Origin of the sequence: Winogradskyella pulchriflava (assembly GCF_042434315.1) — a bacterium.
Classification (GTDB): domain Bacteria; phylum Bacteroidota; class Bacteroidia; order Flavobacteriales; family Flavobacteriaceae; genus Winogradskyella; species Winogradskyella pulchriflava.
This window is the reverse complement of sequence record NZ_JBHLTQ010000004.1, coordinates 173,014-230,684: the sequence shown is the minus strand read 5'-3', so window position 1 is coordinate 230,684 and position 57,671 is coordinate 173,014. Positions and strand designations below refer to the sequence as shown.

The 57,671-nt window shown below is 33.7% G+C and carries 50 protein-coding genes, 2 tRNA genes and 1 pseudogene (2 of these 53 only partly in view); 34 read left to right on the top strand and 19 right to left on the bottom strand.

Features of this window, described 5'->3' with window-relative positions:
* From nhaD to ACFFGA_RS09385, 15 genes and pseudogenes are all read left to right on the top strand, one after another.
* Nucleotides 1–1,288 carry the 3' portion of a sodium:proton antiporter NhaD gene (gene nhaD, locus ACFFGA_RS09455; RefSeq protein WP_386062988.1) on the top strand. 104 nt of this gene lie to the left of the window's left edge, so 1,288 of the gene's 1,392 nt are visible here — the last part of the coding sequence; its start codon lies beyond the left edge, outside the window; it ends in the stop codon at nt 1,286–1,288.
* Nucleotides 1,289–1,351: 63 nt separating this feature from the next.
* A complete protein-coding gene (locus ACFFGA_RS09450) occupies nt 1,352–2,047 on the top strand; it encodes a MotA/TolQ/ExbB proton channel family protein (protein WP_386062985.1) in 696 nt (231 codons plus the stop codon).
* Between the two features lies 1 nt (nt 2,048).
* Complete coding sequence (locus tag ACFFGA_RS09445; protein WP_386062983.1) at nt 2,049–2,441, top strand: ExbD/TolR family protein; 393 nt, start codon at nt 2,049–2,051, stop codon at nt 2,439–2,441.
* Between the two features lie 73 nt (nt 2,442–2,514).
* A complete protein-coding gene (locus ACFFGA_RS09440) occupies nt 2,515–3,363 on the top strand; it encodes an energy transducer TonB (protein ID WP_386062980.1) in 849 nt (282 codons plus the stop codon).
* A gap of 3 nt (nt 3,364–3,366) precedes the next feature.
* Nucleotides 3,367–4,584, top strand: a complete 1,218-nt coding sequence (locus ACFFGA_RS09435) for a bifunctional folylpolyglutamate synthase/dihydrofolate synthase (RefSeq protein WP_386062977.1) — start codon at nt 3,367–3,369, stop codon at nt 4,582–4,584.
* A gap of 63 nt (nt 4,585–4,647) precedes the next feature.
* Nucleotides 4,648–4,722: transfer RNA gene (locus tag ACFFGA_RS09430), tRNA-Val, on the top strand.
* 196 nt (nt 4,723–4,918) lie between these two features.
* Nucleotides 4,919–4,993: transfer RNA gene (locus ACFFGA_RS09425), tRNA-Val, on the top strand.
* A 165-nt stretch (nt 4,994–5,158) separates the two neighbouring features.
* Nucleotides 5,159–6,250 carry a sensor histidine kinase gene (locus tag ACFFGA_RS09420; RefSeq protein WP_386062974.1) on the top strand — a complete coding sequence of 364 codons (1,092 nt, stop codon included), beginning with the start codon at nt 5,159–5,161 and terminating at the stop codon, nt 6,248–6,250.
* Between the two features lie 8 nt (nt 6,251–6,258).
* Complete coding sequence (locus ACFFGA_RS09415; protein WP_386062971.1) at nt 6,259–7,584, top strand: sigma-54-dependent transcriptional regulator; 1,326 nt, start codon at nt 6,259–6,261, stop codon at nt 7,582–7,584.
* Between the two features lie 187 nt (nt 7,585–7,771).
* On the top strand, nt 7,772–7,948 hold the full coding sequence (locus ACFFGA_RS09410) for a hypothetical protein (protein ID WP_386062968.1): 177 nt from the start codon (nt 7,772–7,774) through the stop codon (nt 7,946–7,948).
* A 295-nt stretch (nt 7,949–8,243) separates the two neighbouring features.
* Nucleotides 8,244–9,548 (top strand): annotated as a pseudogene (locus ACFFGA_RS09405) (Glu/Leu/Phe/Val family dehydrogenase).
* A gap of 20 nt (nt 9,549–9,568) precedes the next feature.
* Nucleotides 9,569–9,988 carry a GreA/GreB family elongation factor gene (locus tag ACFFGA_RS09400; RefSeq protein WP_386062965.1) on the top strand — a complete coding sequence of 140 codons (420 nt, stop codon included), beginning with the start codon at nt 9,569–9,571 and terminating at the stop codon, nt 9,986–9,988.
* An 11-nt stretch (nt 9,989–9,999) separates the two neighbouring features.
* Nucleotides 10,000–10,416, top strand: coding sequence for a hypothetical protein (locus ACFFGA_RS09395; protein WP_386062963.1), 417 nt, complete (start codon nt 10,000–10,002; stop codon nt 10,414–10,416).
* Nucleotides 10,417–10,514: 98 nt separating this feature from the next.
* Nucleotides 10,515–10,823, top strand: a complete 309-nt coding sequence (locus ACFFGA_RS09390) for a hypothetical protein (protein WP_386062960.1) — start codon at nt 10,515–10,517, stop codon at nt 10,821–10,823.
* Nucleotides 10,824–10,999: 176 nt separating this feature from the next.
* Nucleotides 11,000–11,830, top strand: coding sequence for a universal stress protein (locus ACFFGA_RS09385; RefSeq protein WP_386062955.1), 831 nt, complete (start codon nt 11,000–11,002; stop codon nt 11,828–11,830).
* Between the two features lie 20 nt (nt 11,831–11,850).
* Here the strand turns inward: ACFFGA_RS09385 and ACFFGA_RS09380 are convergent, their stop codons facing one another.
* Complete coding sequence (locus ACFFGA_RS09380; protein ID WP_386062952.1) at nt 11,851–13,134, bottom strand: UDP-N-acetylmuramoyl-tripeptide--D-alanyl-D-alanine ligase; 1,284 nt, start codon at nt 13,132–13,134, stop codon at nt 11,851–11,853.
* Nucleotides 13,135–13,200: 66 nt separating this feature from the next.
* Entirely contained in the window at nt 13,201–14,880 is a 1,680-nt protein-coding gene (gene gldJ, locus ACFFGA_RS09375) for a gliding motility lipoprotein GldJ (protein WP_386062950.1), read from the bottom strand.
* 325 nt (nt 14,881–15,205) lie between these two features.
* Here gldJ and porU point away from each other — a divergent pair, with 325 nt between their 5' ends.
* The 11 genes from porU to ACFFGA_RS09320 all read left to right on the top strand — a co-directional run bounded on the left by porU (nt 15,206) and on the right by ACFFGA_RS09320 (nt 32,874).
* Nucleotides 15,206–19,060: a type IX secretion system sortase PorU gene (gene porU, locus ACFFGA_RS09370; protein ID WP_386062947.1), complete on the top strand. Its 3,855-nt coding sequence runs from the start codon at nt 15,206–15,208 to the stop codon at nt 19,058–19,060.
* Between the two features lie 64 nt (nt 19,061–19,124).
* Nucleotides 19,125–20,354: a type IX secretion system outer membrane channel protein PorV gene (gene porV, locus ACFFGA_RS09365; RefSeq protein ID WP_386062944.1), complete on the top strand. Its 1,230-nt coding sequence runs from the start codon at nt 19,125–19,127 to the stop codon at nt 20,352–20,354.
* A gap of 80 nt (nt 20,355–20,434) precedes the next feature.
* Nucleotides 20,435–20,917, top strand: coding sequence for a cytidine deaminase (cdd, locus tag ACFFGA_RS09360; protein WP_386062941.1), 483 nt, complete (start codon nt 20,435–20,437; stop codon nt 20,915–20,917).
* Nucleotides 20,918–21,029: 112 nt separating this feature from the next.
* Nucleotides 21,030–22,031 (top strand): pyruvate dehydrogenase (acetyl-transferring) E1 component subunit alpha, encoded by a 1,002-nt coding sequence (pdhA, locus tag ACFFGA_RS09355; protein WP_386062939.1) that lies wholly within the window; start codon nt 21,030–21,032, stop codon nt 22,029–22,031.
* Between the two features lie 3 nt (nt 22,032–22,034).
* Entirely contained in the window at nt 22,035–23,678 is a 1,644-nt protein-coding gene (locus tag ACFFGA_RS09350; protein ID WP_386062936.1) for a pyruvate dehydrogenase complex dihydrolipoamide acetyltransferase, read from the top strand.
* A gap of 116 nt (nt 23,679–23,794) precedes the next feature.
* Nucleotides 23,795–24,775 carry a M28 family metallopeptidase gene (locus ACFFGA_RS09345; RefSeq protein ID WP_386062933.1) on the top strand — a complete coding sequence of 327 codons (981 nt, stop codon included), beginning with the start codon at nt 23,795–23,797 and terminating at the stop codon, nt 24,773–24,775.
* Nucleotides 24,768–25,451, top strand: a complete 684-nt coding sequence (locus ACFFGA_RS09340; protein WP_386062931.1) for an SDR family NAD(P)-dependent oxidoreductase — start codon at nt 24,768–24,770, stop codon at nt 25,449–25,451. The genes ACFFGA_RS09345 and ACFFGA_RS09340 overlap by 8 nt, the downstream gene beginning before the upstream one ends.
* A gap of 165 nt (nt 25,452–25,616) precedes the next feature.
* Nucleotides 25,617–29,660, top strand: a complete 4,044-nt coding sequence (locus ACFFGA_RS09335; protein WP_386062929.1) for an FG-GAP-like repeat-containing protein — start codon at nt 25,617–25,619, stop codon at nt 29,658–29,660.
* A gap of 32 nt (nt 29,661–29,692) precedes the next feature.
* Complete coding sequence (locus tag ACFFGA_RS09330; RefSeq protein ID WP_386062926.1) at nt 29,693–30,289, top strand: SprT-like domain-containing protein; 597 nt, start codon at nt 29,693–29,695, stop codon at nt 30,287–30,289.
* Nucleotides 30,289–31,371: a mannose-1-phosphate guanylyltransferase gene (locus ACFFGA_RS09325; protein WP_386062924.1), complete on the top strand. Its 1,083-nt coding sequence runs from the start codon at nt 30,289–30,291 to the stop codon at nt 31,369–31,371. The genes ACFFGA_RS09330 and ACFFGA_RS09325 overlap by 1 nt, the downstream gene beginning before the upstream one ends.
* A gap of 3 nt (nt 31,372–31,374) precedes the next feature.
* Entirely contained in the window at nt 31,375–32,874 is a 1,500-nt protein-coding gene (locus ACFFGA_RS09320; RefSeq protein WP_386062921.1) for a DUF389 domain-containing protein, read from the top strand.
* On the opposite strand, the gene ACFFGA_RS09315 is transcribed toward ACFFGA_RS09320, so the two are convergent.
* Together ACFFGA_RS09315 and ACFFGA_RS09310 are read right to left on the bottom strand one after the other, a co-directional pair.
* Complete coding sequence (locus tag ACFFGA_RS09315; RefSeq protein WP_386062918.1) at nt 32,875–33,642, bottom strand: ABC transporter ATP-binding protein; 768 nt, start codon at nt 33,640–33,642, stop codon at nt 32,875–32,877.
* Complete coding sequence (locus ACFFGA_RS09310; protein ID WP_386062915.1) at nt 33,642–34,379, bottom strand: MlaE family ABC transporter permease; 738 nt, start codon at nt 34,377–34,379, stop codon at nt 33,642–33,644. Before ACFFGA_RS09310 ends, ACFFGA_RS09315 begins: the two co-directional genes overlap by 1 nt.
* 113 nt (nt 34,380–34,492) lie before the next feature.
* Between ACFFGA_RS09310 and pafA the strand changes: the two genes are divergently transcribed.
* Together pafA and ACFFGA_RS09300 are read left to right on the top strand one after the other, a co-directional pair.
* Nucleotides 34,493–36,160: an alkaline phosphatase PafA gene (pafA, locus tag ACFFGA_RS09305; protein ID WP_386062912.1), complete on the top strand. Its 1,668-nt coding sequence runs from the start codon at nt 34,493–34,495 to the stop codon at nt 36,158–36,160.
* A 5-nt stretch (nt 36,161–36,165) separates the two neighbouring features.
* Nucleotides 36,166–36,972, top strand: coding sequence for a DNA/RNA non-specific endonuclease (locus ACFFGA_RS09300; RefSeq protein WP_386062909.1), 807 nt, complete (start codon nt 36,166–36,168; stop codon nt 36,970–36,972).
* A gap of 66 nt (nt 36,973–37,038) precedes the next feature.
* Here the strand turns inward: ACFFGA_RS09300 and ACFFGA_RS09295 are convergent, their stop codons facing one another.
* The 4 genes from ACFFGA_RS09295 to gcvP form a co-directional block, all read right to left on the bottom strand.
* Nucleotides 37,039–37,890, bottom strand: a complete 852-nt coding sequence (locus ACFFGA_RS09295; RefSeq protein ID WP_386062906.1) for a glycosyltransferase family 2 protein — start codon at nt 37,888–37,890, stop codon at nt 37,039–37,041.
* Nucleotides 37,891–37,956: 66 nt separating this feature from the next.
* Nucleotides 37,957–38,478: a methyltransferase domain-containing protein gene (locus ACFFGA_RS09290; RefSeq protein ID WP_386062904.1), complete on the bottom strand. Its 522-nt coding sequence runs from the start codon at nt 38,476–38,478 to the stop codon at nt 37,957–37,959.
* A gap of 30 nt (nt 38,479–38,508) precedes the next feature.
* Nucleotides 38,509–39,564: a 3-oxoacyl-ACP synthase III family protein gene (locus tag ACFFGA_RS09285; RefSeq protein WP_386062901.1), complete on the bottom strand. Its 1,056-nt coding sequence runs from the start codon at nt 39,562–39,564 to the stop codon at nt 38,509–38,511.
* A 171-nt stretch (nt 39,565–39,735) separates the two neighbouring features.
* The gene (gene gcvP / locus ACFFGA_RS09280) at nt 39,736–42,585 is read right to left on the bottom strand and encodes an aminomethyl-transferring glycine dehydrogenase (protein WP_386062899.1); all 2,850 of its coding nucleotides are present in this window, start codon (nt 42,583–42,585) and stop codon (nt 39,736–39,738) included.
* Between the two features lie 123 nt (nt 42,586–42,708).
* Between gcvP and ACFFGA_RS09275 the strand changes: the two genes are divergently transcribed.
* Nucleotides 42,709–43,542, top strand: coding sequence for a UbiA prenyltransferase family protein (locus tag ACFFGA_RS09275; protein ID WP_386062896.1), 834 nt, complete (start codon nt 42,709–42,711; stop codon nt 43,540–43,542).
* Here ACFFGA_RS09275 and ACFFGA_RS09270 read toward each other — a convergent pair.
* The 5 genes from ACFFGA_RS09270 to ACFFGA_RS09250 form a co-directional block, all read right to left on the bottom strand.
* Nucleotides 43,525–43,782 (bottom strand): hypothetical protein, encoded by a 258-nt coding sequence (locus ACFFGA_RS09270; protein WP_386062893.1) that lies wholly within the window; start codon nt 43,780–43,782, stop codon nt 43,525–43,527. The two genes, ACFFGA_RS09275 and ACFFGA_RS09270, sit on opposite strands and share 18 nt — an antisense overlap.
* 5 nt (nt 43,783–43,787) lie before the next feature.
* The gene (locus tag ACFFGA_RS09265) at nt 43,788–44,342 is read right to left on the bottom strand and encodes a sigma-70 family RNA polymerase sigma factor (RefSeq protein ID WP_386062890.1); all 555 of its coding nucleotides are present in this window, start codon (nt 44,340–44,342) and stop codon (nt 43,788–43,790) included.
* Between the two features lie 81 nt (nt 44,343–44,423).
* Nucleotides 44,424–45,170 (bottom strand): YqjF family protein, encoded by a 747-nt coding sequence (locus ACFFGA_RS09260; protein WP_386062887.1) that lies wholly within the window; start codon nt 45,168–45,170, stop codon nt 44,424–44,426.
* On the bottom strand, nt 45,148–45,495 hold the full coding sequence (locus tag ACFFGA_RS09255; protein WP_386062884.1) for a hypothetical protein: 348 nt from the start codon (nt 45,493–45,495) through the stop codon (nt 45,148–45,150). Before ACFFGA_RS09255 ends, ACFFGA_RS09260 begins: the two co-directional genes overlap by 23 nt.
* Nucleotides 45,496–45,556: 61 nt before the next feature.
* Nucleotides 45,557–46,060, bottom strand: a complete 504-nt coding sequence (locus tag ACFFGA_RS09250) for a GbsR/MarR family transcriptional regulator (protein ID WP_386062882.1) — start codon at nt 46,058–46,060, stop codon at nt 45,557–45,559.
* A 123-nt stretch (nt 46,061–46,183) separates the two neighbouring features.
* On the opposite strand from ACFFGA_RS09250, the gene ACFFGA_RS09245 reads away from it, so the two are divergent.
* On the top strand, nt 46,184–46,849 hold the full coding sequence (locus tag ACFFGA_RS09245) for a T9SS type A sorting domain-containing protein (RefSeq protein ID WP_386062879.1): 666 nt from the start codon (nt 46,184–46,186) through the stop codon (nt 46,847–46,849).
* Nucleotides 46,850–46,851: 2 nt separating this feature from the next.
* Here ACFFGA_RS09245 and ACFFGA_RS09240 read toward each other — a convergent pair whose 3' ends face one another.
* The 5 genes from ACFFGA_RS09240 to ACFFGA_RS09220 all read right to left on the bottom strand — a co-directional run bounded on the left by ACFFGA_RS09240 (nt 46,852) and on the right by ACFFGA_RS09220 (nt 51,847).
* Nucleotides 46,852–47,625: a hypothetical protein gene (locus tag ACFFGA_RS09240; protein WP_386062876.1), complete on the bottom strand. Its 774-nt coding sequence runs from the start codon at nt 47,623–47,625 to the stop codon at nt 46,852–46,854.
* A gap of 57 nt (nt 47,626–47,682) precedes the next feature.
* Entirely contained in the window at nt 47,683–47,985 is a 303-nt protein-coding gene (locus ACFFGA_RS09235; protein ID WP_386062873.1) for a barstar family protein, read from the bottom strand.
* A 7-nt stretch (nt 47,986–47,992) separates the two neighbouring features.
* Nucleotides 47,993–50,023, bottom strand: a complete 2,031-nt coding sequence (locus ACFFGA_RS09230) for a M3 family metallopeptidase (RefSeq protein ID WP_386062870.1) — start codon at nt 50,021–50,023, stop codon at nt 47,993–47,995.
* 186 nt (nt 50,024–50,209) lie between these two features.
* Entirely contained in the window at nt 50,210–50,689 is a 480-nt protein-coding gene (gene purE / locus ACFFGA_RS09225) for a 5-(carboxyamino)imidazole ribonucleotide mutase (protein WP_386062867.1), read from the bottom strand.
* A 3-nt stretch (nt 50,690–50,692) separates the two neighbouring features.
* Nucleotides 50,693–51,847, bottom strand: a complete 1,155-nt coding sequence (locus tag ACFFGA_RS09220; RefSeq protein WP_386062864.1) for a 5-(carboxyamino)imidazole ribonucleotide synthase — start codon at nt 51,845–51,847, stop codon at nt 50,693–50,695.
* 152 nt (nt 51,848–51,999) lie between these two features.
* On the opposite strand from ACFFGA_RS09220, the gene ACFFGA_RS09215 reads away from it, so the two are divergent.
* The 4 genes from ACFFGA_RS09215 to ACFFGA_RS09200 all read left to right on the top strand — a co-directional run bounded on the left by ACFFGA_RS09215 (nt 52,000) and on the right by ACFFGA_RS09200 (nt 55,509).
* A complete protein-coding gene (locus ACFFGA_RS09215) occupies nt 52,000–53,109 on the top strand; it encodes an adenylate kinase (RefSeq protein WP_386063006.1) in 1,110 nt (369 codons plus the stop codon).
* 80 nt (nt 53,110–53,189) lie between these two features.
* Nucleotides 53,190–54,188, top strand: coding sequence for a GTPase ObgE (obgE, locus tag ACFFGA_RS09210; protein WP_386062861.1), 999 nt, complete (start codon nt 53,190–53,192; stop codon nt 54,186–54,188).
* Between the two features lie 13 nt (nt 54,189–54,201).
* Nucleotides 54,202–54,915, top strand: coding sequence for an ion transporter (locus ACFFGA_RS09205; RefSeq protein ID WP_386062858.1), 714 nt, complete (start codon nt 54,202–54,204; stop codon nt 54,913–54,915).
* A 72-nt stretch (nt 54,916–54,987) separates the two neighbouring features.
* Nucleotides 54,988–55,509 carry a DUF4136 domain-containing protein gene (locus ACFFGA_RS09200; protein WP_386062855.1) on the top strand — a complete coding sequence of 174 codons (522 nt, stop codon included), beginning with the start codon at nt 54,988–54,990 and terminating at the stop codon, nt 55,507–55,509.
* Between the two features lie 29 nt (nt 55,510–55,538).
* Here the strand turns inward: ACFFGA_RS09200 and ACFFGA_RS09195 are convergent, their stop codons facing one another.
* A protein-coding gene (locus ACFFGA_RS09195) for an alpha-2-macroglobulin family protein (RefSeq protein WP_386062852.1) crosses the window boundary here: on the bottom strand, nt 55,539–57,671 show its final stretch. It continues 3,984 nt past the right edge of the window; the window shows 2,133 of its 6,117 coding nt (coding positions 3,985–6,117); the start codon falls outside the window, past its right edge; its stop codon occupies nt 55,539–55,541.

The following is a 57,671-nucleotide window of genomic DNA, read 5'->3' as shown; positions in this document are numbered from 1 at the left end:
TATAAGTTGGGCATTAATTTCTCTTGGTATAGACGATTTTACTCAGTGGTTCGATTCTGCCAAGCATAGTTTAATGGAAGGCTTTGGTTTGCTTCCGCATGAAGAAAAAATGCATCTCATGGAAGAAACCCTTTTGCATCATTTAGGTAAAACAGCAGAAATATTGGTGTTTCTATTAGGTGCTATGACTATTGTTGAGATTATTGATTATTTCGATGGCTTTTCTACCATTAAATCAGTAGTTAATTTTAATAGTAGAAAGAAACTATTATGGATGTTTTGTATTCTTGCTTTTATTTTATCAGCTATTATAGATAATCTTACTGCGACTATAGTATTGATTTCAATTTTACAGAAAATAGTTAAAGACAGAGATGTAAGGATATGGTATGCAGGTATGATTATTATTGCAGCAAACGCAGGTGGTGCATGGTCTCCAATTGGTGATGTTACTACAACTATGCTTTGGATTGGCGACAAAGTTTCTACAGGAAAACTATTTATGTATCTTTTTATTCCATCACTTTTATGTATGGTAGTGCCAACATTTATTGCGTCTTACCTTAAGCCGTTTAAAGGAACTTTAGAATTGCAAGAAGCAGATGATAAACCAAAAAACAAGTTTAGCTCTACAATGCTATTTTTAGGATTGGGTGCCATTGTTTTTGTACCTTTCTTTAAGCTTATTACGCATTTACCACCTTATGTTGGTATGATGCTTTCACTTGGTGTTGTGGCTATATTTGCTGAAATATATAGTAATTCTAAATTTGCTATTTCTGCAGCGGATTCCGATGAGCACGATGCGCACGCCAGTCACAGTCCTGTGCATTATTCGTTATCTAAGATTGAATTACCAAGTATATTATTTTTCTTAGGAATTTTAATGGCAGTTGCGGCTCTAGAATCTTTAGGAATTCTCTTTGGCTTTGCAAATTCATTACAGGAAACCATGCCAATGTTAGGTACGGAGTTCCACCATGAAGGAGTATCAGATTTAGTGGTTTTATTGCTAGGTGTTGGTTCTGCTGTTATTGATAATGTGCCTTTAGTTGCGGCTAGTTTAGGAATGTTTTCTGAGCCAATGGATAACGAATTATGGCATTTTATAGCTTATTCTGCAGGTACAGGTGGAAGTATGCTAATTATAGGTTCCGCAGCTGGAGTAGTTGCTATGGGAATGGAAAAAATAGACTTTTTCTGGTACTTAAAAAAGATATCTTGGTTAGCGCTTATTGGTTTTATAGTAGGTGCTGCAGCATTTATGGTAACAAGATCGGTGTTCTAAACATACTTAAGTATAAAACTTAGCGTTATTAAAAGAAGAAATTAAAATTAAAACGATTTATATATGATATTACTAAGTAATATTCAAGATGGAGCAGAGGTTTTAACTGATGGTGAATCGGTTGAAAAAACTCTTTCGATTATAGAATTAATTACAAGTGGAGGTACTGCAGGAATGGTTATTATTCTTATTCTCTTTTTACTTCTTATTGTAGCAACTTACATTTATTTCGAACGCATTTTTGCTATTAAATCTGCATCTAAGGTAGATTCTAATTTTATGAATCAAATAAAGGATCATGTTAGCAATGGTAAAATTGATTCTGCACAGATGTTATGTGCGCAACAAAATTCTCCTGTGTCTCGCTTAATTGCAAAAGGAATCACAAGAATTGGTAAGCCTTTAGAAGATATTAATACTGCCATTGAAAATGCTGGCAGACTAGAAGTTTACGGTCTGGAAAAAAATGTTAGTGTATTGGCAACAATCTCTGGTGTGGCTCCTATGATTGGTTTCTTAGGTACTGTGGTAGGTATGATTCTTTCAATTTTCGAATTGGCTAATGCTGGCGGAACTATTCAAATGGATGTTTTAGCAAGCGGCCTCTATACAGCTATGACAACTACCGTAGGTGGACTTGTTGTTGGTATTATAGCTTATGTAGCTTATAACCATGTTGTAGTTAGAACCAACAAAGTAGTGCACCAAATGGAAGCTAACTCTATTGAATTTTTAGATCACTTAAACGAACCTATCTAATATGAATATTAGAGGACGAAATAAAGTAACACCAGAATTCAATATGGCTTCAATGACCGATATTGTATTCTTGTTACTCATCTTTTTTATGATTGCTTCGACTTTGGTAACAACTAATGCTATTGATATTATTCTACCAAAAGCAAGTGGGAAGACGGAAAACAAAAAGTCAACAGCAGTAAGTATAAAAGCGGATTTAACATATTATATAGACCAAAAACGTGTTGGTGAAAGTGTTTTAGAAAGTCAATTGGTTTCTATATTATCTAAACAAGAAGAGCCAACAATAGTTTTAAGAGCAGAGAAATCCGTTCCTGTTGAGAATGTTGTTAAGGTTATGGATATTGCCAATAGAAATAAATTCAAAGTCATATTAGCAGTGAAGCCAAATTAAACGGCATCATTTTTGAAAGTAACTTAGCAACCCATAAGGTTTCAAAAACCTGACAGGTTTAAAACGAATTAAGGTGAAATATTTAGAGACCAAACATGAGCGTAATTCAGCAAGAATCACAGCATTAATTGCTCTGATACTACTTTTGCTGTTATTTGTAGTTGGGCCTCAGTATTTAGACCCACCAGAAGAGTATGGAGTGGCTGTTAACTTCGGAACTACAGACTTTGGAAGTGGCAACAAGCCTTTAAGTGAACCTAGGAAAGCTGTCGAAGAAAAAGTTGTAGAGGAGTCTCAACCTCAAGAAACAATATCTGAACCTACCGAAGCAACAACAAAAGCAGAAGAAGTTATTACACAAGAATCTGCAGAGTCTATTGCTATTAAAAAACAAAAAGAAGCCGAAGCAAAAGCCAAAGCTGAAGCAGATCGTATAGCGCGCGAAAAACGTGAAGCAGAAGAGCGCGAACGTCGCGAAAAAGAAGAGAAAACAAAAAGATTAGATGACCTTATAGGTGGTGTTAAAGATTCTGATGGAAAGGACGACGGAGGAGAAGGTCCAGATAATCAAGGTGGAAACAAAGGACAACTCGATGGAGATCCTTATGCTCCTAGTTACTTTGGTGGTTCAGGACCAGGAAAAGGTGGTGTTGGCTATGGCTTAGGTGGTAGAGGAAAACCTTCAAGACAAATCTATAAGCAAGAGTGTAATGAATATGGTTTGGTTGTTGTTAAAATTGAAGTAAATCAACAAGGTAAAGTTGTAAAAGCTGAACCAGGTATACGAGGAACAACAAATACACATCCTTGTTTATTAGAACCTGCAAAAAAAATAGCACTTTCTCACAAATGGCCAGCAGATCCAGACGCTCCAGCACGACAAATAGGCTTTGTGAGTATTAACTTTGATGTTGGGCAATAGCTTATGAATTATCAAGATACGGTCAATTGGATGTTTCAACAACTACCAATGTATCAAAGCAAAGGCAAATCTGCATTTAAAAAGGATTTAAACAATACAATTCAACTTTCTAGGCATTTAGACGAACCACATAAACGGTTTAAAACCATTCATGTTGGTGGCACTAATGGAAAGGGCTCAACGAGCCATATGTTAGCTTCAATACTACAGGAAGCAGGTTATAAAGTGGGTTTATACACATCGCCACATTTAAAGGATTTTAGAGAGCGCATACGCATTAACGGTAAAGTCGTTAGCAAACAATTTGTTATTGGTTTTATAAAGAGAAATAAGGCTTTTTTAGAAGCTAACAGCTTATCTTTTTTTGAAATGACTGTAGGCATGGCATTCGATTATTTTGAGAAACAAAAGGTTGATATTGCTGTTGTTGAAGTTGGCTTAGGTGGTCGATTAGATTCTACTAATATCATTACACCAGAATTATCTATTATCACAAATATTGGTTTTGACCATACGCAGTTTTTAGGAGATACACTAAAACAAATTGCGAGTGAAAAGGCTGGCATTATTAAGGATAACATACCAGTAGTTGTTGGTGAAACCCATCCTGAAACAGAAACGGTTTTTAAGCAAAAGGCAAGTTCTACAAATTCTGAAATACATTTTGCAGACCAATCTGTAAATGACATATTAGAAAGCGATTTAAAAGGATTATATCAAACACACAATATTAAAACTGTGATTAAATCTATAGAACTTTTAAAAAGTTCAGGGTATAAAATTTCTGAATCGCAGCTTAGAAATGGACTTTTGAATGTTGTAAAAAACACAAACCTTCAAGGCCGTTGGCAGGTTTTAGGAACACAGCCGAAAATTATTTGCGATACTGCTCATAATAAAGAAGGTCTTACTTATGTAATGAAACAGTTAAAGGAAGAAAGATTTAAAAACTTGCATATTGTATTTGGTGTAGTAAATGATAAAGATTTAAAACCAATTTTTCCAATACTTCCAAAGAACGCTAAGTACTATTTTTGTAAACCTAATGTGCCAAGAGGCTTAAGTGAAGATGAATTAAGAATTAAATTCAGTAAAAATGGGTTAATAGGCAAAGCTTATAAAAGTGTTGAAGAGGCCTTAAATGCAGCTAAATCAAAGGCTAATAAAGATGATTTAATTTATGTTGGAGGCAGCACTTTTGTAGTTGCAGAAATAATTTAACTTTTTTCAAAAAAATCTTTTGAGATTTTAAAAACTAGTCTATATTTGCAGTCCTAATAATTAGGGCGCGTAGCTCAGTTGGTTCAGAGCACTTGGTTTACACCCAAGGGGTCAGGGGTTCGAATCCCTTCGCGCCCACATCAATCACAATTCCGATTTGATTTTTTCAAATCGGAATTTTTGTTTCAAAATAGTACTGAGCGAAGCTCAAAGCATTATTTTGAAGCAAAAATTCTAAGATATGCAATTGCATATCGGAATTGTAATTGCATTAGAGGTTTCGCAAAGGGAATTTTAATCCCTTTTCAACGAAGCTCAAAGTATTTTCATAAATGGGTCATTAACTCAGTTGGTTTAGAGTGTTACCTTGACAGGGTAGAAGTCGCCAGTTCGAATCTGGCATGACCCACAGCTTTTCAATCTTCTTAAAAAATTCTTCAGTTTAATATCCAATTTATTTATCATTAAACATTAAAAGGTTTATTTTTTATATTAATTTACAAATTTGAGTTGTATATTTTAAATAATATATAAAATTCTGATTTCATTTTCCATATGATTAATTGCTTTGAATATGAATACTACTGAAGCGGCACTACAAGAGAGAATAAAGGAACTGACATGCCTTTATGAAATATCATCTATCATAAGCAATGCTCATGTGGAATTAATTGAAGATTCTTTAAGGGCAATTGCTTTTAGTTTAAAAAATGCATTTCAATATTCTAATATTACAGAGGTTGTAATTAAGACGGAGCATATTACAGTTACAACTAAAGAAAAGCCGATAAATGCAAACTCAATAGATTCTGAAATAAAATTGTTTAATGAAGTAAAAGGAAAAATAAGTGCCTATTTAAGTGTGCCTAAAAATAATTCGGTTGCCTTTTTAAAAGAAGAACAATTGCTACTAGATAATGTAGCTCTTAAAGTTGGGAATTTTTTAGAACGAATAGAAATAGAGAAAAATGAAGCATTATTAAAACAACAAATGGAACGAGCAGATCGGTTAGCTATTTTAGGTGAAATAACTGCAGGAATAGCCCATGAACTCAATACTCCTTTAGCCAATATTTTAGGTTTTGCAGAACTGCTTAAGAGTGATTTAGGAGTCAATAATAAATCATTAAATGATATAGATAAGATAATTAGCAATGCTATTTTTTCTAGAGAAGTTGTTAAAAAATTAATGTTTTTTGCTTGTGAGATGCCACAAGAAATGAAACGGATTAATCTTGTTCCTCACATAAAAAATGCGATTAACCTACTAGACGCTACTTTTAAAAAGGAACAGGTAAAGTATATTATTAAAATTGATGCAGAAGAGATTTGGTTACGGGCAGATCCGATTCAGTTAACACAGATAATTTTTAATTTATTAATTAATGCAATTTACTTTTCGCCCAAGGAAGGTTTGGTAACAATAGAAGCTTACAAAACAAAAAATGATATCGTTCTTAAAATATCTGATGAGGGTAAAGGGTTTACAGTAGATGATTTAGATAAGGTGTTTCAACCTTTTTTTACCACAAAACCAATAGGCGATGGCTCAGGTTTAGGACTGAGCGTCGTGCATGGCATTGTAGCATCACATAAGGGCACAATAACAGCAGAAAATAACATTAAAAAAGGCGCTATATTTACAGTAACGCTTCCTAACGCTTAATTTTAGCTATGTTATTACGTAAAGAAAATATACTTATTGTTGATGATGACGTCAATATTCTTGAACTCTTACAACGGCATTTGCAATCATGGAACTATCATACATTTAAAGCCATTTCAGTAAAGGAAGCGGTTGCTATTTTAAGAGATACCAAAATAGACCTACTAATTACTGATTTAAAAATGCCAGAAGTTGATGGTTTTGAACTCATAAAATTTGTTTCAGAACACTATCCTAAATTGCCCAAACTAGTCGTTACTGGTTATCCTTCGGTTCAAGAATCATTGGAAGCGATTAAATCTGGAGTAGTTGATTATTTAACAAAGCCTTTTACAAAAGATGAATTAAAATCTGCATTAGATAAGACTTTAATTAATTCTGAAGAAGTAGAGCAATCTAAAAGTTCTTTTGATGAAAAAAATAAAGTTTATGGTGAAATCATCGGAAGTTCAGTAAAAATAAATGAAGTTATTCAAATTATTGAACGTGTAAAAGATAATAAGGCAACCGTATTTATAAAAGGCGAAAGTGGTACAGGTAAAGAGTTGGTTGCTCGTGCCATTCACTATCAAGGTAAGTTTTCCAGAGCGCCATTTATTGCAGTAAATTGTGGTGGTATTCCAGAAAATCTTTTAGAAGCGGAGTTGTTTGGTTATGTAAAAGGTGCATTTACAGGAGCAGAAACAAATAGGGAAGGCTTTTTTCAAGCAGCAAATGGAGGTACAATATTTTTAGATGAAATAGGAAACGCTTCATTAGCAGTGCAATCTCGCTTGTTGCGTGTGCTTCAAGAAAAAGAAGTTGTTAAGGTTGGTGCAACTAAAGCCGAAAAAATTGATGTTCGTATTATAGCAGCAACAAATAGTAATTTACTAGAAATGATACAAAAACAGACTTTTAGAGAAGATTTGTTTTATCGTTTGACAGTAGTGGAAATAAATGTTGCGCCATTACGAGAACGAAAGGATGATATTCCTCTATTGGTCGATAAATTTCTATTTAAATACGGAATAGAATATAAAGATCGATTTGTGAAAATTACACCTGATGCCTTAACTATTCTAGAACGATACGATTGGCCAGGAAACATAAGGGAATTAGAAAACATTATACAACGCGCAGTGATTATGTGCGATAAAACTGTAGATGTTACGCATTTGCCAGAGCATTTAAAGTATGTGATATCTTATTCGACAGAAACTTTAGTTCCACTCAAAGTTGTTGAAAAACAATATATCGAAAAAGTACTAAGAGCTACCGGAAATAATAAAACCAAAGCTGCAGAAATTCTTCAAATAGACCGAAAAACCATTCGCCAAAAACTTTCAGAATAGCCATATTCAACTGAGACATTTATTCCCAATCGGGTAATTATGTACCACTAATAATTTACTAATGACTCAACTGTAATAATGAAAATCCCTTTACTTATAAGGGTTTTAATCATTTGTGCAAACTCTTAGAATTGTTTTGGCACATGCATTGCCCTTTGGTAGGTGTATAACATTAATACATTTTAATATGAATCACTTTAATATTTGTCCGAGTTGTATACATCGCGATGAATGTGTGTTAACAGAACAAAAAGATAAAGTTTGGTCTTGTAGCGAGTTTGATGAAGAGCTACCAAACAAATGCAATTTTGAAACAATAAAAAGACCAGAACAACCTAAAAAAGAAATCTTACAATTAGTTTAATTATTTAAATACTACAGATTATGATTTTTAAGACAATACTATCAGAAATAAAAGAGAGAATTTATAAAATAAAAAAGTCTAACTCAAAAACAGCTAGACATCAATATATAATAGATAGATACAACGAAAGATCTATTACCAATAGATATTTTAAAAAACAATTTTAAACGGATTAATAAATCAAGAAAAACAATAGGTAAACTAAGACTTTATACCCAAAGAACTAGTCAATATTATAGTTTTTCAACCAAAAAAAGATATAGTAAAAAGAACCACAAATTGAAATTAATTATAAATGGCAACAATAACAGCAGAATTAAAAAAGAAGACTAAAGAAGTGCCTATTAGAGGCATGATGGATAACGTCATGGAGCAGTTTAATAGTGCTGCAGACCAGATTAACTTACATCCAAACATTAAAAAGATATTAAGCATTACTAATAATGAGATTATTGTCAATTTTCCTGTATAAATGGATAATGGAGATGTAGAGATATTTACTGGTTATAGAGTGCAACACAATAATGCTTTAGGCCCTTATAAAGGAGGGTTGCGATACCATCCAACAGTAGATATCGATGCGGCTAGAGCCTTAGCAATGTGGATGACCTGGAAAACATCTTTGGCAGGATTGCCTTATGGTGGAGGAAAAGGAGGTATTCAATTAGATCCATCAAAATATTCAAAAGGAGAATTAGAACGTATTACAAGGCGTTTTACGTTTGCTTTGGCAGACAATATAGGTCCAGAGCATGACATTCCTGCTCCAGATGTTAACACCAATAGTCAAACAATGGCTTGGATGGCAGATACATATATGAGTACACGTCCACCAGCAGAACGTACAGCCAACCAACATGTTGTAACAGGTAAGCCAGATGGAAGTGGTGGATTGGAAGGTAGAGACCGAGCTACAGGTTATGGTGTTTATCTTACCATTAAATTTTGGGCAGAAAAGAACCAAATGAGTCTTGAAGATAAAAAATATATCGTTCAGGGATTTGGTAATGTTGGGTATTGGGCTGCACATTTTTTAGAAAAAGATGGTGCAAAACTAGTTGCTGTACAAGATGCTTCAGGAAGTATAGAAAACCAAAACGGTATTGGAGTTGAAGATTTGTTTAATTACACCAAGGCAAATAAAGGAAATCTATACGGATTTCCGAATGCTGATGTTTTAGATAATGACAGTTTCTTTGCAACAGATTGCGATATCTGTATACCTGCTGCATTAGGTAATCAAATCACTAAAGAAAATGCACCTCTTATAAAGGCAAGACTTATTGCAGAAGGTGCAAATGGTCCAACAAATGTAGAAGGCGAAAAAATCCTTTTAGAACGAGGCATCACAATTATCCCAGATATCCTTTGTAACTCAGGAGGTGTAATAGGTAGTTATTTTGAGTGGTTGCAAAACCGAAATGGTGAGTTGTGGCAATTGGATGAAGTTATAGCTAAACTAGATAAGAAGCTCAAAGAATCTTTTAATAAGGTTTATAACTATGCAGAGCGTGAAACTATAGATATGCGCACTGCTGCTTATTGCATTGCTATTGAGCGCATAGAAAAAGCTTATGTACAAAGGGGAATATTTCCATAAAACATTAAAAATATACAATCATGAAATACGGAAGTTTAATATTGGAAAAGAAAGAATATGTTTATCTAAAGCGTATTCTTAATATATCTGGCTACGCAGAAGACCATGAAACGCAGAAGTGTTTAATGAATTTATCTGAAGAGCTAAAAACAGCTCATATTGTAGATGAAGGCGATGTGCCTATGGATGTTATTAGATTTAATAGTATGGTCACATTAGTTTTGGAAAGTGGAATTGAGAAGCAGTTACAGGTTGTAATTCCTATGGAGAAAGATGTAAAGCAAAACAAAATTTCTATTCTCACACCTATGGGATCAGCTTTAATTGGTTATTCAAAAGGCGATACAATATTATGGGATTTTCCAACCGGAAAACAAAAGATAAAAATTATTGATGTGGCTCAGAAAGAAACTTTTAGTGATGCTGGTTTAGTAACATAAAATTAGATAACATGACAACTTTAAATACAGAAATATACAATCATGATACAAATGTAGATGTAACTCATAAAATCAATACGATGGAGTTAGATAACTGGATCAATCATTTAAAATATATAAGAAAAGAATTGGCAAATCTAATAGCAATATCTAGTAAAGACCTAAAAAATAAATTATGCGATGATAGTGTAGTTGAACGTTTTCGAAAAAAAGAATCTGAAAATGAAATACTATTGAATGCACTTTTAAAATACTCTAACTCGAGGTCTAATATAGCGGAATGTGAAGACACTCAGTGTGATATGACTTACATAACCGAACATGAAAGTTATAGAAGAAGCTACCTTTATCATTTGGATAAATATAGACGTTTGAAAGATGAATTTTTTAACAAGGTTCAGGGGAAATTTAGATTATTAAAAAACTAATTAATCACTAATATTTTTTGAGTACAGTCTTAATACATAAAGTTAATGCTCATAGGAGACTTTGCATTAAAAAAGATTTAAGGGAAGTTGATATGTGGATGGAGATCATCGAGAGCTCTAACGAGGAATTCAATTATTTCAGCACCATAGAAAACCAACTAATTAAGAACGTTTCAGTTGCAAATAATATCAAGGCTATGCGAAGAAAGAATATTCTAATGATGGCTGCATTATGTAAATATGAACAGGAACTGAAAACTGAATACGATTACGGTAAGGTGGATTATGATGAAAATAGGTTGAAACATCATGAGAAAAAACGGGAACTTTTTCTGCAGTTTACAGATGAGTATAAAAAATTTAAAATAGCTTTTTTAAACATACTCAAGACGTATAGAAGAAGCTAAGCTTGAGATAAAAATTAAACCTACTTAGGTACACAAAATCATGGTTGGTTAATAGTAATTAGTTAATTAATAGCAAGTTAGTTATTGTTGTTTTAGATTTTGTGTATTTCTAACCGCAAAGATGATTGACTTTGCGGTTAGCCTAAGTAATAAATAATAAATAAAATTTTTGTACGGTGAAAAAAATATTAATTCCAACGGATTTCTCACAAAATAGTTGCCAGACTGTAGATTATATTACCAGGCTTTTCAAAAATGAGAATTGTGAGTTTTATTTTCTTAATACTTATGTATATGAAGCATCCGATTTAAATGCTATTGAAATGCTTCAAGCCGATGATGACTGGTTTGAAAAACCTAAAGCAGATTCTTTAGAGCAACTAGGAAAATTAGTATCGCATTATACGTTACAACCCAATAATCAAAGACATTCATTTTATGCTATTTCAGAAGGTGTAAGTTTGGAAGAAGGTATAAAAAAAAATATTGATAAGATTGGCATAGATATGGTTGTGTTAACCAGTATGGGTTCAAACTCAATAAAACCATCGACCAAAGACATATTAGAAAAAATAAGGTCTTGTCCAATTTTAATTGTGCCACCACATGCTACAGCCTCCAATGGGATTAATTTAACAATCGCAACAGATATTCAAGAAAAAATAAATACCAGTGAAATAGAACAATTCATAAAAACCTTAGAAAATACCAACACAGAGATTAATGTTTTAGTGTTAAAAGAACAAAATACACTTTCAACTAAAGCAAAAGATAACCTAGAAAACTTACTTGAAAAACTAAAGCACTTTTCAAATAATACGATTGGATTGGAATTTGTGAAGCCTACTTGTAGATTATCAGAATATGCTGTTTCTCACACTAATGAAATAATGTGTTTGGTAGATAAAAAGCCAGATTTATTTAGGAAAATAGGCTTAGTAAAATCGAAGATTCTTTCAAAGCTAAAAAAAATTAATACAAGCACTGTATTGACAGTTCATCAATAAATTAACTGACTTGTAGTTTATTATTGAATAAAATCCAGAATTCGTTCTAAAGCCATACCTCTAGAACCTTTGATTAATAAGGTAGCGTTTTCTAACTCCAAGTTTTTTAATTCAGGTTTTAAATCTTCAAAAGTTGAAAATTTAAGAATTGATGAGTTTGTGTTGGTTTTATAAAAATTCTTTCCAATCAAATAAACATTCTTGTCAAAATTAGATGCTATAAAATTGACAATCTCCTGATGTTCCATCTCAGCTTCTGGTCCCAATTCAAACATATCACCGAGAAATAAGTACTTGTTCACAGAGTTAAGTTGCTTTAAGTTTTTTAGGGCAGCAAGCATACTTGTTGGGTTTGCGTTATAGGCATCTAATATTATCTCAATTGTACCTTTTTGTATAATTTCAGAACGGTTGTTATTTGGTTGGTAATTTTCAATAGCGTTTTTAATATTTTCAGCGGTAACTTTAAATTGTTGACCTATAGCTACTGCCACAGCAATATTACCATAGTTGTAATCTCCTATAAGTTTGCTGTTAATTTTAATACCTTCGTATTTTAAAGAAACAAAAGGGTTGGCATTGATAAACTCAACTTTACAGTCGTTATTATTGTTTCTGCCAAAAGTACTGACCTTAGGATAATCTCCGATTTGATTTAATTGCTTTTGGTCATCAGAATTAATGAAAATCGTTTTTTTATGCCGTTTTAAATAATCATATAGCTCTGATTTTCCTTTAATAACACCTTCAATACTTCCAAAACCTTCTAAATGTGCTTTTCCAAAATTGGTAATTAAACCATAATCTGGTTGAGCTATATTACATAAAAACTCTATCTCTTTTTGATGATTAGCTCCCATTTCTACAATACCAAATTCTAAATCTTTGGTAAAAGAAAGCAAGGTTAATGGAACTCCTATATGATTGTTTAAGTTGCCTTTTGTGGCCTTTACATTATAAGTAGAAGATAAAACCGAATGAATAAGTTCTTTTGTTGTGGTCTTTCCGTTACTTCCAGTTAAGGAGATGATTGGGATGCCTATACTTTTTCTATGGAAAGTAGCTAACGCCTGCAACGTTGATAGAACATCATCTACTAAAATGCAATTACTGTTAATAACAGCATCTTTGTTATCTACAACACAATACTTAGCACCAGCTTCAAGGGCTTTGCTAGCAAACTTGTTACCATCAAAATTATCACCTTTTAGGGCAAAATAAATACAGTCTTTTGGGAGTTTTCTTGTGTCTGTAGATACAATACTACATTCCGTAAATTTTTGATACAACGATTCTATATTCATAGGTCTAAAAATAAAAAAGTCCTGATGAATTTATCAGGACTTTTTTAAATATTATTTTAACGTTTATTAGTTACGTTTTTTTCCTCCGTTTTCTGATTTAGAACCAACTCTAGACACTGCGCATCTAAAGCCAATGTAATCAGTAGCCATATCTTGTGGGAAATAGCGACGTTGTGCAGGATCTAACCAATAAGCTCTATCTCTCCATGAACCACCTTTGTAAACTCTAACTTCGTCATTGATTAAAGATGTTCTGTTATTAGATTTATCGTATTGTCTAACAAGTTTACCTTCAGCAGAATCTACTTCAACGCGGTGCTTAGGTGAGTTATACATCTTACCTGTACTGTTTGTTCTTTCGTCAGATTCATCAAAACTTTCTCTGTAATAACGTGAAGAACGCTTATCACCATCTCTAAAGTTTCTGTTATCACTCTTATCGAACTGAGTTCTTAAATAAGTTTCTTTTTCATCAACTGGTACTTTTGCAATTTCACCTGGAAGGTTTCTTGCAATAATTTTACCGTTACTTAATGTGTCATATACTATTTCGTCAGTGGTAACTATTTTAACAGTACCATCTTCGTTTAAAGCATTTTTAGTATAAACGTTACCTCTGTAGTAGTTAAAGTCATTAAACTCGTCATCTACTATAGGACGATAAACGTCTGCTACCCATTCTGCAACGTTACCAGCCATATCATATAGGCCATAATCGTTTGGTTGGTAAGATTTAACCTCTGCAGTAATATCTGCGCCGTCATCAGACCATCCAGCAATTCCACCATAGTCACCTTTACCTTGCTTAAAGTTTGCTAATTGATCTCCGCGGTTAACACGTTTTCCAGAACGTGTGTATTGACCATCCCAAGGATATTTTTTACGACCTCTATAAACATTATAGCTACGTAGTTCACTCATTCCTAAGGCAGCATATTCCCATTCTGCTTCAGTTGGGAGTCTATATTTTACAGGTATTAACCCAGATTCTCTATTAGCATAAACATTAATAGGGTTACCTTCTGCGTCTGTTTGTTGTCTTCGTTTTCCACCTTCTAAAACTTCAGAGTTACCACCATAAGTTTGTGTAGGTGCGTTGATGTATGTATCAGTGCTAAAAGTACTTTCTGCACTTAAGTCTGTGTATTGAGCGTCTCTTTTTATATAACCAGCTTCTTGTAACGACATTTCTGCCACACGGTCAGATCTCCATGATGCATATTCTACTGCTTGTATCCAACTTACTCCAACTACTGGGTAATTTGCATATCCTGGATGACGTAGATAATTTTCTGTCATCATTTCATTATAACCTAAACGGTTTCTCCATACTAAAGTATCTGGAAGTGCACCATTATATATTAAAGCGTAATTAGGATCATCTGGTGGATATACATTCTTTATATAATCTAAATAAAATAGATAATTAAGGTTTGTTACCTCATGCTCATCCATATAAAAAGACTGTACGTGTTGCTGATTTGGAGTATTGTTCCAATCGTGCATTGGGTCATCCTGTACTTTACCCATTGTGAACGTTCCACCTTCTACAAAAGCTGTTCCAGGAGGTGTTTCTTGTTCTTTGAAACTGGTATTGTATTGAAAGCCACCATTTTTATCATTGATTTTCCAGCCTGTAGCACTATCTACATTACCAGAATTAGAAGAACGTTTACAACTAACAATAGTAGCGCAAAGCGTTAATGCTATTAAAAATTTTAGGTTTGAGACATTTTTCATATCCATACGTTTAAGTAAGCTCGTTAAATTTTAGTTCCGCAATATAACAATTAAAGGTAAACTGACAACTTTTTTTTCTATCAAAATTCAAAAAAATATGCATTTCATCCTTTTTTTTGAACATAACAACGGATTTTTGGTCAATTTATCGTTATATTTTGCTCCTTAATAACGAGCATTAAAATGAATTATTGTTGTATTTTTGAAATAAAAACTAAAGCTTCATAATAAGCCACAATAATACACGTTATTTTACAGTAAATTTAAATGATATCAGGTTAGTGATTCATAATAGTGTAAGTTTACCAAAAATAAAACAAATATTTTATTGATGAAAAATTGCTATATTTTTCTTTTCTTCATTTTTTCCATAGTTGTTTTTGGCCAACAAAAGGAATTCTATATTGAATGGAACGGTGACAAAACTCTTGAAACTGAATATGGAAAAATACAAGTCCCATCTTTTGATTCTAAGCACTTTAATTATGATGACCAAAAAGGTCTAACCTTTTTTGCGCAATGGGATAATAATGGAGGTTTAGTAAATAAAAACTCTATTGTGCTTACTAATGTAGCTTATGAGGTTATTAGTGAAAGTCATTTAAAGAATTTAAACCCTCAACTCATACCTAATACTCCCAAGTATCAATTTTTTAATACTAACGCAAGAGATAAGCGTTCGTTATATTTTGAAATAAGCCCAATAATTAAAGACAGAGGTGTATATAAGAAAATAACATCTTTTTCAATACGGTATAATACACTTGCAGGTCGAGCTAAAACCAGCAATAGTAATCAGATAACCAATTCGGTTTTGAGTACTGGAGATTGGTATCGTTTTTATATTGATAAATCAGGTGTGTTTAAGTTAACCAAAAGTTTTTTGAGTAGCTTAGGTGTAAGTACTAATAATGTAGATCCAAGACAAATAAAGATTTACGGAAATGGTGGTAGAATGTTGCCATTGTCAAACTCGGAAAATTATCCATTTGATGTTGTAGAAAACGCTATAAAGTTTGTAGGAGAGGAAGATGGTAGCTTTGACAGTAACGACTATATTTTGTTCTACGGTGAAGGTCCTACAACATATAGTGAAGAGAGTGAGACCAATATAAATCTTTACACGGACAAGACTTATTATTACGTTAATGTAAGTTCAGGCAATGGTAAGCGAATTCAGGCAATGCCAAGCATTAATGGTGCTGCAGATATTCAAATAGATACATTTCAGGATTACCAATTTTATGAAGTAGACGAACATAATTTAGCAAAGCTTGGTCGTCGTTGGTTTGGTGATGAGTTTGATATAGAAAACCAACGTGTTTATAATTTTCAATTTCCTAATCTAGTAACGAGTGAACCTGTTAATTTTGAAATAGCTGCAGGATCCGTTTCTGAAACTTCTGGAACCACTATGGGTGTTACGGTAAACAGTAATTTTATTACTAGCTTAAACTTTCCGCCTATAAGTCCTGGTTCGGTATTGGCAACTGCCGCATCTTATTCAACTAATATTAATCTTGTATCAGATGCTATAACCGTAACTTTAGATTATAACAATAATGGAAATCCTTCCGCAGATGCTTATTTGGATTATATCAATATTGAAGCAACAAGAAGTTTGACTTATGCAGGTGAGCAGATGGTTTTCAAAAATAGAGATGTTGTTACTACACCTGGTATTGCAGAATACACATTATCTAATGCTGCAATAGTTTCAGAAATATGGGATATTACGGATAGATTTAATGTTACTAATACACTTAATTCAGATAACCAAAATAGTTTGACTTTTAAGGCGCAATCTGGCGAGGAGCGTATCTATTTGGCTTTTTCAGGTTCGGACACTTTTCAGCCTAAAAAAGATTCTAAAACTAGAGTTGCTAACCAAAATTTAAAAGGTACAATATTTAATAATGCTCAGGGTGTTTTTGAAGATATCGATTATATCATCTTGTCTCCTGCACAATTTCTTTCACAAGCAGAACGATTGGCACAAATTAATAGAAATGAGTACAATCTTAATGTTAAGGTAGTTGATTTGCAAACAGTTTATAACGAGTTTAGTACAGGTAGCCAAGATATTGCAGCATTAAGAAATTTTATTAAGTATGTTTACGATAATGCAAGCACACCGAGTAATAGACTTAAATATTTGTGCCTTTTTGGTGAAGGCTCTTATGACTATAAGAACCGTTTACAAAACAATACTAACTTAGTGCCCTCTTGGTACTCTACCAATAGTTTTAGTCTTACCAATTCTTTTGTTTCCGACGACTTTTACGCCATGCTTGATGATAATGAAGGAACTATGAATACAGCGTCAGATAGAATGGATATTGCTGTTGGACGTATATTAGCTGAAGATGTGCAGCGCGCAAAGGAGATGGTGGATAAGATTGAAGCGTATTATCAACCAGGAGCTTATGGAAGTTGGAGAAATAATGTATTACTAATCTCTGACGATGTGGATGTGGCTTGGGAAAAAACCTTACAAGAAACAACCGATGCTTTAGGTACCAGAATTGAAGATGATAAGCCATTTATTAATGTGGTTAAAATCCATACAGATGCTTTTGAGCAAGAATCTTCAGCTGCAGGAGATCGTTATCCAAAAGTAAACAAAGCTATTAGGGATGCCATTGAGGTTGGTGCTTTGGTTGTTAACTATTTTGGACATGGTGGAGAAGACGGCATAGCAAAAGAACGTATATACGATAAATTTGATGCACAAGAGGTTAATAATATTTGCAAGTTTAATCTATTTATTACTGTAACATGTGAATACACCAAATTTGATGACCCACACAGAGATACAGCAGGAGAATTTAATTTTTGGAATAAAGATGGTGGGTCGATTGGTTTAATTACTACAACACGACAAATATTTGTTACTAACGGAGAGCTTTTTAATGAGGTGTTGGACGACTATTTATTTGCCTATAACTCTAACGAGTATCCAACAATAAGTGAAGCGTTACGATTGTGTAAACTAGATAATGATATAGCTGGTATGACGCAAAAACGATTAGTGTTCTTTATTGGTGATCCTGCTATGAAATTGGCATTTGCGGAACCTGATATTAGACTAACTAAAGTTAATGACGTAGAGATTACACAACCTATTGGTACACTAAAGGCACTAAGTTATACAAAATTAGCAGGTGAAGTAACAGATGCTAACGGCAATTTGTTATCAAATTACAACGGTATTTTAACGGCAACAGTTTTTGATAAAAGAATAGAGCGTCAAACCTTAGGAAATGATGGCGTAACAGATTCAAACGGATTAATAATTATGGATTTCACAACACTCGGTGAAATTATTTTTAAAGGACAAGCAAGTATTACAAACGGTCAGTTTGAATTCGATTTTATTGTGCCAAGAGATATAGGTATTCCTGTAGGCAATGGTAAGGTAAGTTTCTATGCCCAAACAGAAAATCCATTGTCCAATCAGGCTGGTGCTAACTTTGATATTATGGTTGGAGGCATAAATGAAAATGCAGCAGAGGATAATGTTGGTCCAGTAATTAACCTGTTTATGAATGATGAAAATTTTGTTTCTGGAGGTATTACAAATGAATCTCCAAACTTATTGGTGAAGCTTCAGGATGAAAATGGTATTAATACAGCAAGTGGAATAGGTCATGATATTACAGCTATACTAGATGGAGATGAAACCAATCCAATAGTATTAAACGACTATTATCAAGCTAATGTAGATGACTACACCAACGGAACTGTAACGTATCCATTTAGGGACTTAGAGCCAGGATTGCATACGTTAACCCTTAAGGCTTGGGATGTTTATAACAATTCTTCAACGGCAGAAATTCAGTTTACTGTATTCGATAAAGATGAAAAATTAGTGGTTAGAAATGTCCTTAACTATCCAAATCCATTTGTTAATTACACAGAATTTTGGTTTAACCACAATAGTGAAGAGCCTTTAGACGTTTCAGTACAGATATTTACTGTTTCAGGTAAATTAGTGAGAACTTTAAATGGTCAGACCACAGGCGGAAGTAAGTCCGTAAGCTCAGTATCTAAGGACATTGTTTGGGACGGAAGAGACGATTTTGGAGATAAAATTGGAAAAGGAGTCTATGTTTATAAACTAAAAGTGAGATCTAACCGTTTAAATAAGCAAGTTGAAAAAATTCAAAAACTTGTTATACTCTAATAATAAATTATATTTGCAAACGAATTAGTGCTAAGCACTTAGCGCTAATAACTTAATAATGAACATGAAGAAATACGCAATAACCCTTATCGCTTTTGTAACTTTAAACCTAATGTTTGGTCAAGAGACCATTACGTTTCCTGATCAATCCTCTGTTATTACTACAGGAGTCCCATTTATGTTAATTGCGCCAGATGCGCGTTCGGCTTCTATGGGAGATATGGGAGTAGCAACTTCCGTTGACGGGTTTTCACAACAATGGAATCCAGCTAAATATGCTTTTTCAGAAGCTAAATCTGGAGTAACTTTAAGTTACACACCTTATCTAAGTAAACTGGTAAATGATATCTCTATCAGTTATGCCACTTATTTTAATAGATTAAATGAATATAGTGCAGTTTCTGCAAGTTTTAAATACTTTAGTTTAGGTGAAATTACCTTAACTCAAGGTGAAGACGACCCTGGAATTAATGTAAAACCTAATGAATTTACTGCAGATGTTGCCTATACCTTACGTTTGGCAGACCAGTTTGCAATGGCAGTTGCCGTACGTTATATGAGGTCAGATTTAAGAATAGACCAAGTGGATCCCAACGCAAATGCTGCGAGTACTTTTGGTGCTGATATTACAGGATACTACCAAAGTGAAGAAGAAGCTTATAATGATTTTAATGGCCGTTGGAGAGCAGGTTTTGCTATTCAAAACTTAGGACCAAAATTTAAGTATGATGAAGGTGGTAGAGAAAATTTTCAACCAACTAACTTAAGATTAGGTGCAGGTTTCGACTTTATATTCGATGAATATAGTAAGTTAGGCGTAACTGCTGAGGTGTCAAAATTATTGGTGCCAACACCTCCTAAATATGGTTTTGTAGATACAAATGGTGATGGTGTGCAAACTGATGACGATCCAAGTACCACAGACGTAGATGAAAGCGAACCTACAATAATTACTGAAGGAAAAGATAATGATGTAAGTTTTATTAACGGTATTTTCCAATCTTTTGGTGATGCACCTGGTGGATTTAGTGAAGAATTAAGAGAATTTACATGGGCATTAGGAGCTGAATATACATATCAAGAAAACTTTGCCTTTAGAGCAGGTTACTTTAACGAAGCAGAAGATAAAGGTGCACGTAAGTTCTTTGCTATTGGAGCAGGATTTAAATACACCACTATTAATATAGATTTGTCGTATTTGTTCTCTGCATCAAAAGTACAGAGCCCACTTGAAAACACATTGCGTTTTTCATTGACGTTTAACTTTGGTGCTGGTGAATATGATGAATATTAGAAAACATCCTTAATAAAAAATAAAAAGACTATTGTTTTACTAAAAGCAATAGTTTTTTTGTCTAAAATAGATACTATAGCATGAATGAGATTACAATCGGAACTACATTGCAAGTCTATAACGGTATTGATGAACTTCCACTGGATATTCAAAACTTAATGAATGCTGCTGTTGAAGCTAGGGATAATGCTTATGCACCTTATTCTAAGTTTAACGTTGGTGCAGCTTTGTTATTAGATAATGATGAAGTAGTAATAGGGAGTAATCAAGAAAATGCATCGTATCCTTCTGGACTGTGTGCGGAACGTACAGCAGTTTATTATGCAGGTGCAAAATATCCAAATGCTAAAATATTAAAAATAGCCATCTCGGCTTCGTCTCGAAACCAGGTTACAGATAAGCCAATTCCTCCTTGTGGTGCATGTAGGCAAGCTATTGCAGAATACGAAATAAAGCAAAAGCAACATGTTGAAATTTATTTTATGGGAGCAAAAGGAAAAGTCATTAGATCAGAATCCTTAGCAAACTTATTACCACTACTTTTTGATAATTCAGTATTATAGGGTTTTTGTTAAATAAAATTCATTATTCATTTATATTTTTTACGAATTACAGTTTCTTCATTACTAGGTAATGTGTTATTTTTGTTATTCGTTTTAAAGAATTCATTAAAAAATGCAAAAAATAACTAAAGAGGTTTATCTAAAGTGGTATGAGGACATGTTGTTTTGGAGAAAGTTTGAAGACAAACTAGCTGCAGTCTACATTCAACAAAAAGTAAGAGGTTTTCTTCACCTATACAATGGGCAAGAAGCTGTTTTAGCAGGTGCTTTACATGCTATGGACTTAACAAAAGACAAAATGATTACAGCTTACCGTAATCATGTTCAGCCTATAGGAATGGGAGTAGATCCTAAACGTGTTATGGCAGAATTATATGGTAAAGCAACTGGAACATCACAAGGTCTTGGTGGTTCAATGCATATCTTTTCAAAAGAACATCGATTTTACGGAGGTCATGGTATTGTAGGAGGACAGATTCCACTAGGTGCTGGTATTGCTTTTGGTGATAAGTATCACGACAGTGATGCTGTAACCTTATGTTGTTTTGGTGATGGTGCTGCACGTCAAGGATCTTTACACGAAACGTTTAACCTTGCAATGCTATGGAAACTACCAGTGATTTTTGTTTGCGAAAATAACGGCTATGCTATGGGAACTTCAGTAGAGCGTACTGCTAATCACACCGATATATGGAAACTTGGTTTAGGTTATGAAATGCCTTCAGGTCCTGTGGATGGTATGAATCCTATAAAAGTAGCTGAAGCTTTTGATGAAGCAATTCAACGTGCAAGAAAAGGTGGTGGACCAACATTTTTAGAAGTTAAAACGTATCGTTATAGAGGGCATTCAATGTCTGATGCGCAACACTATAGAACAAAAGACGAAGTTGAAGAATACAAAAAAATAGATCCTATTACGCAAGTAAAAGATATCATTCTTGAAAAGAAATATGCTACAGAAGCAGATTTAAAAGCTATTGATAAAGCTGTTAAAGCTAGAGTTTCAGAATGTGAGAAATTTGCTGAAGAGTCACCATATCCAGATAAAAGTGTGATGTACGATGCAGTTTATGAGCAAGAAGATTATCCATTTATAGACCACAAAATAAAGTAAGCTATGGCAGAAGTAATTAACATGCCGCGTTTAAGCGATACCATGGAAGAAGGAACCGTTGCATCTTGGTTAAAAAAAGTAGGTGACAAGGTTGAAGAAGGAGACATTCTAGCAGAAATTGAAACAGATAAAGCTACTATGGAGTTCGAATCCTTTAACGAAGGAACTTTACTTCATATTGGTATTCAAGAAGGTGAAACAGCCAAAGTAGATACGCTTTTAGCGATTATTGGTGATGAAGGTGAGGATATTTCAGGACTCATAAATGGAAGTACAGCAGAAGCTACTGAAGAAGTGGAAGAAGAAAATACAACGACGGAATCTTCTCAAGAAAATACAGAAGATAGTGTTAATGAAAGTGAACCGTCTCAAGATTTACCAGATGGAGTCATAGTGGTAACAATGCCTCGTTTAAGTGATACCATGGAAGAGGGAACAGTTGCTACATGGTTAAAGAAAGTAGGAGATGAAGTAGAGGAAGGCGATATCTTAGCTGAGATTGAAACAGACAAGGCAACTATGGAGTTTGAATCGTTTCAATCAGGTACATTATTACATATAGGCTTACAGGAAGGAGAATCTGCTAAAGTAGATTCGTTACTTGCTATAATAGGTCCTGCAGGTACTGATGTTTCATCAATTGCTAAAAACTTTAAAGTTGAAGGGGCACAAACTAAACCAGAACCTAAAAAAGAAACAAAAAAAGCAGAAGCACCAAAACCTGTTGAAACTAAGAAAGAAGCACCAAAAGCTACAGCTTCAGTTTCTACAACAACATCCAGTTCAAACGAAAGAATATTTGTATCTCCTTTAGCCAAAAAAATGGCTGAAGAAAAAGGAATTAATCTTTCGCAAGTAAACGGTTCTGGTGAAAATGGTAGAATTGTAAAACGCGATATAGAAAACTTTACACCGAGTGCAGCACAATCTTCAGCACCAGTTGCTAAGTTTGTACCATCTGGTCAAGAGGATTTTGATGAGGTTGCTAATTCAAATATGAGAAAGGCTATCGCTAAGAATTTAGCTAAATCCAAATTCACAGCACCACATTATTACTTAAATGTGGAGTTCGATATGGAAAATGCTATAGCTTTCAGAGCGCAGTATAATTCATTGCCAGATACAAAAATTTCATATAACGATATGGTTGTTAAGGCATGTGCCTTAGCGTTGCGTCAACATCCTCAAGTTAATTCACAATGGTTTGATGATAGAATGCAACTCAACAACCATGTACATATAGGTGTAGCTGTTGCAGTACCTGATGGTTTAGTGGTGCCAGTAGTAAAATTCGCAAATGAGCAAAGCTTAACACAAATAGGTGCAGCTGTAAGAGAATTTGCAGGTAAAGCAAGAAATAAGAAACTAACTTTAGATGAAATGGAAGGTAGTACTTTCACTATTTCTAACTTAGGTATGTTTGGTATTGAGAGTTTTACATCAATTATCAATCAGCCTAACTCAGCAATCCTTTCTGTTGGAGCCATAGTAGAAAAACCAGTTGTTAAAGGTGGCAAGGTTGTTCCAGGAAACACTATGAAGTTAACAATGGCTTGTGACCACAGAACAGTTGATGGTGCAACGGGAGCGCAATTCCTTCAAACGTTGAAAGGATATATTGAGAATCCAGTGACGATGTTAGTGTAGTTCTCATAGTAACGATTTATCATTCTGAACTCGTTTCAGAATCTCTTATATAAAAATCCTGTTTCATTAGTTTGAAACAGGATTTTTTTATCTTTAGACACTAAATATATTTCATCATGAAAAAACTACTTTCAGTATTAATTCTAGCCTTATTGGTATCATGCTCTGTTAAACAGAAAGCCTCAGATGGTAAATCTGGAGAAAATGGTGCAAGTCCTGAGAAGATAAAAATAGCTGTAGACGATATTAAAAAGAGTATGGAATACCTTGCTTCTGATGAACTGGGAGGAAGAGCAACAGGAAGCGAAGGCATAGAAAAAGCAGCTGTTTTTATTGAAAACTATTTCAAAGCCAATAATATAAAACCTTATTTTGAAACTTATAGAGATACCTTTAAACTAGGTGAGCTAATTGGTTATAATGTCGTTGGTATGATTGAAGGTAATGACCCAAAACTAAAAAATGAGTTTATCATTTTAGGTGGGCATTACGATCATATAGGACAAGGAAAGGAAGTCAATGGAGACACTATAGCTAATGGTGCCAATGATGATGCTTCAGGTACTATTGCAGCTATGGAGTTTGGTAAATATTTTGCAAAGTCTAAGACTAACAAACGTAGTATTTTAATTACGTTATATGCAGCCGAAGAAATGGGATTAAAAGGGTCAGCACATTTAGCAAAACGTTTAAAGGAAAAGGGACTAAATGCCTACACCATGATTAATTTTGAAATGATTGGTGTTCCAAGAGCTGAAGATAAATCTATGGCATATATGAGTGGCTATGACCGTTCTAATTTTGCTCCAATTTTAAATAAATATGCAGGAGAGGAGGTTGTTGGATTTTTCCCTAAAGCAAAAGAGTTTAATTTGTTTATGAGGTCTGATAATTTTCCGTTTTTTAAAGAGTTAAATGTGCCTGCTCATGCTATTTCTACTTTTGATTTTACCAATTTTGAGTATTATCATCATGTAGACGATGAGCCAGATAAAATGGATTACGAACATATGGCAAGCTTTATTAATAAAATGATACCTGCTCTAGAAGGTATGATGAATGCACCTACAAAAGAAGTAATCCTTAATGATGAGTAAAAACATAATTATTACAGGGACAAGTAGAGGAATTGGGTTTGAATTGGTACATCTATTTGCTAATCAAGGACACAATGTTTTAGCAATATCCAGAAATGCACAACCTGTAAACAATCTGCATTTTGAGAACATTACGTCTTTTGCCTTTGATTTATGTAAAAGTGAAGACTATAAAAAAGTCGAGACGTTTATATCGAAAGAATGGAAAACGGTTGATATTCTAATTAATAATGCAGGCACATTGTTAAACAAACCATTTGCTGAAACCTCATTTAAGGATTTTGAAAAAGTTTATCAAACTAACGTGTTTGGTGTTTCTGAAATGACAAGAATTGTACTGCCATTTATGAATCAAAATAGTCATGTGGTAACTATTAGTAGTATGGGTGGTATTCAAGGTAGTGTCAAGTTTCCAGGTCTTGCAGCATATAGTTCAAGCAAAGGTGCTGTTATTACTTTGACTGAATTATTGGCAGAAGAATACAAGTTAACAGGACCACAATTTAATGTGTTGGCACTTGGCGCTGTACAGACTGAAATGTTAAAAGAAGCTTTTCCAGATTACCAAGCTCCTACAACAGCTACTGAAATGGCAACGTATATTCACGATTTTTCTCTTAATGGTAATAAATATTACAACGGAAAAGTACTTCAGGTTTCAAACTCTACGCCTTAAAAACTTATAATTGAACCTTATTTTTTGTAGTTAAGGTTATTTTTAATTAGTGCTATTGCGACTAACAGCAGTAAAATACGACAACTGTCTTTAAGGGCTTGTTAATCTTAACAAAGCTTATAGAATTATAAAGCTAATTTTTATATTTATAAAAAATATAAAAAGATGGTTAAAATATTACGCGATTATACACCTCTTTTGCTTTTAGCATTCACCTTATTTCTTTTTAGTTTTAAAGTTTCTGCTCAGACTTTTGAACGTGTAGAAAACAATGTTGGTTTAAACGTTTTGGAAGAAAATAATGGTGTCGCAGTTGCGGATTATGATGGTGACAATGACCTGGATATTTTTGTTGTAGCAAAGGCTAAGGATAATCTAGAAGATTCTAAATCACTAAGTCGTTTGTTTAGAAATAACAATGATGGTTCATTTACAGATGTTACTGAATTTGCAGGATTTGAAGATTTACTTACTTCGGAAGAAGGAGGTGATCCATATTTAGGATTGGATGGTTTTAAAAATGGAGCATCTTGGGGAGATTATAATAATGATGGTTTTCCAGATTTGTTTTTAACCTATGCCTTAAAAGTACAGTTATGGAGAAATCTTGGTAATGGAACTTTTGCTAATGTTACAGAGTTATCGGGTTTCAACACTATTAATAATTGTTTAAATACAAGTGCAACTTGGTTCGATTTTAATAACGATGGCTTATTAGACATATACATTACTGATTGGAATGGCTGCGGAAGTAACCAATTATATCAGAACAATGGTAACAGTTCATTTACAGATGTAACAGCTTCAGTTGGGCTTCAATCTACCGAAAATTTGGCTAGCTACGCAGCATTACCTTTCGATTTTAATGATGATGGCTATATGGATTTATATGTTTCCAATAGTGAAGGGGCAGCCAATAACTTATATATAAATAATGCAGGTGTGTCATTTACAGATCAAGCCCTGTCTTATGGCCTTGATGCCGTAGGGAATAATACAAGTATTGCAATTACAGATTATAATAACAATGGTTTGCCTGATGTTTTTGTAACTCAAAAGAATAACAATGTTTTTTTAGAAAATAACGGAGATAATACCTATACAGATATTGCTGATGCCATAAATATTGGCAATACCATGTGGTCAAAAGGAGCGTGTTTTTCAGATTTTGACTTAGATGGTGATGAAGACCTTTTTATTGCAAATGGTTTTGTTTTTGAAGGCCAAAGTACTGAACCTAATTACTACTTTAGAAATCTCACAGAACAAGGGCAAACTACTTTTGTAGATGCTTCGGTTGAACTAGGCTTGAATGAGCAAACCGTAAGTGTTGAGGCTATTAATTTTGATTTTGATAACGACGGAGACCTTGATTTGTTTGTAACCAATAGTGATGGCGCTTCTTTTCTGTATGAAAACAAATTGTTGAATTTTGATGACACTGAAACCAACTTACATTGGCTTAAAATACAATTGGAAGGGACAACTTCCAATAGAGATGCCATAGGTGCAATGGTTACAATAAATACTGTAAATGGTACTTATAAGCGTTACCATTCTGGAATAGGTTTTTTAAGTCAAAACAGACAAGCTATTCATTTTGGTTTGGATGACCTAACACAAATTACCACATTAGAGATTAAGTGGCCTTCTGGCTTGGTTGAAACGTTTAATGATTTAGATGCTGATGTTACGATTAAAGCAACTGAAGGACAAGGTTACGAAGTCCTTAATATTCAACCAAGTCAAAAAGTGTATGGCTGTAAAGATTCTGTGTCATGTAACTACAACCCAAATGCAACGGTAGATGATGGTTCGTGTACCTATTTACCATCACAAACCATTGTCGGTAATACAAATCCATCCTTTCTAGGAACTGAAACTTACAGTTATACTATAGGAAGTAATTCAACGGTGGTTTGGCAAGTTTTAGGTGGAGAAATTTTAAATGGACAAGGAACAGGGACAATAACGGTTAGGTGGCATATTGAAGATTCTGGACGTATAGCTGTTACCGAATCGGATGACCAATGTTCTAGTTTAGAAGTTTTCGTTGATATAGAATTGGGTGTTGAAAACCTGTCAGAAGATATATCAATTGCCAGGTTATGGAATGAAGCCTTGCTGGAAGCGATTAGAGGTGATTTTGCTAGGCCAACTGTACATGCACGAAACTTATTTCATTCTAGTGTAGCAATGTATGATATATGGGCAATATATGATGATGTTGCTTCTCCATATTTAATAGGCAATACCGTTCATGGGTTTTCTAGTGTATTACAAGATTTTGTTCCAAATGAGGATATGGAAACCTCATTAAGTAAGTCAATTAGCTATGCTATGTATCGTTTGTTAACCCATCGTTTTCAGAATTCTCCAGGAGTAGAAGAAACTCAAGCTAGATTCGATTTGTTAATGGAAAACTTAGGTTACGATATAAATATAACATCATTGATGTACGAAGATGGTGATGCCGCAGCCTTTGGTAATTTCGTGGCACAAACCATCATAGATTATGGTTTACAAGACGGTTCAAGGGAAGCTACAGGATATGATAATGCATATTACGAACCGGTTAATGACCCTTACGCTTTAGATGCTAATTCTGATGTTAATCAACCAATTAACGATCCAAATCGATGGCAACCTTTGGCTTTGGATATATTTATAGATCAAGGAGGACAAATAATTGATGAAGACACACCTCCATTTTTAAGTCCGGAATGGGGCAATGTTCACGGATTTGCTTTAAAAGAAGAAGATAAGGTTACTTTTCAAAGAGATGGTAATGATTTTCATGTTTTTCATGACCCTTCTGATCCACCATATATAAGTTTAGTAGAAAATAATGCTTCAAGTGATGCTTATAAATGGGGGTTTACAATGGTGTCAGTTTGGCAATCGCACTTAGACCAAAACGATGGTGTTATGTGGGATATATCACCAAATTCACTAGGAAATGTAGATATAAGTACCTTTCCAACAGATTATACCGAATATCCTAGTTTCTATAATTATTTTGATGGAGGTTCAATTGGAAGTGGGTATGATATAAACCCAATTACTGAAAATCCTTACGAAATAAATATGGTGCCTAGAGGAGATTATGCTAGAGTGCTTGCTGAATTTTGGGCAGACGGACCGCATTCTGAAACTCCACCAGGACATTGGTTTACCATTTTAAACTATGTTAATGATCATCCACAATTTGAAAAACGATTTGAAGGTGAAGGTGCTATTTTAGATCCTTTAGAATGGGATGTAAAAGCCTATTTTATTATGGGTGGTGGAATGCATGATTCTGCAGTTTCGGCATGGAGCGTTAAAGGATGGTACGATTATATAAGACCCATTTCTGCAATCAGATCTATGGCAGAACGTGGACAAAGTACAGATAACACTTTAAGTAATTATGATATATCAGGAATTCCTCTAATTGATAATTATATTGAAGTGGTTGAAATGGGTGATCCTTTAGCTGGGTTTGCCAATCAACATGTAGGTAAGATAAAATTATATACATGGAGAGGACATGACTTTATTGCTAATACAGAAACTGATCAAGCTGGTGTAGGTTGGATTTTAGCTGAAGATTGGTATCCATACCAACGGCCAACATTTGTTACACCTCCTTTTGCTGGTTATGTGTCAGGTCATTCTACGTTTTCCAGAGCTGCATCTGAGTTAATGACCAAAATTACAGGTAGTGAGTTTTTTCCAGGTGGATTAGGTGAGTTTACTGCAAAAGCCAATGAGTTTTTAGTATTTGAAGAAGGACCTTCTGTAGACGTTGTATTACAATGGGCAACGTATAGAGATGCTTCTGATCAAACGAGTTTAAGTAGAATTTGGGGAGGTATTCATCCACCTGCTGATGATATTCCAGGACGTTTTATTGGTCAGGCAGTAGCAGAAGATGTATTTGATTTTGCTGTACCGTATTTTGAAGGTTCTTTAGGAGTTGAGGAATTTGATGAGCCAATTACCGTTTATCCTAATCCAACAACTAATAGAGAAATTTTTATTGGTAATACTAGCGGCAACGAAACCATTAATGTTTTTGATATCAGAGGTAGAAAAATTAATATCTCAAACAGGAACTTTGATACTTTAAACCGAACTACAAAAATTAAATTAAATGTTACAGCTTCGGGATTATATGTTTTGAAAGTGAATAGCACTTCTACAATGATAGTTGTTAGTGAGTAATAATCTAATTAAATACAGTTATTTTTGCATCAATGCAAACACAGCTTTTAGATTTTTTACCAGATGATGCACAGTCACAGGTTAAATCCTTACTGGCAAAGGATAATTTAGTTATTAAAGTTAAGAAAGAACGGAAAACCAAACATGGTGATTACAGACAATTGCCTAATGGTAAACATCAGATTACAGTTAATGCTAATCTAAATAGGTACCGATTTTTAATAACGTTAATTCATGAGATTGCACACTTTGAAGCCTACAATAGATTCGGTCGGTTTATAAAACCACATGGCAAAGAGTGGAAAAGCACGTTTCAACATTTAATGCTGCCTTTTTTAAGACCAGAAGTATTTCCTATAGAACTGTTACCATTGCTTGCTAATCATTTTAAAAATCCTAAAGCGTCAAGCGATACGGATACACAACTCGCCTTAGCTTTAAAACGACTTGACGAAAGAGAAGATAAAACTTTTGTTTTTGAAGTACCTTTGGGAAAAACTTTTAAACTTTATAATGATAGAGTTTTTAAAAGAGGAAATAAAAGAAGAAAACGTTTTGAGTGCGTTGAGGTTAAAACAGGTAAGTTATATTTGTTTAATCCAAATGCAGAAGTAGAACAATTAGATTAATGAAAAACAAAAATTATTATGCCATTTTAATGGCTGGTGGAGTAGGATCTCGATTTTGGCCAGTGAGCACACAGGCTTTTCCTAAGCAATTTCACGATATGTTAGGAACAGGTGATACGCTAATACAAAAAACATTTAATAGACTTGCAAAGCTTATTCCAGAAGAAAATATTTTTATTCTCACGAATGAGCGTTATAATGATTTGGTATTAGAACAATTGCCAAGTGTTACTAAACGTCAAGTTGTTTTAGAGCCAGCTATGAGAAATACAGCACCTTGTATTTTATATGCTTCCTTAAAAATTAAAAAAGAAAATGAAGATGCGGTAATGATTGTAGCTCCAAGTGATCATTGGATAGAGGATGAGCAGGCTTTTTCAAATAATGTGAAAACGGCTTTTGATTTTTGCGAATCTAACGATGCATTAATGACTTTGGGTATTACGCCAACATTTCCAAATACAGGTTATGGCTATATTGAGTACGATAAATCTTCAACTTCTGAAATTAAATCTGTAAGTCAGTTTAGAGAAAAACCAGATTATGAAACTGCAAAATCTTTTTTAGAACAAGGTAATTTCTTGTGGAATGCAGGTATATTTATGTGGAGTGCAAAATCAGTGATTTCAGCATTTAAAAATAATCAACCAGAATTGTTTGAATTGTTTGAAAGTGGTTATAATGTTTATAACACTGAGGTTGAAGACAATTTTATTAAAGACAATTATTCTAAGGCAGAAAATATCTCTGTAGATTATGCCTTAATGGAAAAAAGCACTAATGTTTATGTGATTCCTGCAACTTTTGACTGGAATGATTTAGGGACTTGGGGAAGTCTCTACGATAAATTAGACAAGGATGAAAACAGCAATGCAATAGTTAATTCTAAAGTACTGGTTGAAGATGCTTCTGGTAATATGATTCGGTCTAAAAAAGATAAAATTGTGGTTATAGATGGGTTAAATGATTATATCGTTGTCGATAAAGACGAAGTTTTACTTATCTTTCCTAAAGCTAAAGAGCAAGACATTAAAAAAGTACTCCAAAATGTAAAAGCCAATTTTGGAGAAGAATACGGTTAAACTATGAGTGACGAAAATAAATTCAATTTTTCTGAGGATGAGAATTCTCGGATGACCAATGAAATGAATAAAGAGAATGCTGTTGAAGAAAAGAAAGAGGCAGTAAAAAAAGATGCACAAGGTTTATTTACCAGTATTAAGACATTCTTAAGTGAATTACTTGATTTCAGAGAAGATACAGATAGAGATGCTACCATTGCTGCAATTAAAGCAGATATCCCTTTTAAAGGTGCTACCGCTTGGATTTTAGTCTGTTCTATTTTTGTGGCTTCTGTTGGTTTAAATGCGGACTCTACAGCTGTTGTTATTGGCGCCATGTTAATATCTCCATTAATGGGACCAATTTTAGGTGTAGGTTTGTCTATAGCAATTAATGATATTGATACTTTAAAAAAATCACTTATAAATTTAGCTACAATGATTGTGCTGAGTTTATTAACGGCATTCCTGTTTTTTTGGCTATTTCCTTTAAGCACTGAAACTTCAGAACTTTTAGGAAGAACTAGGCCAGATATTAGGGATGTTTTAATTGCTTTCTTTGGTGGTCTGGCACTAATTATTGCACGAACCAAAAGGGGAACTATTGCCTCGGTTATATTTGGTGTAGCGATTGCTACTGCTTTAATGCCTCCTTTATGTACTGCTGGTTATAGTTTGGCTATAGGTAATTGGCGATTTTTTGGTGGTGCTATGTATTTATTTACGATTAACACCATATTTATTGCTTTAGCAACATTTTTAGTTTTGAAAATATTGCGTTTTCCAATGCTAAAATATGCTAATTCAGCAAAAAGAAAACGTATTTCTAGATTTGCCATGCTCATAGCTATTATAGTTATGATTCCAGCTATATGGACATTTTTAACTGTATTACAGGAAAGTAAATATGAAAGAGATTTTGCAAGTTTTGTTAAAGATGAAATTGAAAGTAACCCAAACTTGTGGTATCAGAAAAGGGAAAATGATTTAGATCCAGATGCAAAGACAATTAATTTGCATTTTAATGGTGATATAAGTGATGAGATGATTTCAGCATTACAGAATGATAAGGAGAAGTACGAAAGTCTCAAAGAATTTGAATTAATTATAAATGCAAATAAAACAAGAAGTGCAGATCGATTAGTGCAATCGTTAGATAGAGCTTATGCCGATTTAGATCAAAAGGATAATATTATTAATGGTTTACAAAAGCAAATAGTAGAATTAGAAGCTAATATAACGCGTCTAAATCAGCAAATAGAATCTGGAAATACTAATAAAAATGCAGTGTCGTTTAGTTCCTTATCTCGAGATGCTAAAGTTAGATTCAATGATTTAGAATTCTTTGGATATGCAAAAATGTTAGAATCAAAAGATTTTATAAATATAGATACAGTAACTGTGGCAAACGTAAGGTGGAAAGTATCTTTAGCTGATAGTGTAATTTTGGCTAGAGAAAGAACACTTCAAAAATGGCTAAAAGAAGAGTTAAAAGTTGATACCGTTTTTATAAGAAGAAACTAACTATTGATTTTCTTCCAAATACATTTTGCGTACTTTTTTAAATAATTCAGAAGAATAAACAAAGTCAGTTACAACCTTATTGTCAGTTCTAAAAATGGTTTCCTTAGAGCCTTCCCAAGCTTTTAAGCCATCTTTTAAGAAGACAATTTTTTCACCAATCTCCATAACAGAGTTCATGTCGTGTGAGTTTATGACTGTAGTTATTTGGTATTCATCTGTTATCTCCTGTATAAGATTGTCAATCACAATGGCTGTTTTAGGATCTAATCCAGAATTGGGCTCATCACAAAACAAATACTTTGGGTTATTTACAATGGCTCTAGCAATGGCAACACGCTTTTGCATACCACCAGAAGCTTCACTAGGCATTTTATGATGTGCATCATCAAGGTTAACACGTTTTAACACAAAATCCACACGATCTTCCATTTCGCTTTTGCTTTGCTTTGTAAACATTCTTAATGGAAACTTTACATTTTCTGCAATTGTCATGGAATCAAATAAAGCACTTCCTTGAAATACCATTCCTATTTCTGCTCTTAGTTCTCTTTTTTCATCTGGACTAAGATTGCTAAATACTTTTCCGTCATAAGAAATGCTTCCCTCTTCATATTCAAATAAACCTAACAAGCATTTTAAAAATACAGTTTTACCAGAGCCACTTTGTCCTATGATAAGGTTTGTTTTACCTTTTTCAAAAGATGTTGTAATGCCCTTAAGGATATGAGCATCACCAAATGATTTATGTAAGTCCTTAACTTCTATCATTAGCCTAAGAGTAAACTGGTTAATAAAAAGTTCAATAGAATAATGATAACACTAGTCCATACAAAAGATGTGGTGCTGGCTTTACCAACTTCTAAAGCTCCACCTTTCATAAAATAGCCATAGTAAGATGGAATGGTTGCTAGTATAAACGCAAAAACCATAGTTTTTATAAAGGCATAAGCCATATGAAAAGGTATAAAATCTATTTGAACACCTGAAATATAATCTTCTAGAGTGCCATAACCACCATAAACACAAGCTGCCAAACCACCTAAAATCCCTAAAAACATTGCAATAGAGATTACAAATGGATAAAGTGTTAAGGCTACAAACTTTGGAAACACCAAATAATTAATAGCGTTGATACCCATTACCTCTAATGCATCAATTTGTTCCGTAACACGCATTGTACCAATACTAGAGGTGATAAAGGAACCTACTTTACCAGCCATAATTATAGAAATAAAAGTCGGTGCAAACTCTAATATTATGGATTGTCGGGTTGCAAAACCTACTAAATATTTTGGGATTAAAGGATTGCTTATGTTTAGTGAGGTTTGTATGGCAACAACACCGCCAACAAAAAAACCAATAAAGGCAACAATACCGAGTGATCCTATAATTAAATCATCAATGTCTTTAAGGATTAAAGTTTTTAGCACAGACCATTTAGTTGGTTTGCGAAACATATCTTTAATCATTATAAAGTAAGTGCCAATATTATGAAGGTACTTCATACTAGAATTTCTTAACGCTAAAGTATAAAAAATGATTAGGAAATTACCTTAAAATAAAATTAAGATAACTTAAAAGTCTTATTTTTGAATCTTAATAGAATGATTAGTTTATTATGAAAAAAATCTTCACCATAATTATAGTAGCAACGATGTTTTATTCTTGTGGATCGCAAGAAAAAGTTAAAACCTCTGCTCCTGTAATTACTGCAAAAGAATTAAACTCCAGACCAAAATTGGTTGTTGGTATAGTTGTGGACCAAATGCGCTACGATTATTTAACACGTTTTGAGTCTAAGTATGGTGAAGGTGGGTTTAAGCGCATGATTAACGAAGGTTTTAATTGCAAAAATAACCACTTTAACTATATACCAACATACACAGGGCCTGGACATACATCAGTTTATACAGGTACAACACCAAAGTACCATGGTATTATTGGTAATAATTGGTATGATAAAGAAACAAAAGAGATGGTGTACTGTGCTGGTGATGACAATGTAGAACCAGTAGGTACGGAAGATAGAGCTGGTAAAATGTCTCCACACAGAATGCAAACTACAAGTTTTGCAGATGAGAATAGATTATTTACCCAAAGACAAGGAAAAACCATAGGAATTTCATTAAAAGACCGAGGTGCAATTTTACCAGCAGGCCATACAGCTAATGCTGCTTATTGGTTTCATGGACAAGAGGAAGGTGCGTGGATTTCGAGTTCATTTTATATGAATGAATTACCGCAATGGGTAACGGATTTTAATAATTCCGATAAAGCAGAATCTTATTTAAAAGTTTGGAACACACTTTATGATATAAACACATATACAGAAAGTGGAACGGATGAAAACACCTTTGAAGGTGGTTTTAAAGGAAAAGAGAAAGCAACATTTCCTTACGATTTAAAAGCATTGAGCAAAGACAATCGTGGATTCGATATTTTAAAAGCTACACCTTATGGTAATAGTTTAACGACGGATTTTGCTATAGCTGCCGTAAAAGCAGAAAATTTAGGTGCGGATAATATTACTGATGTCTTAGCTGTGAGTTACTCTGCAACGGATTATGTTGGTCATAATTTTGGTGTTAATTCTAAAGAAATTGAAGATACTTATATTAGATTAGATAAAGATTTAGAACGCTTTTTTGAGTATTTAGATGCTACTGTTGGTAGAGGAGAGTACACAGTTTTTCTTACTGCAGACCATGGAGCTGTGGATGTACCTTCGTATTTAACGTCTGCAAAAGTACCTTCAGGTTATGTAAATAATAACGATAGAAAAACGCTTTTTAATGAGTTTTTAAATACAACTTATGGTACTAAGGACATTGTGGAGAATATTAGTAATGACCAGATATTTTTAGATAGAACTAAAGTAAAATCTTTAGGTTTAAACCTTGTTGATGTTCAAAATGCAATTGCTATGGAACAATTGGGTTATAAAAATGTTTCTAAAGTATATACCGCAACTACAATGAGTACTACAAGTTTTTCAACAGGAATTGAAGAATTATTGCAAAACGGATTTAACCAAAAGCGATCAGGCGATGTAATTTTGGTAAACGATCCCGCTTTCATTTCATACGGAAAAACAGGTTCTACACATGGAAGTGGACTAAACTATGACACACATGTGCCATTATTATTTTTTGGAAAAGGAATTAAACATGGTGAAACCCTAGATAAAACAGTAATTCCAGATATTGCACCTACAATTTCTGCACTTTTAGGTATTAGTTTTCCTAACGGAGCTACTGGTAAGCCTTTAGGTTTTGTGATGGATTAATTATTTTGAAGAAAAATCAACTTTATTCAATAATTGCAATACTATTGATAATAGGCATCTATGCTTATGATCATTATTTGAATAATAAAGAAAAAACTATTGTTGTAGATGCTGGAAAAGAACCAAAATCTGACACCAACACTTATTACCTTCCTACAAGTACAACCGGACAAATAGTGCATCATCAAAATTATTCGCTGTCGTATAGCGAAGCACATGAGCAAGCAGAATGGGTGGCTTATGAACTAAAAGAAAGTCACCTAAGTACTACAAATCATAAACGACCATATTTTGAAATAGACAAAGCAGTGAAAACAGGTGCTGCCGATTGGCGAAATTATAAAAATTCTGGTTATGATAGAGGACATTTGTGTCCAGCAGGCGATAGGAGATTTACCAAAAAAGCACATGACGAAACATTTTTGACTAGTAATATTAGTCCGCAAGAACACCAATTTAATTCTGGGATTTGGAACCGATTGGAGCAAAAAGTACGCTATTGGGCAAAAAAGAACGATGGTGTCTTTGTTGTTACAGGAGGTATTCTTAAAAATGGATTAAAAACTATTGGAGATGAAAAAGTTGCTGTGCCAAATCAGTTTTATAAAGTTATCTTAGATAATACTAATGGTAGAATTAAAATGCTGGCATTTTTAATGGATCATAAAGATTCTAATTTACCACTATACAAATTTGTGGTTTCTGTAGATAAAGTTGAAGCCTTGACAGGAATTGATTTCTTTCCGCAATTAGAGGATTCAATAGAAGATAAGTTAGAAGCTTCGAGTAATTATAAAAACTGGAGTTTTTGACAAAGCCTTATAGATGTTGTTATGCATAACTTACTTGTGCTGAACTTGCTTTAGTACTTCGGGATCTTATTTTATAAACTTTTTCGTAATCCCTTTCCAACGTAAATCTCTTATAAATTTACCTTCCTCTCTAGAAACTAGAAACGCTGTTTTATTTGATTTCGCTTTAAAGTAACCAGACATATAATCTTTAAACAGCCTAAAACTTCCTTTTTTGTAGGCGAGTTTTAATGCTGAAATTAGAGTAATCCAAAAGCCATAACGCATTTTGTACATAGCTTCACCTTGTAAATATTTTGAAGCTTTATTATAAGATTGTCCTGTTGGTTTTAAATGCTTTACATGCAACGATTCGTCTGTGAAAATTTCCCAACCATGGTATTTGGCCAATAACTCATCAACCGTATCCCAGCCCATTGACGGTTTTAGTTTACCGATTTGAAGAAAGCAATCTTTTGAATAAGCTTTCAAAGCACCTCTAATATGATCTTTGTTGGTTAAGTTTTCTAAAACCCATTGCTTATTTTTTTCGATATAGCAAAAGCCAGAAGCCATTCCAAGTTTGGAATTTTCTTTAAAGTGGTTTGCAATTTTTTCTAAATAGTTTTCAGGAAAAATAAGGTCGGCATCAAATTTACAGATGATATCGTAGTTATCATCCAAAATCGCTAAACCCTTATTAAAAGCATGAATAATTTTAGAGCCAGGTAAATGTACATCAGATGATTGAGAGTTTACTAAAGAAATCCACGGATATTTTAAAGCATAGTCTTCAACAATGCTTTTAGTACTATCTGTAGAATTATCATTAACTACAACAACCTGCTTTGCTAATAACGTTTGTTTAGCTAACGACTGCAAAGTTTTACCAATGTAATCTTCTTCGTTGTGTGCAGGTATGATGATGTAAAATCTCAAATCGTAAATTCTAAAAATCAAAGCTAAACAAACCCATTTGGAATTCGGTGTTTAGGAATTGGAATTTTATGTCCTAACGGCATAAACGATATAATATCGTGGAGTAAACTGCCTGAGTAATGGTCTAATTCCAATTTTTTTAACTGGATTGGTCCACTTTTGACGATCCTTTATAGTCCAACCTGTTTTTTCTAATAACCAATCTAATTGCCAATCTTCAAACTCATGGTAATGTCGATCTAACATATCGGTTTTGCTTCTGTACGCAGTTGCAAACCACAGCCTTAAAGGTACGCTAATGATAATCTTTTTTGCTTTTATAGACTTTAAAACTTCGTACGGAGATAATAGATGTTCAAAGATTTCAAAAGCAGTAATAACATCTGCTGAAGAATTATTGATGTTAGAATGGTCTTCGTCCAAATCTTCACCTTGAGTATTCTCAACAGAAAAACCTTCGGAAATCATAATCTCTGAAAAAGGATTTTTTACACCCAAATCTAAAATAGATTCAGATGTTTTAATATGCTTATTCAAAAAATTAAGCGTGTGTTTATAGCGCTTATTAGGAAATGTGTTTTCGTACATTTTATTTCCGCGAAGGCGGTAATCTTTAAATCAATATCTATAAGTTATAGCGTTTATATGCATGCCAGCACCTACACTAGCAAAGATAATAATGTCTCCTTTTGCTATGCTGTGATTTTCGAGTTTGTTTTTTCTTATTAGATCAAAAAGCGTAGGAACAGTAGCAACAGAGCTGTTTCCTAATTTGTGAATACTCATAGGCATTATACCTTCTGGAACAGGTTTTTTGTACAGTCTATAAAAACGTTTAATAATCGCCTCGTCCATTTTTTCGTTAGCCTGATGAATCAATATTTTTTTGACTTCAGAAATATCAATACCGCTATTGTCTAAACAGGTTTTCATGGCATTTGGAACATTGGTCAGCGCAAATTCGTATATTTTTCGACCATGCATTTTTATATAACGTGTATCCTTACAGAGTTTTTGATTGTTGGATTTTCCGAAATATAAGTAATACGCTTCGTCATAAGTAAAACTTGCAGTTTCGTGTGCTATAATACCTTCGTCTTCGGTTTCTTCAACAATGGTTGCACCTGCACCATCGGAATAAATCATTGAATCCCTATCGTGTTTATCAACTACTCTAGATAAGGTTTCTGATCCAATGACTAAGCATCGTTTTGCCATTCCAGATTTTATAAATGCTTTTGCTTGAATAACACCTTCTACCCAACCTGGACAACCAAAAAGGATATCGTAGGCAACACATTTTGGGTTTTTTATTCTCAAATTATATTTTACACGTGATGCTAAACAAGGTAAAATATCACTTTGAATAGTATCAGCTTTTACATCTCCAAAATTGTGTGCACAAATGATGTAGTCAATCTTTTCTGGATCTATGTTTGCATCTTCAATTGCTTTCTGTGCGGCTAAAAAACCGATGTCAGATGAGGTTAATTCCTTATCTACATAGCGCCTTTCTACAATACCAGTAATAGCTTTAAATTTATCTACAATAACCTCGTTTGGGTGATTAATGGCAGAACCATCAACATTTAAAAATTCATGTTGATGAAAGTCCTCATTCTTTTCTATACTGCTCGGTACATAACTTCCCGTTCCTGTGATTCTGATTCCCATATTTGCTATATTTCAGTTAAGTAATACGAAACTAACTAATATTAAACAGTTTTTCTTTATATAAAGTATTATTGATATTATTTTTTTCAAATTCACAATAATTCTTCTTAATTCAATATAATATACAAAAAAGTGCCCAATTTAGGCACTTTTTTTAACTCTTAATTTTAGTTATGCATCAATAAATTCTTCGATAGGTGCACAACTACACATTAGGTTTCTATCTCCATAAGCATCATCTACACGTCTTACACTTGGCCAAAATTTACTGTCTCTAACATAATCTAATGGGAAAGCTGCTTTTTCTCTTGAATAAGGTAAAAGCCATTCGTCTGAAGTTAGCATTTCTAATGTATGAGGTGCATTTTTTAAGACGTTATTTGGTTCGTCTTTTGAAACACTATCAATTTCTTTTCGAATAGAAATCATAGCATCACAAAAACGATCCATCTCTGCTTTACTTTCACTTTCTGTTGGTTCTATCATCATGGTGCCAGCTACAGGGAAGGAAACCGTTGGAGCATGGAATCCATAATCCATTAATCGCTTTGCAATATCAGTGACTTCAATTCCATTTGCTTTAAAATCACGACAATCTATAATCATTTCGTGTGCGGCTCTTCCATTTTCTCCTGTATAAAGTGTAGGATAATAGCCTTCTAAACGCTCTTTGATATAATTGGCATTTAATATCGCAGCTTCCGTGGCTTGTTTTAAGCCTTTTGCACCTAACATTTTAATGTAACCATAGGAAATAATACAAGCTAATGAAGATCCAAATGGTGCTGCTGAAATTGCAGAAATAGCTTGGTGTCCACCCGTTTTTACAAGTGGGTTTCCTGGTAAAAAAGGAACTAATTGTTCAGCAACGCAAATTGGTCCAACGCCTGGTCCTCCACCTCCGTGAGGTATAGCAAAGGTTTTGTGTAGATTTAAGTGACAAACATCAGCACCAATATTCCCTGGATTGGTTAAGCCTACTTGTGCATTCATATTGGCGCCATCCATATATACTTGTCCACCGTTATCATGAATGATTTGCGTAATTTCTTTTATAGCAGATTCGTAAACTCCATGAGTGGAAGGATATGTTACCATTAAAGCAGATAAATTATCTTTATGTAATTCTGCTTTTTCTCTTAAATCGTCAACATCAATGTTACCATTCTCTGATGCTTTTGTTACAACTACTTTCATACCAGCCATAACAGCACTTGCTGGATTTGTTCCGTGAGCAGATGATGGTATTAAACAGATATTTCTGTGATGATCTCCACGAGATTCGTGATATGCTTTTATAACCATAAGACCAGCAAACTCACCTTGTGCTCCGGAATTTGGTTGTAAAGATGTTGCAGAAAAACCAGTAATTTCTGTTAATTGGTTTTCTAATGCATTTAACATTAGCTTATAACCGATTGGTTGGTCACTAGGTACAAAAGGATGCATATTTCCCCAACTGCTCCAGCTTAATGGTAACATCTCTGCAGCTGCATTTAATTTCATGGTACAAGAACCAAGAGAAATCATTGAATGATTTAAAGCCAAATCTTTGCGTTCTAAACGCTTGATGTAACGCATTAATTCAGTTTCAGAATGAAAGGCGTTAAACACATCAAAGGTTAAAAATTCGGTTTGACGTTTTAAATGTTCTGGAATAGTTTCTAAAGTAGAAATAGCCTCAATTTTGTCTGTAGTTTTTCCTGTTACATTTTCAAAAATTGAAATGATCTCGTTTAAGTCGGCAATCGTAGTTGTTTCATTAATTGCAATAGTAACAGTATTGGTATCTGGATAATGAAAATTGACTTCACATTTCTCTGCTTCGTACTTTACTTTAACAGCATCTGCTTTAATTTGTAAGGTATCAAAGTAATGAGAATTAGCTTGTTCTAATCCTAAACTTTTTAATGCATTACTTAACGTAGAGGCAGAGTTTTTAACCTTGTCTGCAATAAAAGTTAATCCTTTTGGACCATGGTAAACGGCATACATACCAGCCATTACTGCTAAAAGTACTTGTGCTGTACAGATGTTAGATGTTGCCTTATCGCGCTTAATGTGTTGCTCTCTAGTTTGTAATGCCATACGTAATGCTCTGTTGCCATTGGCATCTTTGGTAACACCAATTATACGTCCAGGAACATCACGTTTGTAAGCCTCTTTAGTGGCGAAATAAGCAGCGTGTGGGCCACCAAATCCCATAGGAATTCCAAAACGTTGCGTTGTACCAACAACGACATCTGCACCAAATTTTCCAGGTGCTTCAAGTTTTACAAGACTTAATATGTCTGCAGCTACAGCTACTTTTATGTTTTCGGCATTAGCTTTTTCAATAAAAGATTTAATGTCGGTAATCTGTCCGTTCTTCCCTGGATATTGCAATAATGCACCAAAATAGTCGCCTGATAGATTGTATTCGGCTTCATTACCAATAACTAATTCAATACCAATAGGATTTGCTCTTGTCTCAAGCAAATCTATAGTTTGTGGTAATACCAAGTCTGATACAAAGAATTTATTGACACCAGCTTTCTTCTGGTCACGTTCTCTTACAGCGAATAAAAGACTCATAGCTTCTGCGGCAGCTGTACTTTCATCCAAAAGTGAAGCGTTGGCAATTTCCATACCTGTTAAATCAATAACCATAGTTTGAAAATTTAATAAGGCTTCTAAACGGCCTTGAGCAATCTCAGCTTGATATGGAGTATAAGCTGTGTACCAACCTGGATTTTCTAAGATATTACGCTGAATTACAGCAGGTAAGTTAGTTGGGTGGTAGCCTAAACCTATATAAGATTTAAATACTTTGTTGAGTTTTGAGAGCTCAAAAATATGATTTAAATACTCTTGCTCACTCATGGCAGGAGCTAAATCTAAATCCTTTTTTAGACGAATATCAGCAGGTACTGTTTCTGAAACAAGTTGATCTATGCTTGTAACACCAATAGTGTTTAGCATCTCTTTTTGTTCTTGTGAATTTGGTCCTATGTGTCTAAGTGCAAAAGAAGTCGTATCCATTAAAAAAATGTTGTGTTTATTTAGTTTTGCAAAAATACGTATTTAGCCTTTTTATTTAGTTAAGGAACATTAAAGTTTTTAACCGAAAAACAAGGTTATTAACACAATGCGTATTTTTGTTTAATGAATGGTTTAAAGCATATTTTTAATTTCTATCTCAACAGTAGCATACATGTGGCTTTCGCTGTATTTGCTTTTACTTGGGTTACGTTAATTCAATTTAAATTAGGGTACGATAAATCTGTACTTTATTTTGTGTTTTTTGCTACCATTACAGGATATAATTTTGTAAAGTATTTTGGTATTGCCAAGTTTCATCATCGCAGTTTAGCAAATTGGTTAAAAATGATTCAAGTTTTTTCTCTGATTGCGTTTATCGCTATGTGTTATTTTGCGTTTCAACTTCAAGAAGAAACATTAATTTATTTATCAGTTTTCGGACTCATCACGTTTTTATATGCTGTTCCGTTATTGCCTATGCGTTATTTTAGGGATAGTCAAATGAACCTTAGGCAGATTAATGGCTTAAAAATTTACATCATAGCATTGGTCTGGGCTTTTACAACAGTTGTTTTGCCTTTAATTGAAAACGATGTGGTATTTACTGCTGATGCCTTTATAACAATCATTCAACGGTTTGTATTTGTAATTGTATTAATGTTGCCCTTTGAGATTAGGGACTTAAATTTTGATAGTATAAAACTCGGTACAATACCTCAAAGAATAGGAGTAAAGCTTACAAAAATTATAGGTGTTTTACTTTTAATGGTATTTTTTTTTCTTGAGTATTTTAAAGATGAATTAACAGCTGGTTCAATAGTGTCAACACTGATAATCGTTTTTATAACAATGTTGTTTGTTATTTTTTCAAACAAAAACCAATCGGAATATTATAGTGCGTTTTGGGTGGAAGCAGTACCAATTATGTGGCTGATTATATTATTGGTACTTAGATAATTCTTGTTCAAATTTTTCCTGAAGCTTTTTCCGTTCTTTGTTTTCTAGGCAATTAACTTCGGCTTTTTGTATGGCATCACTAAGTTTATTGTTGTTCTTAGAGTAAGCCTTAGTAAATCTACACCACATTAAACGGAGTCCAAGTTTAAAGCGTTCCCAAGCAGTGGCTTCACCGTATTGCGTTTTATCGCAAATGTGTTTTGCCTCATCACAGCTTATAAATAAAAAACGTTTTTTCATGTTAATTAAAACCAATTTTTTTCCATACACTCAGCAAGAGCAGTACGTGCTCTATGTATAATTACCCAAAGGTTAGACGCTGTAATATCTAATTCATTACAAATTGTCTCAGTATCATAACCTAAAATAGTTTTCATCTTAAAAACATCGGCTTGCTTTTCTGGTAATTTAGCTAAGCAATCGTATATAGCATCACCTAACTCAGAATTTACCATAGTGTCTTCTGCTGTTTTATCAAAAGGATCTGCAACACGTTCTTCTAGCCAATCACCTTCATCTTCTCCTGTAGTATTATAGCTCATTCTAACTTCGGCTTTACCTTTATTAGAGTTTATCTTGCGATAATGGTCTATAATTTTGCGCTTTAATATTGAAATTAACCAAGTGCGTTCACTAGCTTCTCCTTTAAAATTTGCCATGGATTTTAAACCAGCCAAAAAGGTTTCGGAAACTAAATCCTGAGCAATTTCTCTATCACTAACACGTGTAATAGTGTAGTTGAAGAGATAATCCGAATGTAGTTTCACCCAATTATTAGGATCTAATTTGTGGTTAGCCATTGTTCAATTTCATTGCTGCACAAAAATAGCGTAAATTATTTTATGTTTTAGAGAACGCGATCCAAATTCCATTCAGGTAAATTAAGCAAAATGAGTTCTTGTTTTCTCTACGGAAATTGTAGTTGGTAATTTGCCTTTTTCTACTGAAACAAATGAACCATCAACAATATAAGTTTTTATAAGTTTAGCGGATTTGAAATGTTTTGGAAGTAACGAGATTAAATTTTCATTTATTTCTGTATGTATGAATTCGTAAAGTTTCCAAGGTTTATGATGTATTCTATATTGAAGTGTTTTTGAGGTATTACTTTTTACAAACGCTACGTATCTGTCAACTACAAATTCTTCAAGTGAGTTTTTAATTAATGGTTTTGAAGCTGTTTTAACTTTTGCCTTTACAGACATGTCTTTGTATGCATACTTGATGGTTTTTTCATCGCTTTTAGTACTTATATTAAACCTTATGTTCTTAGTAAAATAAGGCTCATTATAAAAGATATTTGCTGTTAATGCTATAATAGGTTTTGGAGCAAATTCCTTAATAAAAACAACACCTTTAGTACCATCGATTTTTGATTTGGCATAAAATCGAAAATTGATTTGACCAAACTTTTGATGAAACGGAATTTTTATTTCAAAAAACTTAACCTTAGAAAAGGTAAATGCAACAATACTCATTAGTGCTTTACCATTAAATAGATCTAATTCGGTATTGTTAGGCAGATACTTTTCGAGAATAGCCTTATCTACTTCAAAGGTAGAGATGATTAAATCTTCCCAATGGCATGTCATGAATATGTTTTTATTATTGATTGATTGCGTTACCATTATTAAGGTTTTTTAAATTGTTTAATATCCAAACGAAATAGATTGCAATCGACATTGGAATAATTATTATTCCTAACCACCAAAAATCATTGAGGTTTATTTCAATTAACCATCCAATCCCATATATAATCACAACAAACCAGTAAATCATTAGTTGTTTTTTGTTGCGATTTTCAAACTTTTCCCATAAAAAAGTAATACTTATAGCACTTAGTAATTGAACTGCTCCTAGCACGATTTGAGCATATAAACCTAAAATTAATGTTAGATACAGAATCAAAGTTATTATTAGAATAATTTTATTGAATTTGTATAAGTTTGTCATGTCTTTAATTTGTTTAAAACTTTCAGAAAAAACTGAAAGTTTGGTTTAAAAAATATATGTTCTATTTCATCAATTTAAATACCGACTTAGTTAGCCAATTCTGTTTTTGATTGACAAGTTTATTCATTAAGGTGTCTAAATCGTGCGTAATGCCTTTTAGTGCTTTTGTTTGCTTTATCAGTTCTTTGGTTTTTTCGGTGCCATCATCTTTAATAGAAGAGACGTCATCCAAAACTTTTATAACAGGTTTTATTTCTCTTCGGCTGCGTTCCTTAGCGACGATACGCGCTAATTCTTGTACATCTTTTTCTGTTGTAAAAAATTCTTTTCGCTCACCAGTAATCAAAACTTTAGTTACAATTCCCCAATCCATAAGTTGTCTTAAATTCATGCTCGTATTACCACGAGAAATTTTAAGATCTTCCATAATGTCTTCCATAGACAATGGTTTAGTTGAAATAAAAAGCAAGGCTTGTATTTGTGCCATAGCTTTGTTTATGCCCCAAAGTGAACCTAAACTTCCCCAAGTACTAATGAATTTTTCTTTTGCTTCTTGATATTCCATAGAGCAAATATACAATAAATTTTAAACTTTCAATAATTATTGAAAGTTTATGTTTGTAATTTTCTTATTTTAGAGTTAAAATTACAGCGTATGAGACTAAATCTACTTTGCTTAACATTATTTATGTTCGGAATAAGCCACGCCCAAATTGAGCTTGTTCCAAATCCATGCGATATCAACTCTGGAACAATAACGTTTAAATATGGCGAATCTGACGACTATTCTATTTTTGATCCTTTCAGTGATCCTAACTTGTATTTATATACTGGTTTACAAACGGATGCTGATCCAATGACTTGGGATTATCACGATGATTTTTCAGATGTCAATACCATGATTCCGTTAACTTACGACTCAGGATTAGGATATTACGTAGCGACGTTTAATCCAGCTACAAGAACATACCTTGAAGAGCCATCCCAAAACGCTACAACGATTCCGAGTGGCACTGAGGTTTTTGATTGGTACTTTTTAATTACTAATTCTGACCAATCCAGACAATCAGCCGATTTAAAAGGAAGTGATTACGGTTTTGGTTCGGCAATTCTATCTGTAGATACATTTAACATCAACCAAGATGTAAGCATAGGAAATGGTAGTGTAACCTTTAACCAGCCTGGGCAATACCATATTACAGTTTATAATATATTAGGAAAGAAAGTTGTAGAAACCAAGTTAAATATAATCTCTCAAACAACGCACGATTTTAAACTACAAAGCAGTGGTGTTTACTTGGTTAAAATTCGCTCTGGAAGTTTTATTAGAACCATTAAAATGCTGAAATATTAGCTTTAATGTATCTGTAAATGAATATGGTCGTCATGTCTAACGGCTTGGCAACCGTGAAATCTAAGCTTAGATTCTTTTTCTAGATTTAAGGATTGTTTCAGGTAAGGCTCAATAAATATTTTTTGGGTGTCAGCATGAGCTATAAATGTTTTCAATAATTTTCTTGTTGATTTCCTATCTAATTTTAAATCCTTATTAACTACACCAAATGTGAGATTCTTAGGGAAATCATATTGCCAATAACCTTTGTTGATACAGTTTTTTGAAGTTATAGGACTAGGATTTACATACGATCCATAACCAGAAAGCGAAGGTTTTTTGTCGGTTTTAGCATCATCTTTAGTTGTGTAATTAAAGCTGATGTCAATCTTTTTTCCATCATTATGACTTAGGTGAGGTAACAGTGGAAAACCATCAAAAAAAGGAAAATTGGCATCCAAATAAGTGATTTTTATTCCACTTGTTTTTGAGCTTTCAATTAATAGATTCTTTAATTCTGGTTTTACATAATTTCTAAATGCTAATGGGTAGAACCAATTCCGAGATGCAATATTACTATTAGACCAAGGAAGTTGAGTTCTACCTAAAAGCGAAGCTATTGGTGGTATAAGCAATAAATTAAATGTTAGGTACAGTAAAGGAAAAATATAACGTTTATTCTTATTTGTCCTTACCGAAATTAAAACAGATAGAATCCATATAATGCCTCCAACTTGTGTAAGGAATGTTAAGAGGATTGCAATAGAAATGTGTCCTAACAGCTTTAAAACTTTCATAAAATCAAAACGCTGAATTAAGAATCTTATTTTATCAATCCATTCTCCTGCTTAAATTTAAAATACCAAAGAAACCAAAAGATTTGGTTGATCACCATTCGAAATTTTCCTGTAGTTTACAAAAGCCGAACATTCAAGAATTGCTTCTAATATATCTGGATTGTTATCTTTTATCAATTGCCCATTATTTATGTGAATAGCTATCGGCTCTTTAGTATTATCTGTTAAGTCATCTACACAGTCTATCCAAGCATCCATGTTCTCACCATAATAATCAGGAAAATTCAACTCTTTTTTAAAAACTGAATGGAATGATTTCCAATCTTTTATCTTTTTTCCGTTTATGTTGAAGATTATCATTATTAAATTATTTTAAAAGTCCAGCGCGTCTAAGTAAAGCTTCTGGCTTTGGCTCTTGACCTCTAAACTTTTTGTATAATGTCATTGGGTTTTCAGTACCACCTTGCGACAACACATAGGTTTTGAATTTATCCGCAACGGTTTTATTGAAAATTCCTTCTTGTTTAAAATATTCAAACGCATCTGCATCCAATACTTCAGCCCATTTATAGCTGTAATAACCAGAAGAATAGCCACCTTGAAAAATATGAGAAAAGGCTGTACTCATACAATTTTCAGCAACTTCAGGATATAGTTTTGTTTCGCCAAATGCTTCAACTTCATGCGCTTTTACATCTGTAATATGCGTAGGGTCAATACCATGCCAACTCATGTCTAAAAGACCAAAACTCAACTGACGTAAAGTTTGCATGCCTTCATGAAAGGTTGAAGATGCTTTTATTTTTTCTATAAGTTCCATCGGAATGACTTCACCAGTTTCGTAGTGGGTTGCAAAAAGCTTTAAGGTTTCTTCTTCGTAACACCAGTTTTCTAAAATTTGACTTGGCAGCTCTACAAAATCCCAATACACACTAGTGCCAGATAAACTAGGATACGTAGTGTTGGCTAACATACCATGTAAGGCATGGCCAAACTCATGGAATAATGTGGTGACTTCGTTGAATGTAAGTAAAGAAGGTTTGCTTTTAGTTGGTTTAGTAAAGTTGCAAACAATAGATACATGTGGACGTTTATTAACTCCGTTTTTTATCATTTGCGGTTTGTAAGACGTCATCCAAGCACCATTACGCTTGCCTGCTCTTGGGAAAAAGTCAGCGTAAAAAATAGAAACCAATTCACCTTCACTATCCGTAACTTTATAGGTTAAAACATCCTTATGATATTTATCGATAGTGTTGATTTCTTCAAAATGAAGTCCAAATAATTTATTAGCAACTATAAAAGCTCCATTGATAACATTTTCTAGTTTAAAATAAGGCTTAAGCTGTTCATCATCTAAATCGAACAATTTTTGTTTTAATTTCTCGGCATAGTATGCTGAATCCCATTTTTGTAATTGGTCGATACCATCTAAGCCCTTTGCAAAATCTTCAAGTTTTTCAAACTCCTCTTTTGCAGCAGGTTTAGCTTTATCTAATAGTTCATTTAAAAAAGTATTTACTTTTTCTGGAGTTTCCGCCATACGTTCTTCCAATACAAAATGCGCATGAGTTTTGTAACCTAATAGTTGCGCACGTTGAAATCGTAAATTTGCAATTTTCAACACAATGTCCTGGTTGTCTAAATCGTCATTTTGAAATCCTTTTCTTCCGAATGCTTTAGATAATTTTTCGCGCAATGCTCTACTATCAGCATAGGTCATAAATGGAATATAACTTGGATAATCCAAGGTAATTAACCAGCCATCTTTTCCTTTAGATTCGGCTAATTGTTTGGCAGCTTCTTTAGCACCATCTGGTAATCCTGCTAGGTCAGATTCGCTAGTAAGATGCATTTCAAACTTGTTGGTTTCGGCTAAAATATGCTCTCCAAATTTTAATTTTAACTGACTTAATTCTTTATCAATAGCGCGTAATTTTTCTTTTTTATCATCCGGTAAATTAGCACCATTTCTTGAAAAACCTTTGTATTTTTTATCCAGCAGTGTTTCTTGTTCAGTTGTTAAATCTAAATCTGGTTTTGACTCATAAACAGCTTTAACGCGCTTAAATAAATCTTCGTTCAACGTGATGTCATTACTAAACTCTGAAAGCAATGGAGAAACTTCTTGCGCTATTTTCTGAATCTCATCATTAGTTTCAGCAGAATTTAGATTAAAGAAAATACTAGATAGACGATCTAATTCTTCACCTGAATAATCGAGAGCTTCAATAGTATTTTCAAAAGAAGGTTTTTCAGAATTGTTTGTAATCGTATCAATTTCAGCCTTAGCTTTTTCAATGGCTATTTTAAAAGCTGGAAGAAAGTCTTCATTTTTTAATTTTGAAAAAGGTGCTGAATTATATTTAGTATCAAAAGGTTTGTTAAGGATAGTCATATTGTAAAATCGTCTAAATTTTCTTACTTATCTAATTGATTGTCTGAATTTTAACGTAGTTTTAAGAGTGTTGTAGTAGAATGGGGTTTTAAGTTTAGTTACTTTTGCAGCAAGTTTCAGAGAAATAATAGTTTACTCTGAGAGATTGGTTAATAGCTAGAGGCCTCAACTTATGTTGAGGCTTCTTTATAGGTCTTTAGCAGAATCAATAACTTTAGCTTTTAGTCCTTCTTTATAGACCATAATTTTATCTAAAATACATTGGTCAGAACTTCCTAAAATCTGTGCAGCTAAAATCCCAGCATTCTTTGCTCCGTTGAGCGCAACTGTAGCAACTGGCACTCCACCTGGCATTTGTAAAATTGATAAAACAGAATCCCAACCGTCTATTGAATTACTACTTTTTACTGGTACTCCAATAACAGGTAAAGGAGAAAGTGAAGCAACCATTCCTGGTAAATGCGCAGCACCACCAGCACCAGCAATTATTACTTTGATACCTCTGGTATGTGCATTTTTACCGTAATCGAATAATTTTTCTGGTGTACGATGTGCGGAAACGATATCCACTTCAATTTCAATATCAAATCCTTTTAATATATCTATAGCGTCTTGCATTACAGGCAAATCGCTTTTACTTCCCATTATTATTCCAATTTTACTCATAATTTATTCGCTAATAACTTCAATTGTTCTTTTTACTTTTTCTGCAACTTCACGAGCTACTGCTATATCTTTATTGACAATAGTTACGTGTCCCATTTTACGGAAAGGTCGTGTTTCTTTTTTTCCATAAATATGAGGCGTAACACCATCCATAGCCATAATTTTTTCTATGTTTTTGTACACAACATCACCTGTGTAATCTTCTGCGCCTACTAAATTTACCATCACACCAGCAACTTTACTTTCAGTATTTCCTAGAGGTAAATTTAGAATGCATCTTAGCTGTTGCTCAAACTGTGATGTGTAACTCGCTTCTATGCTGTAATGTCCGGAATTATGTGGTCTTGGTGCAACTTCGTTCACTAAAATCTCGTCATTTTCTGTTTGAAACATTTCAACTGCTAATAGTCCAACATGCTTAAACGCAGCAGCGGTTTTTAAAGCAACGAGCTCCGCTTTTTTAGCAATAGCATCAGGTATTCTTGCTGGGCAAATAACATACTCTACTTGGTTGGCTTCAGGATGAAACTCCATCTCAACAACAGGATAGGTTTTTAAATCGCCTTTTTCGTTTCTGGCAACAATAACGGCCAATTCATTCTTAAATGGAATTAGTTTTTCCGCAATACATTCAACATTAGGTAGGTCTATTAAATCGGTGTAACGCCTTACCACTTTTACACCTTGACCATCGTAACCAAAACGAGCACTCTTCCAAACAAAAGGATAACTTAAGCCTCCATTGCCTACGGCATCTTCAATTTCTGAAGTATGTGCAAAACGCGAAAAATCTGCAGTAGGAATAGTGTTATCGCGATAAAATAATTTTTGAGTCGCTTTATTTTGAATGGTACGCAATGTTTTGGAAGAAGGAAAAACCTTTACACCTTGGTCTTCAAGGGTTTCCAGGGCATCAACATTTACGTTTTCAATTTCAAAAGTTAATACATCTACCTTTTTTCCAAAGTTTACAACTGTATCGTAATCTAGTAAATCACCAACAGTAAATTCGTCGCAGGCTAATCGTGATGGTGCTTCTGGACTAGGATCTATAACGCAAGTGTAGATGTCAAATTTACGTGTGTCGTAGAGCATCATTTTGCCTAATTGACCACCACCAAGAATACCGAGTTTAAAATTTGAAGAAAAATAGTTCATGTTCACTTTCCACGAAAGTGGAAATCTTTAAATTAAACATTAATTTACTGCAAAAATACATTATAAATAGCGAACTCATCTAAATTGAAATTCAAAAAAATCGGTAATCCACAATCTATTGATTATCTTTGCATTTCTAAAATAATATGACAGTGATAAAGCTTCACGACTTATACTTCAAATCATTCATTTCAGAACAAGAGATAGACCAAGCTGTGCAACAAATGGTAGACGCAATTGCAGAAGACTTGGGCGATAAGATGCCAGTTTTCGTTGGGATTTTAAATGGCTCATTTATGTTTGTGAGCGATTTTGTAAAAAAGTATCCTAAACCTTGTGAAGTAACGTTTATTAAACTGGCTTCTTATGAGGGAGTGAAATCAACGGAAGATATTCAACGATTAATAGGTTTAACTCAGGATCTAACAGGTAGAACGGTTGTTATTTTAGAAGACATTATAGATTCAGGAAAAACGCTAGAAGAAGTACATCGCATTTTTCAAAATGAAAATGTTGAAGAGCTTATTATTGCAACGCTGTTTTACAAGCCTGAAGCCTATGACAAAGATTTTAAACTTCATTATGTTGGTATGGAAATTCCTAATAAGTTCATCGTTGGTTATGGACTGGACTATAACGGATTAGGAAGAGATTTGCCAGACGTATATCAATTAAAAACAACACAACACATGACTAACTTAGTGCTATTTGGTCCTCCAGGAGCAGGTAAAGGAACACAAGCAAACTACTTAAAAGAAAAATACGATTTAGTACATATCTCTACAGGAGATGTATTTAGATACAACATAAAAAATGAGACAGCATTAGGTATGCTAGCCAAATCTTATATGGATAAAGGAGAGTTGGTGCCAGATCAGGTAACTATTGATATGCTGAACAAAGAAGTTGAGAAAAATGCCCATGCCAAAGGTTTTATTTTTGATGGTTTTCCAAGAACTAATGCACAGGCAAAAGCATTAGACGAACTTATGGATAGCAAAGATTCTCAGATTAATGCTATGGTCGCTCTAGAAGTAGATGATGAAGTTTTGGTACAGCGTTTATTAGAACGTGGAAAAACTAGTGGTAGAGCAGATGATGCTGACGAAAGTATCATTAGAAATAGAATAAAGGAATATTATAACAAAACAGCCATTTTAAAAGACTACTATTCAGATCAAAACAAATATTTTGGTGTTGATGGAGTTGGTAGTATTGAAGATATCACAGTACGATTGAGTGGTGTTATTGACAAACTATAGAAATGCGTTTATTCGTTTATTTGGTAAAGAAGGCCTTTTGCAAATAAACGACTCAACGAATAAACAATTAAACGTATTAGATGACTGAAGGAAATTTTGTAGACTACGTAAAAATGCATGTATCTTCTGGTAACGGAGGAAAAGGGTCTTCGCATTTACATCGCGAAAAATATAACGCTAAAGGCGGACCTGATGGAGGAGATGGTGGTCGTGGAGGTCATGTTATTATCCGTGGAAATTCCAATTTGTGGACACTTATTCACTTAAAGTTTAAACGTCATATTAGAGCTGGCCATGGTGAACATGGAAGTTCTGCACGAAGCACAGGTGCTGATGGTGAAGATGCTTACTTGGAAGTGCCATTAGGTACTGTGGTTAGAGATACAGAAACTAATGATATTCTCTTTGAAATCACAGAAGATGGTGAAGAGAAAATTGTAGCTGAAGGAGGTATGGGAGGTCGTGGTAATTGGCATTTTAAAAGTTCGGTTAATCAAACACCACGCTATGCACAACCAGGCATCCCTTTAGAAGAAAGACACATTACTTTAGAATTAAAAATACTGGCAGATGTTGGCTTAGTTGGTTTTCCAAATGCTGGTAAATCTACATTATTATCAGTGTTGACTTCTGCAAAACCTAAAATTGCAGATTATGAGTTTACGACGCTTAAACCTAATTTAGGCATCGTGGAGTATAGAGATTTTCAATCTTTTGTAATGGCAGATATTCCTGGTATTATAGAAGGTGCTGCGGAAGGTAAAGGCTTGGGTTATTATTTTTTAAGACATATAGAGCGCAATTCTATTCTGTTGTTTTTAATTCCTGCTGATGCCAAAGACATCGTTGAGCAATACGAAATTTTATTACACGAATTAAGACGCTATAACCCAGAAATGTTAGACAAGGAACGTTTTGTGGTTATTTCAAAATCCGATATGTTAGATGATGAACTTAAATCCGAAATGTCTGCTATTTTAGATAAAGATTTAGAGGCTAACTATATGTTTATTTCATCTGTAGCGCAACAAGGACTTACTGAATTAAAAGACAAACTTTGGAAAATGCTTAATGATTAAACGTTAATCGTAAATGAAAAACTACCTTAAGAATTTAGTTGAACCAAATAATTCAAAACGAAGTAAGCGTTTTGCTTTTTTTATTCAATTTCTAATTATTCTTTCGGTCATAACATTTTCTATAGAAACCTTACCAGATTTAAAACCTCAAACGCGCGTAGTTTTAAATGCTATTGAAGCTTTTTGCGTTGTCATTTTTACGTTTGAATATGTGTCAAGAATTTTTGTAGCCGATAATAAACCAAAATTCATCTTTAGTTTTTTTGGTATTATAGATTTACTGGCGATTCTTCCATTTTATTTATCATTCGGTATCGATTTACGTTCTCTACGTTTGTTGAGGATGTTCAGGTTGTTTAGGCTCTTTAAGTTGGTGCGTTACAATAAGGCAATGAAACATTTTGCACAAGCAATGATTGCTGCAAAAGAACAGATTATCTTATTTATGATTATCACCTTAATGCTTATATACTTTGCGGCAGTTGGTATTTATTATTTTGAAAATGAAGCCCAACCAGAGCATTTCACTTCAGTTTTTGATAGTCTTTGGTGGTCCATTGTTACCTTAACTACTGTAGGTTATGGTGATGTATATCCAATAACAGTAGGAGGTCGAATTTTTACGTTTTTTATTTTATTGATTGGCTTAGGTATTGTGGCTATTCCAACTGGTATAATTTCGTCTTCATTAACAAAAGCTGTTGAGCCCAGTTCTGAAGAGGAATAGTTAAAGTTTTTATTTCTGTTATTCTACATCAAGTACAGAACCTATATTTTTAATATCTTTAAAATAAAAAGTATGAAGACCTTCAAATTTATTTTACTGGCATCGTTATTCGTTTCCTGCGGAGCAATAGTCAATTATGATTACGAAAAATCAACAGACTTCACACAATACAAAACCTACGATTATTTTAGTGATATGAAGACGGGTTTAAGTGAGCTAGATAACAAACGCTTAATTAGAGCTATTGATGCTAAGCTTGAAACCATGGGATTAACACGTTCTGAAAATCCAGATTTTTTAATTGATATTCAAAGTCAAGATGTGATGAATAGAAATAATTCTACGGTTGGAGTAGGAGCTGGTGGTGGAGGCAGAGGTGGATTTGGTGGCGTTTCTGTTGGAATTCCTTTAGGAGGCAATCAAAATACCAGAGAAATCATCATTGATTTTGTAGATAAATCTCAAAATGAAAAGCTGTTTTGGCAAGCGGTTAGTGAGAGCTCATATAAGCAAAATGCTTCACCAGAAAAACGCGAAGCAACTTTTGCTAAATTAGTTGAGAAAATTTTTGATGGTTATCCGCCAAAAAAGTAAATCTCATTAGTTTTCCTAACAGCTAACAACTAATCACCAACCACAATCCTAACACCTTCACTATGGCTACTAAACTCAGGTGCATACATAGATTGAATTGTGCTAATACCATTACTCATATCTCCAGCATTATTCACTCTTAGATCATACTCAAAAACATAAACACCTTTTGGTAAGTAATCCATAAAGAAATTGGTTGCGGCATCTTTAGTGCTTTCATAATAGCCTAAACCATCTTGCCACTTGTATTGCGATAACACATTAATAGGTTCAAAACCAGCAGCACGCATATCTTTAAGGTGAACAAATTCCATTGAGCGATCTGTGCGTAATTCTATACGAACTCTTACTAAATCACCAACTTTTAGTTTAGTATCTGAAGTAATTTCTGAAATCTCTTCACCTTTGTCTGTATTTGTTTTTAAGAAGAGTTTTTTACTTAACTTTAAAGGTGTTTCGGCAGAAGTGATTTTATCTAAATCCTCAAAATATTGCCAGTATAAAGCTCCCCAAGCTATACCATCTCCTTTTTTGGTAATGGTAACATCGGCTTGCTCTTTTTTAATTTCAGAATCTGTCCAAGTGGTTTTGTAGTATCCAGTACCAGCTTCGAGTTTTACGTTGTCTAAGGTTGCTGGAGAAATGGTTTCATTGCCAACTTTTACATCGACCATATCTGTAACACTTAGCCAATCGCTACCTTGAAGTAGTAATGCGTAAACCGCTTCTGTTGTAGCTTTGGTTGTTTTCCACTGATTGGTTTGCTTGTTTTTTAGTAACCATATTTTCAAATTGTCGATGTCATTGAGATTCTTCGCTTCGCTCTGAATGACATCACCAACTTCAGAAAACGCCTCAATCATTAAAGCCTGTGTTTCTATTGGTGCTTGGTACCAGTACCATGAGTTGGTGTTGGTTTTCCAGTACATACCCAATTCATCAGACGTGATGCTGTTTTCTTTTAATGATTTTAGAATCTTTCCAGCGGTTTTGTCATCATCCATTCTGTGCATGGCTAAGGTCATTAAACCTTTGGCATAAAGCGAACGTGATATCCAATACTTTTGAATCTGACTTTGGTAATAGTCCATAATCTTTTCAACCTCTTGTGAAGGCTTGATTTCTGAATAAAAACTACGCACATATAAGTAGTGTAATTGCATATAAGACAAATGGTCTTTGCTTAGGTCCACATCCTTATCGTACTTTTTTAAGTCTTTATATTCTTTCACAAATTCAGCGTCTAAATAACGTAGCGCATTTGTAATGGTTTCGAAATCATGGTTTTGTAATGTTGTAACATTTAGCTGTTTTAAATGTCCAAAACCGGCAATGATATGTTGTGTGATGTAACGATTTTCACGACCTCCATTAAACCAAGCCCAAGCACCAGAAGGCATTTGATTTTGCTGTAATTTTCGTTTTGCAGCGTTTAATTCATTAGTCATTTTATTCAAATCGAATAATAAGCCAATGCGCTTTTTCTGTTCGGTTTCAGATTGTGCATCGCGTAACCAAGGTGTTTCTTGTATTAATAATGATTTTAATTCTTGATTTTTTTCCAAATTACTTAATAAAGCATCAGTCGATTTCCATTGATTAAAAACGGCTTCAATTTTTGGATTCAATTTTACAATGTGTTGTGCTAAGGCATTAGAATAGTAACGTGCAAAGGTTTGCTCATTACAATCGTAAGGATATTCCATTAAGTACGGCAACGCCTGAACTGCATACCAAGCCGGATTTGAGGTCATTTCTAACGTCAACTTATGGTTGCTAAGTGTTGTGGACGTATTATCCTTCAACTTATCTAAGGTAAAAGTTTTGGTCTGGTTAGAACGAATCCACATTGGCATCGTCTCCGTAACCAACATTCTGTTAGAAAGTACAGGTAATGCATTTTGTTCTCCATCGCTAAAATCACCAGCTTTTGCAATGACTTTATATTGCACTGCTTGCAAGCCATCTGGAATTTCTAAGTTCCAAGAGACTTGCGTATTTCCTTTGGCATCGACAGAGAAAGAAGAAGCCCCTTCTAACTTCCCCAGAGGGGAAGAACTGAGCAAGTTTTTGGTCATATCTTCTCCCGTTATTGGGTTTGTCAATATCAATTCTGCCACTCCAGACAATTCGTTTTCTGTAAGATTTGAAATCTTAGTGCT

Excerpts from the sequence above, each read along its gene's own strand:
- ACFFGA_RS09410 (WP_386062968.1), top strand. The coding sequence starts at position 7,772 with ATGAATCACTTTAATATTTGTCCGAGTTGTATACATCGCGATGAATGT.
- ACFFGA_RS09335 (WP_386062929.1), top strand. The coding sequence starts at position 25,617 with ATGGTTAAAATATTACGCGATTATACACCTCTTTTGCTTTTAGCATTC.
- purE (WP_386062867.1), bottom strand. The coding sequence starts at position 50,689 with ATGAGTAAAATTGGAATAATAATGGGAAGTAAAAGCGATTTGCCTGTA.
- porU (WP_386062947.1), top strand. The coding sequence starts at position 15,206 with ATGAAAAATTGCTATATTTTTCTTTTCTTCATTTTTTCCATAGTTGTT.
- ACFFGA_RS09415 (WP_386062971.1), top strand. The coding sequence starts at position 6,259 with ATGTTATTACGTAAAGAAAATATACTTATTGTTGATGATGACGTCAAT.
- ACFFGA_RS09255 (WP_386062884.1), bottom strand. The coding sequence starts at position 45,495 with ATGACAAACTTATACAAATTCAATAAAATTATTCTAATAATAACTTTG.
- ACFFGA_RS09400 (WP_386062965.1), top strand. The coding sequence starts at position 9,569 with ATGAAATACGGAAGTTTAATATTGGAAAAGAAAGAATATGTTTATCTA.
- obgE (WP_386062861.1), top strand. The coding sequence starts at position 53,190 with ATGACTGAAGGAAATTTTGTAGACTACGTAAAAATGCATGTATCTTCT.
- ACFFGA_RS09245 (WP_386062879.1), top strand. The coding sequence starts at position 46,184 with ATGTTCGGAATAAGCCACGCCCAAATTGAGCTTGTTCCAAATCCATGC.
- ACFFGA_RS09435 (WP_386062977.1), top strand. The coding sequence starts at position 3,367 with ATGAATTATCAAGATACGGTCAATTGGATGTTTCAACAACTACCAATG.
- ACFFGA_RS09220 (WP_386062864.1), bottom strand. The coding sequence starts at position 51,847 with ATGAACTATTTTTCTTCAAATTTTAAACTCGGTATTCTTGGTGGTGGT.
- ACFFGA_RS09320 (WP_386062921.1), top strand. The coding sequence starts at position 31,375 with ATGAGTGACGAAAATAAATTCAATTTTTCTGAGGATGAGAATTCTCGG.
- ACFFGA_RS09200 (WP_386062855.1), top strand. The coding sequence starts at position 54,988 with ATGAAGACCTTCAAATTTATTTTACTGGCATCGTTATTCGTTTCCTGC.
- ACFFGA_RS09330 (WP_386062926.1), top strand. The coding sequence starts at position 29,693 with ATGCAAACACAGCTTTTAGATTTTTTACCAGATGATGCACAGTCACAG.
- pafA (WP_386062912.1), top strand. The coding sequence starts at position 34,493 with ATGAAAAAAATCTTCACCATAATTATAGTAGCAACGATGTTTTATTCT.
- ACFFGA_RS09260 (WP_386062887.1), bottom strand. The coding sequence starts at position 45,170 with ATGGTAACGCAATCAATCAATAATAAAAACATATTCATGACATGCCAT.
- ACFFGA_RS09340 (WP_386062931.1), top strand. The coding sequence starts at position 24,768 with ATGAGTAAAAACATAATTATTACAGGGACAAGTAGAGGAATTGGGTTT.
- ACFFGA_RS09445 (WP_386062983.1), top strand. The coding sequence starts at position 2,049 with ATGAATATTAGAGGACGAAATAAAGTAACACCAGAATTCAATATGGCT.
- ACFFGA_RS09315 (WP_386062918.1), bottom strand. The coding sequence starts at position 33,642 with ATGATAGAAGTTAAGGACTTACATAAATCATTTGGTGATGCTCATATC.
- ACFFGA_RS09275 (WP_386062896.1), top strand. The coding sequence starts at position 42,709 with ATGAATGGTTTAAAGCATATTTTTAATTTCTATCTCAACAGTAGCATA.
- ACFFGA_RS09345 (WP_386062933.1), top strand. The coding sequence starts at position 23,795 with ATGAAAAAACTACTTTCAGTATTAATTCTAGCCTTATTGGTATCATGC.
- ACFFGA_RS09285 (WP_386062901.1), bottom strand. The coding sequence starts at position 39,564 with ATGGGAATCAGAATCACAGGAACGGGAAGTTATGTACCGAGCAGTATA.
- gcvP (WP_386062899.1), bottom strand. The coding sequence starts at position 42,585 with ATGGATACGACTTCTTTTGCACTTAGACACATAGGACCAAATTCACAA.
- pdhA (WP_386062939.1), top strand. The coding sequence starts at position 21,030 with ATGCAAAAAATAACTAAAGAGGTTTATCTAAAGTGGTATGAGGACATG.
- ACFFGA_RS09290 (WP_386062904.1), bottom strand. The coding sequence starts at position 38,478 with ATGTACGAAAACACATTTCCTAATAAGCGCTATAAACACACGCTTAAT.
- porV (WP_386062944.1), top strand. The coding sequence starts at position 19,125 with ATGAAGAAATACGCAATAACCCTTATCGCTTTTGTAACTTTAAACCTA.
- ACFFGA_RS09240 (WP_386062876.1), bottom strand. The coding sequence starts at position 47,625 with ATGAAAGTTTTAAAGCTGTTAGGACACATTTCTATTGCAATCCTCTTA.
- ACFFGA_RS09420 (WP_386062974.1), top strand. The coding sequence starts at position 5,159 with ATGAATACTACTGAAGCGGCACTACAAGAGAGAATAAAGGAACTGACA.
- ACFFGA_RS09250 (WP_386062882.1), bottom strand. The coding sequence starts at position 46,060 with ATGGAATATCAAGAAGCAAAAGAAAAATTCATTAGTACTTGGGGAAGT.
- ACFFGA_RS09205 (WP_386062858.1), top strand. The coding sequence starts at position 54,202 with ATGAAAAACTACCTTAAGAATTTAGTTGAACCAAATAATTCAAAACGA.
- ACFFGA_RS09395 (WP_386062963.1), top strand. The coding sequence starts at position 10,000 with ATGACAACTTTAAATACAGAAATATACAATCATGATACAAATGTAGAT.
- cdd (WP_386062941.1), top strand. The coding sequence starts at position 20,435 with ATGAATGAGATTACAATCGGAACTACATTGCAAGTCTATAACGGTATT.
- ACFFGA_RS09265 (WP_386062890.1), bottom strand. The coding sequence starts at position 44,342 with ATGGCTAACCACAAATTAGATCCTAATAATTGGGTGAAACTACATTCG.
- ACFFGA_RS09230 (WP_386062870.1), bottom strand. The coding sequence starts at position 50,023 with ATGACTATCCTTAACAAACCTTTTGATACTAAATATAATTCAGCACCT.
- ACFFGA_RS09450 (WP_386062985.1), top strand. The coding sequence starts at position 1,352 with ATGATATTACTAAGTAATATTCAAGATGGAGCAGAGGTTTTAACTGAT.
- ACFFGA_RS09270 (WP_386062893.1), bottom strand. The coding sequence starts at position 43,782 with ATGAAAAAACGTTTTTTATTTATAAGCTGTGATGAGGCAAAACACATT.
- ACFFGA_RS09325 (WP_386062924.1), top strand. The coding sequence starts at position 30,289 with ATGAAAAACAAAAATTATTATGCCATTTTAATGGCTGGTGGAGTAGGA.
- ACFFGA_RS09380 (WP_386062952.1), bottom strand. The coding sequence starts at position 13,134 with ATGAATATAGAATCGTTGTATCAAAAATTTACGGAATGTAGTATTGTA.
- ACFFGA_RS09390 (WP_386062960.1), top strand. The coding sequence starts at position 10,515 with ATGGAGATCATCGAGAGCTCTAACGAGGAATTCAATTATTTCAGCACC.
- ACFFGA_RS09310 (WP_386062915.1), bottom strand. The coding sequence starts at position 34,379 with ATGAAGTACCTTCATAATATTGGCACTTACTTTATAATGATTAAAGAT.
- gldJ (WP_386062950.1), bottom strand. The coding sequence starts at position 14,880 with ATGGATATGAAAAATGTCTCAAACCTAAAATTTTTAATAGCATTAACG.
- ACFFGA_RS09235 (WP_386062873.1), bottom strand. The coding sequence starts at position 47,985 with ATGATAATCTTCAACATAAACGGAAAAAAGATAAAAGATTGGAAATCA.
- ACFFGA_RS09350 (WP_386062936.1), top strand. The coding sequence starts at position 22,035 with ATGGCAGAAGTAATTAACATGCCGCGTTTAAGCGATACCATGGAAGAA.